The sequence below is a fragment of the Pseudonocardia sp. D17 genome (assembly GCF_036984265.1).
Classification (GTDB): Bacteria; Actinomycetota; Actinomycetes; order Mycobacteriales; family Pseudonocardiaceae; genus Pseudonocardia; species Pseudonocardia benzenivorans.
This window is the reverse complement of sequence record NZ_BPRG01000215.1, coordinates 87,907-131,913: the sequence shown is the minus strand read 5'-3', so window position 1 is coordinate 131,913 and position 44,007 is coordinate 87,907. Positions and strand designations below refer to the sequence as shown.

Sequence of the window (44,007 nt, the reverse complement as noted above, 5' to 3'; positions counted from 1 at the left end):
CGGGAGCGGACGCTGCGGGCAGGGCGACCCGTTGCCGCGACGGGCCGTGACCGGCCGCCCACCCGGCGGAATGGCCGGCGTGGTCACGGTCACCACCACAGGCCCGGGTTGTGCGGTTCGGTCAGACTGTCGTCGTGCCCGACCCCGACAAGCGGCTCCACGTGAGCTTCGTCTGTACCGGCAACATCTGCCGCTCCCCCATGGCCGCGCAGGTGTTCCGCTCCCATCTCGACGCCGCCGGCGTCGACGACGTCGCCGTCACGAGCGCGGGAACCGGCGGCTGGCACGTCGGCGAACCCGCCGACCCACGCGCCGCGGAAGTGCTGCGCCGCAACGGCTACGCCACCGACCACGCGGCACGCCAGCTCGACTCCGCCGAGCTCTCGGCCGACCTGCTCATCGCCCTCGGCAACGACCACCTCGCCTCGCTGCGCCGCTCCGTCCCGGAACCCGAGCGGGTGCGGCTGCTGCGCTCGTTCGACCCGGCCGCGCCGGCCGGGGCCGAGGTGCCCGACCCCTACTACGGCGGGCCCGACGGCTTCGACGAGGTCCTGACGATGATCGAGGCGGCGATGCCCGGCCTCGTCGACTGGGTGCGGTCCCGGGCGTGACCCGGGAGCGCCCCGAGGACGCGGCCGCGCGGTTGCTCGGGGCGCGCGCGACCGGGTCGGCGCCGCTCGGCGGGGCGACGAGGGTCGAGCTCGACGACGGCGGGACGGTCGTCGTCAAGCAGGGTGCGCCGACCGTCGCCGAGGCCGCCGGACTGCGGTGGCTCGCCGACGCCGGTGGGCCCGACGTGGCCCGGGTCCTGGCGGCTCAGGACGGCTGGCTCGTCGTCGAGCATGTGCCGACCGGTCCGCCGGAACCGGCCGCCGCGGAACGCTTCGGCGTCGCGCTCGCCCAGATGCACGCCGCCGGGGCGCCCGGGTTCGGCGCGCCGCCCCCGGGCGGACCCGCCGGCGCGTGGATCGGCGCCGCGCCGATGCGCGCGGTCGCCGCCGAGGGCGGCTGGGCGAGCTGGTACGCCGCCGACCGCATCCGCCCCTACGTCCGGGCCGCCCGCGACGCCGGGACGTTCACCGCCTCCGACGTCGCCGTCGTCGACGAGGTGTGCGCGCGCATCGCCGACCTGGCCGGGCCCGACGAGCCACCCGCGCGGCTGCACGGCGACCTGTGGTCGGGCAACGTCCTGTGGTCCGCCGGGCGCGTGGTGCTGATCGATCCCGCCGCGCACGGCGGCCACCGGGAGACCGATCTCGCGATGCTCGACCTCTTCGGCTTGCCGCACCTGGACCGGGTTCGGGCCGCGTACGCGGAGGCCGCCCCGCTTGCGGACGGGCACGCCGCGCGCGTCCCGCTGCACCAGCTCTTCCCGCTGCTGGTGCACGTGGTCCTGTTCGGGGGCGGCTACGCCGGACAGGCGCTCGCCGCGGCCCGGGCCGCCCTGCGCGCCGCCTGACCCGCGCGGCCCGACCCGCGCCCGGCCGACCCGCGCCCAGCCGACCTACGCCGCCTGACCCACGCCCCGCACCGCCCCCGCCGTCCTGCGTGGCCGGCTCCATGCCGCCCGATCTGCGCCACCCGCGTGCACGGCCCTGACCTGCGCTCCCCCGACCGACACGCCTCCCGACCTGCCCCGGAGCGACTGACGAGCCAGGATGTACCGGACGAGCGACTAGGCAATCCGGACCAACTTCCACAGTTCGTGCTCATGATTGTTAACAATCTGGTTGCCACGATTGCGTCATATCGCTACGGTCCGATTCATACCGACAGCGGGAGGCCCTCATGGGTGTGGCCGTCAGAGTCGACGGAACAGCGAACCGACACGTCGAGCGACCGGTGCGGGAGGTGGTGTCGGCATGAGGCGTTCGGTCACCCATCGCTGGCGCACCCGAGCCGCTGTCGCACTCGTGGCGGCCGGCACGTTAGTGCTCGCCGCCTGCGGCAGCAACGCCGGACCCTCGGGCCCGCAGCTGAGGACGATCAACCCCCACGGCGACAACATCTCGACCGAGGGAACCCCGAAGGACGGCGGCACGCTGATCCTCGCCGAGGACCGCGAGATCGTCAGCTTCGACCCGACGGTCCAGAACAGCAACATGGCCGCGCTCGCGGTCTACGACTCGCTGCTCAAGCTCGACGACAAGGGCGAACCCCAGCCGTACATGGCCAGGTCGATGGAGACCACCGACAACGGAACCACGTGGCGGATGGGCCTTCGACCCGAGGTCAAGTTCTCCGACGGCACCCCGCTCGACGCCGATGCCGTGATCTTCAACGTGCAGCGACACATCGACAAGAAGTCCTCGCCGTCGAACCGGTACGCCACGGTGATCGCGTCGATGCGCGCGGTCGACCCCACCACCGTCGAGTTCACGCTCAAGAACCCGAGCGGGACGTTCCCGCAGCTCTTCGCCCTGCCGTTCAACTCGGGCAACCTCGGCACGATCGTCTCGCCGACGGCGATCCGCACCAAGGGCGAGGCGTCGATCGCCAAGGAGCCCGTCGGTGCCGGTCCGTTCACACTGGCGAGCTGGGTCCGCGACTCCAAGCTGACGCTGGTGCGCAACCCGAACTACTGGCAGCCGGGGATGCCCCACCTGCAGGGCCTCGAGTTCCGTCCGTTGCCCGACACCGAGACCCGGTACGCCTCGATCGAGAACGGTGACGTCGACGTGGTCTACGGCGGCTACCACACCGAGCTGATCCGCGGCCTGGGCAACCCGAACCTCAAGGTCTACTACGGCTCCGGGAACGGCGCGGAGTACATCTACTTCAACCAGAAGCGCGCGCCGTTCGACGACCGGCGGATGCGCGAGGCCGTCGTCCGCGCGATCGACCTCGACGCGCTGGCCGCCAGCCAGTACCGCGGCCAGATGGAGCGGGCGAACGGCTACTTCGGCGACACGAGCCCGTACCAGTCCGAGCAGGCCCGCGACGCGTGGCCGGCCTTCGACGTCGAGAAGGCCAAGCAGCTCGTCGCGGACTACAAGGCCAGCGGCGGGAGCGCGACCGTCCAGTACAAGACGACCAACGCGCCGAACCGCGTCGCGTTCGCCGAGTTCCTGCAGGCCCAGCTCAAGGCCGTCGGCATCGACATCCAGGTGCAGTTCTACGACCTGGCGCAGTACTCGTCGAGCGTCGTGCAGAGCCGCGACTTCCAGATCGCCGGCTGGGTCGGCGGTCCCGTCGACGGGCCGTTCCCCGGCGCGTTCAACCTCTTCCACACCGGCGGCAGCACGAACTACGGCGACTACAGCAACCCGCAGGTCGACGCCGCGCTCGACACGGCCGTCTCGACGACCGACCCGGCCCAGCAGACGAAGGCCTACCAGCAGGTCCAGCAGTTGACCAACCAGGACCTGGCGGTCGCCTACTACAGCCGCGGGTACCTGTCGACCATCGCGAAGCCCGAGGTCAAGGGCATGCAGCGGTACCTGACCCGCGACACGTTCTTCGCGACGATGTGGCTCGACCGGTGACCGTGCGCGTCGTCCACCCCACCGGCGGAAAGAGGTTCTGACATGCCGATCGACCCGGGCGCCGTCGGGCGCGAGGGCGAACCGCGCTCGCGTTCGTGGGACTCCAAGGACGCGCTGCTCTACGCCGTCGGCGTGGGCGCGGGCCTCGGGGACCCCACCAGGGAGCTCGAGTTCACGACGGAGAACTCCGACGGTGTCGAGCAGCGGGTGCTGCCGACGTTCGCGGTCCTGCTCTCGCAGGCGCCGCCGCCGAGCTTCGGCGAGTTCGACCGGGCCATGCTCGTGCACGCCGAGCAGCACCTGGTGCTGCACCGGCCGGTGCCCGTCGAGGGGACCGTCACCGCGAGGGCCCGGGTCGTCGGCGTGCACGACAAGGGATCGGGCGCGCTCGTCACCATCGAGGCCACGGCGGTCCTCGACGGCGGCGAGCCGCTCGCGACCAACCGCAGCGCGGTGTTCATCCGGGGAGAGGGCGGCTTCGGCGGCGACCGCGGCCCGAAGCAGGCGTGGTCACCGCCCGATCGGGCACCCGACCACACCGTCACCTACGCGACGCGGCCGGAGCAGGCGTTGCTCTACCGGCTCTCCGGCGACCGCAACCCGCTGCACTCCGATCCGACGTTCGCGGCCAAGGGCGGGTTCGACACCCCGATCCTGCACGGGCTGTGCACGTACGGGGTCACTGGCCGGGCGCTCGTCGCGACGGTGTGCGGCGGCGACCCGGACCGGCTGACGGCGATGTCGGGCCGGTTCAGCGCCACGGTGCTGCCCGGGCAGTCGCTCACCGTCGACGCCTGGCGCGACGGCGGGGACGCCTGGTTCCGCACGTCGCTCGACGACGGGACCGTGGTCCTGGACCACGGGCGGGCCACCGTCGCGTGATCGACTTCTCGCTCTCCGACGAGCAGCGGCAGGTCCGCGACACGGTCCGCGCGTTCGTCACCCGCGAGGTCGTCCCGCTCGAGGCGCAGGTGCTGCGCAACGAGCGGGACGGCAGGCCCGGCCTCGAGCCGGGCGTCCTCACCGACCTGCAGGCCAAGGCCCGCCGGTCGGGTTTCTGGGGCATCACCACACCCGAGGAGTTCGGCGGCATCGCCCTCGGGCCGGTCATGAACGCCGTGCTGACGATGGAGCTGGGCCGCACGTTCGTCCCGTTCCGGTTCGGCGGCTCGGCCGACAACATCCTGTTCGACGCGGACGCCGAACAGCAGGACGCCTACCTGCTGCCGACGATCGAGGGCCGCCGCCGGTCGTGCTTCGCGATCACCGAGCCCGGCGCCGGGTCCGACGCCCGCAACATCCGCACCCGCGCCCGCCGCGACGGCGACGACTGGGTGATCTCGGGCGAGAAGACGTTCATCACCGGAGGGCACGAGGCCGACTTCTGCATCCTGTTCGCCGTCACCGACCCCGAGCTCGGCGCCGACGGCGGCGTCACCTGCTTCCTCGTCGACCGGGACATGGGCTGGACCTCCTCCCCCATCCCGACGATGGGCGAGTGGGGACCGGCGTCGCTGTCGTTCGACGAGGTCCGGGTGCCGTCGCGGAACGTCCTCGGCGAGGTCGGCAAGGGCTTCGAGAAGGCGCTGCGGTGGATCGGGCAGGGCCGCTACCTGATCCCGGCGCGGGCCGTCGGATCGGCGGAACGACTGCTGGGCATGGCGGTCGACTACGCCAAGGTCCGCGAGTCGATGGGCCACAAGATCGCCGAGTACCAGGCCATCCAGTGGCAGATCGCGGACTCGGCCGTCGAGATCGAGTCGACGAAGTGGCTGACGCTGCACGCGGCGTGGCGGGCCGAGACCGGGCGCGACGCCCGGCACGCCACGTCGATCGCGAAGCTGACCGGCGCGCTCATGGCCAACCAGGTCGTCGACCGGGTCCTGCAGATCCACGGCGGCATGGGCTACACGAAGGAGCTGCCCGTCGAGCGCTGGTACCGCGAGCTGCGGCTGCTGCGCATCTACGAGGGCACCGACGAGATCCAGCGCCGCACCATCGCGCGCAACCTGCTCAAGGGGCACGTCGCCCTGGGGACCATCGGGGAGTGAGTTCACAGATGCTGACCGGACGATCGGTCGTCGTGACCGGATCGGGGCGCGGGCTGGGCCGCGCCTACGCGAAGGCGGTCGCGGCCGCCGGAGCAGGCGTCGTCGTCAACGACGTCGACGCCGACGCCGCGGCCGCGGTGGTCGACGAGATCGAGGCCGACGGCGGCCTGGCCACCTCGGTGGTCGCGCCGGTGGGCCCCACCGAGACCGCCGACGCGCTCGTCGCCGCCGCGGTCGAGAGGTTCGGCAGGCTCGACGCGATGGTCACCAACGCGGGCCTGCTGCGCGACCGGTCCGTCGGCAAGATGAGCGACGACGACTGGGACGCCGTCATCGCCACCCACCTGCGCGGCACGTTCACGTGCGCCCGCGCGGCGATCGCCCGGTTCCGCGAGCAGGGCGACGGCGGGCGGCTCGTGCTCGTCGGCTCCCCGGCGGGCCAGCGGGCCAGCTTCGGGCAGACCAACTACTCCGCGGCGAAGGCCGGGATCGTCGGCATGGCCCGGACGCTGGCCGCCGAGACCGCCCGCTACGGCATCACCGTGAACGCGCTGGTCCCGGTCGCGCTCACCCGGATGGTGGCGACGATCCCCGCGTTCGCCGACGCGGTCGCCGCACTCGAACGCGGCGAACCGGTGCCCGAGCAGCTGCGGGCCAACGGTGTCGGCAGCGCCGAGGACGTCGCGCCGCTGCTGGTGTGGCTGCTCTCGGACGCCGCGGCCGACGTCACCGGGCAGGCGCTCGGCGTCGGCGGCGACAAGATCACCGTCTGGACGCACCCGGCTGTCGCGGCCGAGGCGTCGATGCCCGGCGGCTGGACCGCCGAGGCCATCGCCAAGGAGTTCCCCGCCCAGCTCGCCCCGCACCTGCAGCCGTACGCCCCGGAGGGACGCAAGTGACGCTCGACATCAGCTCGCTGCAGGCCATCGACGTCCACACCCACGTCCACTTCTCGCAGGCCGCGGCGGCGAGCCCCGAGGGCGGCGCGCGGATGGAGCAGATGCGGGCCCGCTTCGGCTCCGACATCCTCGGCATGGACCTGCCCGGCATCGCCGAGTTCTACCGGCAGCGCAACATGGCCGCGGTCGCGTTCACGATCGACAGCCTCGGCGAGCCGTCGGAGCACGCGCCGACCAACGAGGAGATCGGCGAGCTCGCCGCGCAGCACACCGACGCGATCATCCCGTTCGCCAGCGTGCACCCGTTGCGTGGCAAGGGCGGCGCGAAGATCGCACGCCGGCTGATCGAGACCTACGGGTTCAAGGGTTTCAAGTTCCACCCCAGCGTGCAGGAGTTCTACCCCAACGACCCGGTCGCGTTTCCGATCTACGAGGTGCTCGCCGAGTACCAGCTGCCCGCCCTGTTCCACACCGGGCAGAACGGCGTCGGCGCGGGCACCAAGGGCGGTGGCGGGGTACGGCTCAAGTACTCCGATCCCCTGTACCTCGACGACGTCGCCGTCGACTTCCCCGACATGCCGATCATCATGGCGCACCCGTCGTTCCCGTGGCAGGACGTCGCGCTCTCGGTGGCCACGCACAAGGCGCAGGTCTACATCGACCTGTCGGGATGGTCGCCGAAGTACTTCCCGCCGCAGCTCGTGCAGTACGCGAACACGTTGCTGCGCAAGAAGGTCCTGTTCGGGACGGACTTCCCGCTGTTCACCCCGGAACGCTGGACGGCCGACCTGGAGAAGACCGAGATCCGCGACTCGGTCAAGCCCGACATCATGCTGCACAACGCGGCCCGGCTGTTCGGGCTGGAGTCGGAGTGACCCCCCTGCCGGACGCCCCTCTCCCGGACGATCTGGCGACCCACTTCGAGCTGGTCGCCGACATCGCTCCGGACCGGCTCGCCGTCACGCGTGGCGACGAGTCGCTGACCTGGGGCGCGTTCGAGGACTCCGCCGCCCGGCTGGCCGGGTGGCTGGCCGGACAGGGCGTCGGCGACGGCGACCGGGTTGCGATGATGGCCCGCAACTCCCCCGACTACCTGGTCGCGCTGTTCGCGATCTGGAAGCTGCGGGCGACGATGGTCAACGTCAACTACCGCTACCGCGCCGAGGAAGCCGCCTACGTGCTGGCCGACGCGAACGCGAAGGCGGTGATCGCCGACCCCGACCTGCTCGACGTCGCCCGCGCGGCGTCGGCGGGGACGGCGCTCGTCGTCCGGCTCGGCGACGGCACCGACGGTCCCGCACTGCCCCGGACACAGCGCGAGGGCGACCGGGAGTGGCTGCTCTACACAGGGGGCACGACCGGGAACCCGAAGGCGGTCGTCGGCTCGCACGCCGAGCGGTGCCGGACGGCGCAGTCGGGCACCCTGCGCAACCTGGGCCTCGACCGCGCGGACGGCGTCGACGCGCTGCGCGCGGCGCTGGCCGTCGACCCGCAGGGCCCGGACGGGATCGTGTGGCTGCCCGCGCCGCCGCTGATGCACGGCACCGGGCTGTACTCCGCGCTGGGTGCCCTCGCCGCCGGGGCACCGGTCGCGCTGCTGCCGGGGCGCGGCACCTCCGGCGAGGACATGGCCGCGACGATCGACCGGCACGGCGTCACCGACCTGACGATCGTCGGCGACGCCTTCGCGCTGCGGCTGCTCGACGCGCTCGACGCCGACGCCGCCGCGGGCCGCCCCCCGCGGATCGCGCGGCTGCGCCGGATCCGCAGCATCGGCGCGGTGTGGAGCCCGGCGGTCAAGCGTCGGCTCCTCACGCACGCCGACCTGGCCCTGCACGACTCCATCGCCGCGTCCGAGGGCGGGCTCTACGCAGTCTCCGTCGTCACCCGCGACACCCCCGACGACCGGCTCGGCGGCTTCGAGCTGGCGCCGAACGCGCGGCTGCTCGACGAGAACGACCGTGACGTCGTCCCGGGCTCGGGTGTCGTCGGGCTGCTCGCGGCGCCGGTCGTCGCGGGCGCCGGGTACGCGGGCGACCCCGAGAAGACCGCCGGCGCCTTCCGTGACCTCGACGGGGTGCGGCTCTCGATCCCGGGCGACATGGCCCGGCTCGGCGCCGACGGACGGCTCGAGCTGCTCGGCCGCGGCAGCTCGGTGATCAACACCGGGGGTGAGAAGGTCTACGCCGACGAGGTCGAGATCGTGCTGCGCGAGCACCCGGCGGTGCGCGACGTCGTCGTGGTCGGGGTGCCGGACCCGATGTACGGCAGCGTCGTCGGCGCTGTCGTCGCGCTGGAGAAGGGCCGTGAGGCGACTCCCGACACGTTGCGCGACTTCGTCTCCGCCCGGCTCGCGTCGTACAAGAAGCCGCGCAGGCTCCTCCTGGCCCCGGAGGTCGAGAGGCTGGCGAGCGGCAAGGCCGACCTGCGGTGGGCCCGCGATCAGCTCCGCTCGTGAGTGGCGTCACCGGCCATGGCCCGGCTCATGGCCGGTGACGCCTTCACGGCGGCACCGCTAACGTCGGTCTGTGACCACGGTGGACGCGGTACCGACGTCGGAGGACAGCCGCGACGTCGGCAGGAGGGCGCGGGACCGGGCGCCGCGGCGCGCGTTCGGCGAGTGGCACCCGTCGCGGCGCCGGCGGGACGTCCTCGACGTCCTGACCGGGCAGAACGCGATCCGCGCCGCCGACCTGGTCCCCGTGCGCTGGGGGCGGATGAGCGCGTCGCCGTGGACGTTCTACCGCGGGGCGGCGGCGGTGATGGCCGCCGACCTCGCGACCCGCCCCGACAGCGACCTCTTCGTCCAGCTGTGCGGCGACGCGCACCTGCTGAACTTCGGGCTGTGGGCCACCCCGGAGCGCAACCTGTCGTTCGACCTGCGCGACTTCGACGAGACGCTGCCCGGACCGTTCGAGTGGGACGTCGCGCGGCTCGTCACGAGCGTCGAGGTGCTGGGCCGCGAGCACGACGTACCGGCCGGCCGCACCGCCGAGGCCGTCGCCCGCTGCCTGACGGCCTACCGCACGCAGATGGCCCGCCACGCCGGCGCCCGCGTCCTCGACGTCTGGTACGACCTCGTCCACGTCGAGCGCTTCCTGGACGTGTTCACCGACGCCGACCGGCCCCGCGCCGCCGCCCACATCGCCCGGAAGGCCCAGCGGCGCACCCACGACGGGGCGTTCCGCAAGCTCACCGAGACCCGCGGCGGGCGGCTGCGGATCAGCGAGGCCCCGCCGTTCCGCGAGCACATCGACGACGGCCTCGCCGACGAGCTCTTCGCCGGGTACCACGACTCGCTCCCCGACGACCGCCGGCACCTGCTCGACCGCTTCACCCCGGTCGACGCGGTGCGCCAGGTCGTCGGCGTGGGCAGCGTCGGGATGCGGGTGCACCTGGTGCTACTGCAGGGCCGCGGCCCGGCGGACCCCCTGTTCCTGCAGGTCAAGCAGGCGGGCCCGGCGGTGTACGAGCCGTTCTGCGGTCCGAGCCGCTACAGCTCGTCCGGGCGCCGGGTGATCGAGGGCAAGCGGCTCGTGCAGAGCGCGACCGACGTCTTCGTCGGCTGGACAGCCGCTCGGGGCCACGACTACTACGTGCGGCAGTTCCGCGACATGAAGGTCATCGCCGACGGTGAGCTCCTCGCCCCACGGCTGCCCGAGTTCGCGACGGCGTGCGGGCACGTGCTCGCCCGCGCGCACGCCCGGACCGGCGACCCGGTGGCGATCGCCGCCTACCTGGGCCGTGGCCGGGCCTTCGACGACGGCATGACGGCCTTCGCGGCCGCCTACGCCGACCAGAACGCCGCCGACCACGCCCGGCTCACCGCGGCGATCACCACCGGGGAGCTGCCCGCGACACGGGGCTGGTGAGGGGCCGCGGCCGCAGCACTCACGGGGCGAGGAGCTCGGCCAGCGACGTGTTCATCGCCTCGGCGAGGACGTCGACGTCGGGCATCGCGTCGCGGTCGGCGGTCAGCCCGTAGCAGACGGACCCGTGGTAGGACGTCACGCCGATGGCGACGGCCTGCCCCTGTGCGAGCGGCACCACCGGGTAGAGGTCCTCGAGCCGCGCACCCATCGCGTACAGCGGCCGCGGCGGCCCGGGCACGTGCGTGACCAGCACGTTGAACAGCCTGCTGGAGAGTTTGCTGGTGAGCCGGGCGCCGAGGCTGTGCAGCTGCGGCGTCACCAGCCCGGCGAGCCCGACGAGCGCGGTCGGCGCCGCCTCCCGGCCGCCGCGCTTCTGGGCCTCCATCTGCGCGGCGATCCGGTGCAGCCGGGCGGCCGGCTCGTCGAGCCCCACCGGCAGGTCGACGAAGTACGCCGAGATGTGGTTGCCGCCTGACCCGCCCGCGCGCCCGTCGGCAGCCGGCCCGCGACGGGCCCGGAGGCTCACCGGGACCATCGCGCGGACCGTCGTGTCCGCGACGAGCGGGGCACCGCGCGTCATCAGCCAGTACCGCAGCGCCCCGCACACGACGGCGAGGACCACGTCGTTGACCGTGCCCGGCCCGCCCTGGCAGTGCACCTTGCGGGCGGCCCGGTGCTCGGCCAGTGACGTGCGCGCCATCCCGTAGCGGCGCTGCTCCCCGATGGGCCGGTTCAGCGCGTCGAACGGGGCGCCCGCGAGGGGTGCGCCCCGGGCGGCCTCGGCGACGCCGGCGACGGTTCGGCCCACCTTGGTCGCCGCGGCCCGGACGTCGGCGACGGCGCGGGCGGCGGCGTCGACGGCCCCGCGCGGGCGGCGCAGGTTGTCCAGCACCGCCGACGCGGCGAGCTCGACACGCGAGGGCGGCCGCCGCGGCGTCCACTCCTGCTCGGGTACCTCGCGCGGCTCGGGGGTCCGGTCGAGCAGCAGCGTGCCGATGTCCATCGACGCCATGCCGTCGACCATCGCGTGGTGGGTCTTGGTGACCAGCGCGAACCGCCCGCCCGACACCCCCTCGACGACGTAGCACTCCCACAGCGGGCGGTCGCGGTCCAGCCGCCTGCTCAGCAGCCGTCCGACGAGCTCGCGCAGCGCGTCGTCGGAGCCGCCCGCGGGCAGCGCGGACCGTCGGATGTGGTAGCTCAGGTCGAAGTCGGGATCGTCGACCCAGACCGGTAGCGCCAGCCGGCCCGGGACCTCGCGGACCCGCTGCCGATAGCGCGGCACCAGCGACAACCGGCTGCCGACGAGCCGCACGAACGCGTCGACGTCGAACTCCGAGCCGTCCTCGGGCGGCAGGAACGTCATCACGCCGCCGACGTGCATCGCCGTCGTCGGCTGCTCCATGTACAGGAACGAGGCGTCCAGCGGCGAGAGGCGGTCCGGCACGGCGTCAGCCTACGAGGCCCGGCGCCACCCCCGGAGCGGGAATCCCGACCAGCCGCGGTCGCCCAGCTTCACGCCGAGGACCTGGTGCAGCTGGATGTTGTCACGGACGAAGCCGAGCCTGCTCGCGGCCATGTAGAGCCGCCAGACCCTGGCGCGCTCGAGGCCGACCTCGGCGACCGCCTCGTCCCAGTGCGCTTCGAGGTTGTCCCCCCAACCGGCCAGCGTCCTCGCGTAGTGCTCGCGCAGGTTCTCCTCGTGCCGGATCTCGAAGCCGTTGTCGTTCATCGCGCTGATGATCAGCCCGACGGGCTCGAGCTGGCCGTCCGGGAACACGTAGCGCCCGATGAACGGGTCGATGCGGCGCTGGTTCGTGGTGAACGGGTGGGTGATGCAGTGGTTGAGCAGCCGGCCCTCGGGGCGCAGCCGCGAGGCCAGGAACCGGAAGTACGCCGGGAGCTGAGACTTGCCGATGTGCTCGGTGAGCCCGATCGAGCTGACGGCGTCGAAGCCGGTCTCGGTCACGTCGCGGTAGTCGAGGTGGCGGACCTCGGCCAGGTGCGAGAGTCCCTGCCGTTCGATCTCGGCCTGCGCCCACTCGGCCTGGTTGCGCGACAACGTCACGCCCAGCGCGCGCACGCCGTGGTGCGCGGCCGCGTGCCGGACCATGCCGCCCCAGCCGCAGCCGACGTCGAGCAGGCGCATCCCGGGCTGCAGGTCGAGCTTCTGCGCGACGAGCTCGTACTTGGCCTCCTGGGCCTCCTCGAGCGTCGAGGTGTCCGTCGGGTAGCACGCGCACGTGTAGGTCATCGACGGGCCGAGCACCCACTCGTAGAAGCGGTTCGAGACGTCGTAGTGGTGCGAGATGACCTGGCTGTCGCGGAACTTCGAGTGCAGCCGGCCGCGGGGCTTCGCCTCGATCGCGGGCGCCGGCCGCCGGTGGCGCAGCCACACCGGCGCGAGCTCGGTGACGATCCGCACCTGCTCGCGCCGCGGGATGCCCACCAGTGCGACGTCGGCGAGCGCGTCGAGCGCGGTGTAGAGGTCGCCGTCCACCACCATCTCGCCGGTGACGTACGCCCGGGCGAGGCCGAGCGTGCCGGGCGCGGAGACCAGCCGCGCCAGTGCCGCCGGGGACTCGACGCGCAGCGTCACCTCCGCGTCGTCCGGTCCGGACTTGCTGCCGTCGTACGCGACGAGCCGGATCGGCGCATCGGCCCCGATGATCCTTCCGAGGACGTCGGCCACCCTCATTGCGACCCCACCACCTTGGAGTAGAGACCCGGAAGCCGCCCGTCCGGGTCGTAGCGGTCCTTCACGGCGTCGTACGCGTCGCCGTTGTAGCGACGCCAGAACTCGGCCTCGTCGTAGTGCACCGTCGAGTAGAGCGACTTGTGCCCGCCCAGCTCGGCGACGAGGTCCTCGATCAGCCGGTTGTGCGCATCGGGGCGCCCCGGCACCGCGTCGACGGTCGACCAGAAGCCGACGTTGACGTAGAGCCTGCCGGCCTCCATCGGGTACAGCGGCCACTCCCGCTTGCCGCGCAACCGGATCGGGCAGAGCCAGACCGGCGAGATACCGACCTCGCGGTGGAAGACGTCGAGGAAGCGGGCGAGCCCCTCGACGGGGATCTCGACGTCCTGGATGACCATCTCCTGGCGGGGCGAGCGGGTCAGGTCGTGCAGCCGGTCGGTGATGCCGTGGCGCCGGTCGAGCGCGACGAGCCGTCGGTAGACGTCCGAACGCCGGTAGCGGCGCGGCCAGAGCCTGCGCACCAGCGGGTTCTGCACGCCGAAGGCCCGCGAGCACCAGAACCAGTCGGTGTCCCAGCGCCAGATGTAGTCGTGCGCGGTGAGGTGGTCGACGGGCCGTTCCCGCAGCGACCTGTAGAAGATCTGCTGACCGGTGTAGTCCGAGACCTGCGCGCCCGGCATCGGCTCGTCGACGAACCGGCCGACCGTGAGGTACTGCTCGCCGGCGTCGAAGACCGTGCCGTCGAGGAAGTCGACGTCGGCACCGGCGCCGTCGAGGTCGCACAGCCGGGCGGTCTCGGCGGCGGCCTCCTCGGCGGTGCGGAACCGGTGGTGGGTGAGCCGGACGAAGGGCGCCACCGGCTGCAGCTCGATGCGCAGCCGCAGCGTGTAGCCCAGCGTCCCGTAGGAGTTGGGGAAGGTCGCGAAGAGATCGGCGTGCTCGCCCTCGGGCCGGGCCGTGACGACCTCACCGGAGCCGGTGAGCAGGTCCATCTCCAGTACCGACTCGTGGGGCAGCCCGTGGCGGAACGACGTCGACTCGATGCCGAGTCCGGCGACCGCGCCGCCGAGGGTGATCGTCTTGAGCTGCGGCACGACGAGCGGCATCAGCCCGTGCGCGAGCGTGGCGTCGACGAGGTCCTCGTACGTCGTCATCCCCTGCACGTCCGCGGTGCGGGCGACGGGGTCGACGTTGATCACACCCGTGAGCCGGGACGTGTCGAGGAGTCGGACATCACTCGCGGAACCACCGAAACGGAACAGATTGGACGACGGCTTGCCGAGCCGCACCCGCTGTCCCGCAGGCACCTCGCGATACCGTTTCACCAGGTCGGCGACGGCGTCGGCATGGTCGGCCGGGGATACCGCACCGTCACCGATGTTCATGACCGCGACGCTAATCGGCAATCGTCGCCGGTGCACGCCCCTTCCGCTTTGCGTCGCCCCGCGGACAGCGCACGTCCACCCGGTCACCGACACGGGGGTCCCGGTCGCGGATGCCGAGTGCGGTCACGGGTACAAAGCTGCACATGGCCTTCCGGTTGACGCCACATGAACGCGGGTTCTACCCGCTGTTCACCCGTGCCGCCGAGAACATCGTCGCTGCCGCCGAGGAGCTGACGAAGCTCGTGGCGGCCGAGCCCAGCGGGAGACCGGTACTGGCCGCCCGGGTCAAGGACCTCGAACACACCGGCGACGACCTGACCCACGAGATCATGGTCAAGCTCAACTCGGTGTTCGTGACCCCGTTCGACCGGGAGGACATCTACCGGCTCGCGTCGTCGCTCGACGACGTGCTCGACGCCATCGAGGAGGCGGCCGACCGCATCGTGCTCTACCGGCTCGACGCGCTGCCCGCAGGCATCTCCGTGCAGGCCGACGTGCTGCTGCGGGCCGCCCGGGCCACCGCGAGCGCCATGCCGGGGCTGGAGAAGCTGGACTCGCTCAGGGAGTACTGGGTCCACGTCAACTCGCTCGAGGACGAGGGCGACGAGGCCTACCGCGAGCTGTTGCGCGACCTGCTCGCGCCCACCAACGACGCGAGCCCCCTCGACGTGCTGACGGTCCTCAAGATCAAGGAGATCGTCGAGACCCTGGAGGAGGCGGCCGACGCGTTCGAGACCGTCGCCAACACGGTCGAGAGCATCGCCGTCAAGGAGGCCTGACGTGGAGCTCGCCGCGGTCATCGTGGTGATCGTGGTCGCGCTGGCGTTCGACTACACCAATGGCTTCCACGACGCGGCCAACGCGATCGCCACCTCGGTGTCGACGCGGGCACTGTCGCCGCGCGCGGCGCTGATCATGGCTGCGGTGATGAACCTCGCGGGGGCGTTCCTCGGGACGGAGGTGGCCTCGACCGTCGGCAAGGGGATCATCTCGGCGCCCGAAGGCATGGCAGGGCTCGCCGTCGTGCTCGCCGCGCTCATCGGCGCCATCGTCTGGAACCTCGTCACCTGGTTCTTCGGCATGCCGTCGTCGTCGTCGCACGCGCTCATCGGCGGGCTCGTCGGGGCCGCGCTGGCCTCGGCGGGCACGGTGCAGTGGTCGGGGGTCCTGGAGAAGGTCGTCATCCCGATGGTGGTCTCCCCCGTCGTCGGGTTCGTGCTGGCCGGGCTGGTGATGATCGGCATCCTGTGGCTGGTCAAGGACGGCAGGCCGCAGCGGGTCACCCGCGGCTTCCGGCACGCCCAGACGGTCTCGGCCGCCGCGATGGCGCTGGGCCACGGCCTGCAGGACGCGCAGAAGACCATGGGCGTGATCGTGCTGGCGCTGGTCGTCGGCGGCTACCACCAGGGCTTCGACATCCCCTGGTGGGTCATCCTGCTCTCGGCGGGCGCGCTGTCGGCGGGCACCGCCGCAGGTGGCTGGCGGATCATGCGCACGCTCGGCCGGCGGATCATCGACCTCGACCCGCCGCGCGGCTTCGCGGCCGAGGCGACCGCGTCGGCGGTGCTCTACACGACGGCCTTCGCCTTCGCCGCGCCGATCTCCACGACCCAGACGATCACCTCGGCGATCCTCGGCGTCGGTGCCACGAAGCGGCTCTCGGCGGTCCGCTGGACCGTCGCCGGCAACATCGTCGTGGCCTGGGTGCTGACGCTGCCCATGGCCGCGCTCGTCGCCGCGCTGGCGTACTGGGCGCTGCACGGCCTGCTGATGTGACCCCGGGCCCGCCGGGACCCCCGGCGTGCTCAGACCGCGGCGCGCACCCGCGCCTTCTCGGCCTCGACGTCGAAGTCGGCGGGCGGGAAGCGCGGGTCGATCGCCTCCAGCGTCTCCGCGAGCAGCGTCGCGACGACCCAGTTGCGGTACCACTTGCGGTCCGCCGGGACGACGTACCAGGGCGCGGCGTCGGTGTCGCAGTGGCGCAGCGCGTCGGCGTACGCGGCCTGGTAGTCGGTCCACTTGGCGCGGACGTCGAGGTCGCCCGGGTTGTACTTCCAGTGCTTGGTCGGGTCCACGAGCCGGGCGAGCAGCCGTTCGGCCTGGGTCTGCGGGCTGATGTGCAGCATGCACTTCACGACGACGACGCCCTGCTCGTCGAGCTCGGCCTCGAACGCGTTGATCCGCTCGTAGCGGCTGCGCCACTCGGCCTCCGGGACCAGGCCGTCGACCCGCACGACGAGCACGTCCTCGTAGTGGCTGCGGTCGAACAGCCCGACGATGCCCGGCCCCGGCACCTGCTTGCGGACGCGCCACAGGAAGTCGTGCGCGAGCTCCTCGGGCGTCGGCCGCTTGAACGACGCGATGTGCAGGCCCAGCGGGTCGATCAGGCCTCCGACGTGCTCGATGACACCGCCCTTGCCCGAGGTGTCCATGCCCTGCAGCACCAGCAGCACCGCGCGGGGGCTGTGGCCGGCGACGGCGCTCGCGTAGAGCGCCTGCTGCCGCGAGTCGATCCGCTCGTTCAGCTCGGCCATCGCCGCGGCCGCCGCGGCCTTGTTCTTCGGCCCGACCGGACGGCCGGCCGAATCGATCGCGGCGAGGTCGACCTCGCCGCGGGGCACGCGGAACGTCTCGCGGGCCGACCTCACGGGCTTCGCCATCCGCGCACAGTAGCGGTCCGGAAGCGGCTCCCTAGGCTCCCGTGCCGACCGGGACGACGAGCGGCGTGCCGGCGACGGGATCGGGGATCACCTTGGCGCGCAGCCCGAACACCTCCGCGAGCAGCGGCTCGGTGATCACGTCGGCCGGCTCGCCCGCGGCGACGACCCGGCCGTCGCGCATGGCGACGAGCCGGTCGGAGTAGCGGGCGGCGAGGTTCAGGTCGTGCAGCACCATGACGACGGTGCGACCCACCTCGCGGTTGAGCCGGCGCACCAGCTCCAGCACCTCGACCTGGTGCGACAGGTCCAGGTAGGTCGTCGGCTCGTCGAGCAGCAGCAGGTCGGTGCCCTGCGCCAGCGCCATCGAGATCCACGCGCGCTGACGCTGGCCGCCGGAGAGCTCGTCGACGGGCCGCTCGGCCAGGTCGGCCATGTTGGTCCAGGTCAGCGCCTCCGCGACGGCCGACTCGTCGTCGGCCGACCACTGCCGGTACCACGCCTGGTGCGGGTGCCGGCCACGGGAGACGAGGTCACCGACCGTGAGTCCCTCGGGGGCGCTGGGCGCCTGCGGCAGCAGCCCGAGGATCGTCGCGACCTCCTTCGTGGGCATCTTGTCGATCCGCTTGCCGTCGAGCAGCACGTGGCCGCGGGACGGGACGAGCAGTCGGCCCAGCGCCCGCAGCAGCGTCGACTTGCCGCAGCCGTTGGGGCCGATCACGGACGTGACGGTGTTCTGGGTGACGTCGAGATCGAGCCCGTCGACGACGAGGCGGTCGCCGTAGCCGAGGCTCACGTCCTCGGCGCGCAGCCGGATACCGGCCGCGACCAGGGCGGAGCCGGCGCCATCCGTGGCGGTCTGGGTCATGCGCGGGCCTCCCGGCCGTGTCGGACGAGCAGATGGAGCAGGTAGGGGGCACCGAGCACCGCGGTGATGACGCCGACGGGCAGCTCCGCGGCGCCGAATGCCGTGCGGGCGACGAGGTCGGACAGGACGACGAGGGTCGCCCCGACCATCAGCGACGCCGCGATCGGCGGTCGCGGGGCGCCGACGAGCCGCTGCGCGATCTGCGGCGAGACCAGTGCCACGAACGCGATCGGACCCGCCGACGCCGTGGCCACCGCAGCGAGGCCGACGGCGACCACCAGCAGCGCCGTCCGCGCGGCGTCGACCCGGATGCCCAGGCCACGGGCGGTGTCGTCGCCGAACTGGAGGCCGCCGAGGACGTGGGCCAGTACCAGCGCGGCCGGCACGAGGACCACCAGCGCGACGCCCACCGGGACGACGTGCTCCCAGCCGCGCGCGTTGAGGCTCCCGTTGAGCCACACCTGGGCCCGCGCCGCCTCGTAGACCTGGGCCGCGATCAGCAGCCAGTTGACCAGCGCGTAGAGGATCGCGTTCATGCCGATGCCCACGAGCACCAGCCGGAAGCCGTGCACCCCGCGCCGCCAGGCCAGCACGTAGATCGACGTCGCCGTGAGCAGCCCGCCCAACAGCGCCGCGACCGGCAGCCCCACCGCTCCCGCGAGTGCGCCGACCGCCCCGAACCCGCTGCTCAGGACGATCACCGCGACCGCGGCGGCACTCGCGCCCATCGTGATCCCGATGATGTCGGGGGCCGCCAGCGGGTTGCGCGCCACCGCCTGCAGGATCGCCCCCGCCACCGCCAGGGCGCCGCCGACCAGCGCCCCGGTGAGCGTCCGCGGCAGCCGCAGGTCCAGGACGATGAACCGCTGCGCCTGGTCGCCGCCGCCGAACAGGACGCTCAGCACCTCGCCGACACTGATCGGGAACTCGCCGCGGCCGATGTTGAGCGCCGCCCCGACGACGAGCACCGCGGCCGCCACGACGAGGACGACGACGGTCCGTGGCCGCCACACGCCGGAGAACCGGCCGAGCCGCAGCGGGTCGCGCCCCGGGACCAGGCCGGGGGTCCGCCCGCGGGCCTTCTCCACGGTCGCGGTCACAGCTGGGCCAGCTTGCGACGGCGCACGAGCGCGATGAAGAACGGCGCCCCGAGCAGCGCCAGCACGATCCCGACCTGCAGCTCCCCGGGCCGGGCCACCACGCGTCCGACGACGTCGGCGGTCAGCAGCAGGACGGCACCCGAGAGCGCGGAGGCCGGGAGCAGCCAGCGGTGGTCCGGGCCGGTGAACGAGCGCACGACGTGCGGCACGATCAGCCCGAGGAACGCGATCGGCCCGCACGCCGCCGTCGCGGAGCCGGCGAGCAGCGTGATCGCGGCGACGCCGAGGACCCGGGTCCGGCGCACCGAGTGCCCGAGCGAGCGGGCGACGTCGTCGCCGAGCGAGAGCGCGTTGAGCGCGGGAGCCGTCGCCAGCGCGATCAGCGCCCCCGCCAGCAGGAACGGCGCCACCTGGCCCGCGATCGCGGGTTCGCGCCCGGCCAGCGACCCGACGTTCCAGAAGCGGTAGGCGTCGAGCGTGCGGACGTCGGTGAGGATCACCGCGGACGTGAGCCCGAACAGCAGCGCCGAGACCGCCGCGCCGGCGACGGCCAGCGTCACCGGGGTCGCGCCGCCGCGGCGGCCGACCGCGCCGAGCGCGAACACCGCGACGCTCGCCCCGAGGGCGCCCGCGAACGCGAACCACACGTAGCCCGACAGCGAGCTGACGCCGAAGACGTAGATGCCGACGACGACCAGGAACGCGGCACCGGCGTTGACGCCGAGCAGCCCGGGGTCGGCGAGGGGGTTGCGGGTGTGGCCCTGCATGAGCGCGCCCGCCAGCCCCAGGGCCGCACCGGCCAGCAGGCCGAGCACGGTCCGCGGGATGCGCAGCGACCGGATGACGACGTCGTCCTCCGTGCCGGTCGGGGCGATCAGCGCGTGCCACACGTGGTCGAGCGGGATCGCCTTGGCGCTGACGGCGACGCTCGCCAGGCACACGAGGAGGACCAGGCACGCCAACACCAGCAGCCCGGTGAGCCGGCGGCGGCGCGGTGTGCGGGACGGCCGCTGGGCGCGCTCGCGCGCGAGCGTCGTCATCCTCGTCCCATCGCCGTCACGCGGGCCTCTCCCGTCCGTCGCGCCACCCGTCGCCCCATCGGCCCGTCGCGCCCACCATAAGTGAGGGCCGCCTGTGCTCAACAGAGGTGTGGCTATCACACTCCCCGCTTGTACGCATCGCGACGGCCTGGTAGCTCCCGGTCACCGACCCGGCGCGACAGGCCCTGCCCGGGATGCTGGGATGGGCGCGTGCGACGACTGTGGCCGCCAGGGCCGGACCTCGGGGACGATCTCGACGCGGCGCTCCTGCGCCACTACGCCTACCCGGACGGGCTGTCGGCGCCGCGGGTGCGTGTCAACTTCGTCGCGAGCCTCGACGGCGCGGTGAGCGTCGACGGGCTGTCCGGCGGCCTGGGCTCCGCCGCCGACAAGGCCGTGTTCGGCGTGCTGCGCCGGCTCGCCGACGTGGTGCTCGTCGGCGCGGGGACGGTGCGGGCCGAGGGCTACCGCGGCGCGCGGCGGCCCACGGTCGGGCGCGCGCTGCCGCCGCCGATCGCCGTCGTCACCGGGTCGGCCGGTCTCGACCCCGGCGCCCGGCTGTTCACCGACACCGCCGTTGCGCCGATCGTGCTCACCACGGCCGGGGCCCCCGGCGAGCGCCGCGACGCACTGCGCGCCGCGGGTGCCGATGTCGTCGAGCTGCCCGACCTCGCCCCCCCGACCCTGCTGGCCGAGCTCGGTCGCCGTGGGCTGCACCGCGTGCTGTGCGAGGGCGGGCCCGCACTGCACGGTGCGCTCGCCGCGGCCGACGCCGTCGACGAGCTGTGCCTGACGCTCTCCCCCACCCTCGTCGGCGGCGACGCCGGCCGGATCGCGACGGGGCCCTCGACGATGCGCCCCATGTGCCTCGCGGGCGCCCTGCTCGACCCCGGTGCCCTGCTGCTGCACTACGTCCGGCCCGACGACTCCGACGATTTCCCGGACGACGTCCCCATCGACCGATCAGGTGACACCGCGTGAGGCGTGGCCCGCGCCGCGCGTCCGACGGAGGTACGCATGGGGCGAGGCCGGTCATCGGCGCCGCGCCCACCGGGAGCGACACGCAGCACCGACCGACACCGAGTACATCGACACAGAGCACATCGAGACAGAGCACATCGACAGGGCATCGACACCGAGCAACGCCGTGAGGAGAAACGCGATGACAGGCGCAACGCCCGCCGCGGCCGCCACCTCGAGCACCGCCACCACGACCGGGGCCGCAGGCACCACCGGCGTCACCGCCGGGTCCCCTGGCCGGCTGGCCGAGGACAGCGGCCAGGGTCGCACCACGATCGCCGCATCGGTCGTCCAGAAGATCGCCGGGATCGCCGCCCGGGAGATCTCCGGCGTGTACGCGATGGGCGGCGGCGTGTCCCGCGCGTTCGGCGCCATCCGCGAGCGCATCCCCGGCGGCGGCACCGGCGCCGCCAACATCTCCGGCGTCCAGGTCGAGGTCGGCGAGAAGCAGGCCGCCATCGACCTCGACATCATCGTCGAGTACGGGGCGTCGATCGTCGAGCTGGCACGGGCGGTGCGGCGCAACGTGATCACCGCCGTGGAGCGGATGACGGGCCTCGAGGTCATCGAGGTGAACATCGCCGTCAACGACATCCACCTGCCCGAGCTCGACGACGCGGACGACGCCCCGGCGACCGTGACCTCGCGGGTCGAGTGACGGCCCGACCGACCCCGGTGACCGACGCCCGCCCCGTGCCGGACGGCCCCGACGACACGGCCGGCCGCGCCGGACCCGACGACACGGCCGGCCGCGCCGGACCCGACGACACGGCCGGCCGCACCGGCCCCGACGACACGGCCGCGCTCGCCACCGAGCTCGCCCGCGTCGTCGCCGCGCATCCTGCCGTCGTCCGCCTCGACGGCGGGGCGTTCGGCGCGGTCGCGACGTACCTGCCCGGGCGCAGGCTGCTCGGGGTCCGGGTCGGGGCCCCCGGGGAGGCGGTCGAGGTCGGCGTCGTCCTGCGCGCCGACCGGCCGATCCCGCAGACGGTCGCCGAGCTGCGCGAGGCCGTCGCCGCGCTGCGTCCGGGGCCGGTCGACGTCACGGTGGCGGACGTGGTCGTCGAGCCCCCGCGCGGGGCCGGCCGATGACGCCCGAGGAGCGGGCCGCGTTCCGCGCGTTCGTCCGCGAGCACCATCCCGATCGAGGCGGGGACCCGGAGGCGTTCGTCACGGGGCTCGCCGCGCTGCGGGCGGGCGACGCCGGGACCGGCCTGTCCCCGGCGCGGCCGCACGGACCGCCGCCCGACGTCGAGTTCGTCCGCGACCTGCCGCTGCCGACGAAGGTCGCGGTCGCGCTCATCCGCACCGTCCGCCGGCACCGGCGCACCAGGGTCGACCGTGCCGACCGCCCCTCAACCGCAGGCCAGACCATCCACAGGAGTGACCCATGAACGCCACCCAGACCGGCTTGCTGGCGGGGCTCGTCCTCGGCGCCGCGGGCGCGATCGGCGGGTTCGGCGCCTTCCTCATCACCCTCGTCGTCGGTGCGGTCGGGCTCGTCGTCGGGCTGGTGCTCGACGGCAGGCTCGACGTCAGCGGGCTCGTCGGCCGCGGCAAGGACAGGTGACGACGGTGACCGCCGCAGGCACCGTGGCCCCGGCCGCCGGGGAGCCGGTGGGCACCGACGCCGACGAGCGCGGCCGCACCGAGATCGCGCCCAGTGTGCTGCGCAAGATCGTCGAGTACGCCGCCGACCAGGTCCCGGGGACGTTGCGCACCGAGCGCCGGGTCGCCGGCTTCGACGTCGGCGACGCCGGCGCCACCGCGAAGGTCAGCGTCGGCGGGCCCGCCGCGGAGGTCGACGTGCGGCTCGAGCTGGCCCTGCGCTACCCCGGCTCGGTCCGCGGGGTCGTCGACGCCGTGCGGTCGACCGTTGCCGAGGAGCTGGGCCGGCTCGCCGGCTACCGGCTGCGGACGATGGCCGTGACCGTCACCGGGCTGCGCGGACTGCCACCACCGCCGCGGCTGCGCTGATCGGCGGACCGACCCGTCCGCCCGCCTACTTCGAGGAGGTCCGGTGCGCGTTCTGCTGCGCGTGCTCGCGCCACTGCTCGGCCTCGCGTTGGCCGCGGTCGGCGTGCTGGTCGTCGTGGAGGTCGTCGCGGCGTGGATCGGCTCCGCCGGCACCACCGGGTCCGACGGGGTGATCGTCCCCTGGCCTTCCTGGCAGCAGACCCTCGACGGCCTAGTCTGGGCGACCACTCCGGTGCGGATCACCGCGATCGTCGTCGCCGTCGTCGGGCTGTTGCTGCTGCTCGTCGCGCTGGCGGCCCGCCGCCACGACGTACCGCTGCGCCCGCCCGCCCCCGACGTCACCGTGACGACGTCGCCGCAGGCGCTCGCCCGCATGGTCGGACGCCGCGTCCGGGCGGCCGACGCGGTGTCCTCGGCCGCGGTCACCGCGTCGCGGCGCGCGATCAGCGTGCGCGCCCAGGGGTGGGAGCCGACCGACGGCGGCACCGGGCTCGCCGAGTCGGTGCGCGGCGACGTGGAGTCGCTGCTCGACGACCTGCCGCTGGCGAACCGCCCGCGCGTCAGCGTCGCGGTGCGCAGGCAGGCGGGCCCCCGATGACGGCCGCGACGCCCGACCCCGCCGCCACCCCGTCGACGGCGGCGCGCGGCTCGGCGGTGGGGCTGGACACCCCTCCCCCGCAGGCCGGCCGGCATGCGCGGCGCGCCGTCGCCCGCTCGGCCGGGCGCGACCGGTGGCTCGTCGGGCTCGTGGGCGTGGTCTTGCTGCTCGCCGGCACCGGCGCCGCGCTGCTCGCCTTCGGGGTCTTCGGCACGGGGCGCGCGCAGCGCTCGGTCCTCGACCCGATGATCGTCGACGCGCTGCGCGCCCAGCCGTTGCTCTGGCGCATCGTCGCGATCGTCGGGGGGCTGCTGCTGCTCGTGCTCGGCCTGCTGTGGGCGATCCGGTCGCTCTCGCCGGAACGTCGGCCCGACCTGGCGCTGGACGCCGGCGCCGACACGACGCTCACGGTGACGGCCGCCGCGGTCGCCGACGCCGTCGCCGGCCAGGCCCGCGCGCTGCCCGGCATCTCCAGGGCCCGCGCCCGGATGGTCGGCGACGAGCGCGACCCCGCGCTGCGGCTGACCGTCTGGCTGGCCGAGGACGCGGACGTCGGGGAGGTGTGTCGGCGCATCCCCGAGGAGGTGCTGGCCGCCGCCACCGACGCGTTCGGGGGCCGGGCGCTGCCCGTCGCCGTCCGGATCGAGGCGGACACCGAGGAGGGCCCCCGGGTCCGCTGACGGTGCGGCCCGAGCCGCTCACCCCCGCCTCACCCGTCGTGCGACAGGCTGGGCCCGACGGCGGGGAGAGGGGATCGGGCGCGTGGCACGACCAGGACGACACGCGCGCGCTTCCCGCACCCGGCTCCCGTCGCGGCTGCTCGTCGCCGCCCTGCTCGCCGTCCTCGCCGCGGGCTGCGCCGTGGGCCCGTCGCAGCGCCCGCCGGTCGCCGTGCGGGGCGGCGACGCGATGACCCCACCCGCGCCGCCGACGACGCCCGCGGCTCCGGGTGACCTGCCGCAGCCCGACCCCATGCGGCCGTCGATCCGGTTCGCCGACTGCACCGCCGACACGCTCGCCGCGCTCGGCGACCCCGCACCGGCCGCGGGTGTGCCCCTGCGTGTCGACTGCGGCGCCGTCGACGTCCCGACCGACCCCACGCGCGCCGCCGGCGGGCGCAGCAGGCTCGGCGTCGTCCGGGTGGCCGCGGCCGACGCGCCGCAGGACCGGCCACCCCTCGTCGTCGTGGGCGACAGCGCCACCGACCCGTCCGCCCGGCACGCGGCGCTGCTCGCCACCCAGGTGTCCGCCGCGGTGCTCGGCGGCTACCAGCTCGTCGGTCTCGACCGCCGCGGCGCGGGGTCGGACCTGCTCGACTGCTCCGACGAGGACGCCCAGGTCGGGCTCATCGGCGCGGACCCCGGCATCGGCGCGCCGGGCGCCCCCGCCGACCAGGTGCTGGCCTCGGTGCTCGACGACGCGCGCTCGGTCGTCCAGGACTGCTATCTCGACGAGCCCGAGGCCCTCGCGACGTACTCGACGGCGGCCACCGCCTCGGACATCGACCAGCTTCGGCAGCGGCTCGGCGTGACGCGGCTGTCGGCGATCGGGATCGGCGACGGGGCCACCGCGCTGACGCTGTGGGCCAGCGCGCACCCCGACGCCGTCGGCCGGCTCGTGCTCGACGGGCCGTCCGATCCCGGCGCCGTCCAGCCCGACCTCACCGAGGCCAGGGCGGCGGGCGCGGAACAGTCGTTCGACGCGTTCGCGGCCGACTGCACCGCCCGCGGCGCGTGTCCGCTCGGCCCCGATCCGCGCGCGACGGTCTCGGCGCTGGTCTCGCGCCTGGGCGCGCAGCCCGTCCCGGCCGCCGACGGCCGCAGGCTGACCGCCGGGGTGGCGGTGAACGCGCTGCTCGCCGCCGTCGGCGAGCCCCGGTCCTGGCCCGCCCTCACCACCGCGCTCGTCGACGCGGGCCGGGGCGTGCCCGGGGCGATGCTCGCGCTCCTCGACCCGTCGATGGGCCGCGAGGGCCATTTCGACTCCGCGCTCGCCACGCTGTGCAACGACTCCAACCGCCGGCTCACGCCCCTCGACGTCGCCGGCCTCGCGCAGCGCTGGCACGACGCCTACCCGCTGTTCGGCACCACGCTCGCGGCGAGCCTGCTCGCGTGCGCGCCGTGGCCGGCCGGACCGGGCCTGCCCGCACCCGGCGCGGTGCCGGGAGCGCCGCCGCTGCTCGTGCTCGCCGCGGCGCACGACCCGCGGGCGGGGGCCGACTCGGTGCGCCGGGCCGCGGCCGGGCTCGCGACCGCCCGGCTCGTCTCGTGGCAGGGCACCGGAACCGGGTCCTACCCCCGCACCCCGTGCATCAGCGGGGTCGTCGACCGGATGCTGGTGCAGGGACAGCTGCCGCAGGCGAACACCGTGTGCCCGCCCTGACCTGTCCGGGCGGGCCGGGCACGGCGGCGCGGGCGGCTCGGCGTCAGCCGCGCACGGCGCGCAGGGTGCGGTGCCGACCGCCGTACGTGCCGGGGAGCCCGCCGTTGCGGATGTCGCTGGCCTCGTCGGCCATCTCCCGCATCATGCACGGCCAGGCCGCCGAGATGCCCGACGAGTCGCGGCACTCGCGGCACTGGCCCCGGCTGTCGGGAGCGTGCTCGATGAGCGTGCGCTCCAACAGGTCCGGCATCCCGGCCAGTACCGCAACGAGACTCATCGTGCTCCCCTCGGGTCCGGGTCGGCTCCGTGGTCGACCGACTACGTGGGGTAGCAAACTACTCTCCCCCTCGACCCTCCCCGATCCGGGGAACCCCTTGCGGCAGAACACAGCCGACGCGCAGGTCCGGCTGTCCGGAGCAGGCCCCGGTCAGCCCGCCGCGTCCTTCCCGGCACGGGCCCGCGAGGGCTGCACCCGCATCGGTTCGCCCGGCATCTTGGGATACTCGGGCGGGTAGGGCAGCTCGCCGAGGCCGCGGTCCCGCTCGTCGGCGGCGAACCACTCCAGGGCGGTCTCGATGCCCCCGACGGCGTCGTCCATCCCGGCGTGCGGGTCGCCGTCGCGCGCGAGCAGGCCGGGCACCGTCAGCAGGTCGAAGTCCTCCGGCTCGACCGATGGCAGCGCCTCCCACGTCAGCGGCATCGACACCGTCGCCCGTGGCAGCCCGCGCACCGACCAGGCCGACGCGATCGTCCGGTCGCGCGCCGCCTGGTTGTAGTCGAGGAACACGCGCTCACCACGCTCCTCCTTCCACCAGTCGACGGTGGCCTGCTCCGGGATGCGCGCGCACACCCGCCGGGCGATCGCGATCACGGCGCGGCGGACCTCGATGAACGACCACTCGGGCCGGATCCGGGCGAAGACGTGGATGCCCCGGCCGCCCGACGTCTTGGGCCACCCGACGAGCCCCGCCTCGTCGAGCACCTCGCGCAGCACCGCCGCCACGGCGACGGCGTCGGCGAAGTCGGTGCCCGGCTGCGGGTCGAGGTCGATGCGCAGCTCGTCGGGCCGGTCGGTGTCGGCCGCGCGCACCGGCCACGGGTGGAAGTCGAGCGTGCCGAGGTTGGCCGCCCACGCGATCACCGCGGGCTCCGACGGGGCGAGCGTGTCGGCCTTGCGCCCGCTGGGGAACGTCACCGTCGCGGTCCGCACCCACGGGGGCGCGCCCTTGGGCAGGCGCTTGGCGAAGAAGGGCTCGCCGTCGACCCCGTCGGGGAAGCGCTTGAGGTTGGTCGGCCGGTTCAGCAGGACGCGCGTCATCGGCTCCGACACGGCCAGGTAGTACTCGACGACCTGCCGCTTCGTGATGCCGCGCGCCGGGAAGTAGACCTTGTCCGGGCTCGACAGGCGCACCTCCCGGTCGCCCTCGGGCCCCGGCACTGTCAGCTGCACCACGGTCTTGGCCGCCATGGTCGCGACGCTACCGCCTCGGCCCGACGCACGGACGCGTCCGCGGAGGGGTTCCGCCGACGACGCGACGGCTACCCTCGGGCGATGGCCGTCCTGGAACCGGAGGCGCCCGACCCCGGCCGCGGGTCGCGGCTGTTCGACGACGAACTGCTCGGCCTCGACCCCGCCGAGCCCGAGGTGCAGGCGTTCGCCGCCCACCTCGACCGGATGCGCCGGGAGCCGTCCTTCACCGTCGAGGCGTCGCTGACGGGGGTGGGCGACTTCGCCGACGCGGCCAACCGCGCCGAGGGCGGGCGCCGCTGGCTGGCGGTGCTGGTCGTGGTCCTGCTGCTCGCGGGCGTCGTCTACGTCGCCTCGACGATCCTGACCGCCGTCGTGGCGATCGTCGCCGGCTGAGCGCCGCCGCGCGCTTGCCGGAACGGTTAGCGTGGAGGCATGGGTCTGTTCAGCCGTGGCCAGGAGGCCAGCACCGACACCGAGCTCGGCGAGGCGCCGGTCACCAAGACCGACGAGCAGTGGCGCGCCGAGCTCTCCCCCGCCGAGTACCAGGTTCTGCGGCAGGCCGGCACGGAGAGGCCCTTCACCGGCGAGTACACCGACACCAAGACCGTCGGCGTCTACCACTGCCGGGCCTGCGGTGCCGAGCTGTTCCGCAGCGAGACGAAGTTCGAGTCGCACTGCGGCTGGCCGTCGTTCTTCAGCCCGAAGGACTCCGACGCGGTCATCGAACGCGTCGACAACAGCCTCGGCATGCGCCGCGTCGAGGTGCTGTGCGCCAACTGCCACAGCCACCTCGGGCACGTCTTCGAGGGTGAGGGCTACCAGACCCCCACGGACCTGCGCTACTGCATCAACTCGATCTCGCTGACGCTGGAGCCCGACACCGCCTCCTGAGGCGCCCGCCGGGTCGAGCTCGGCGGCGGGGGCGCGGTGGTCATCCCCTGGCCGGACCGCCCCCGCGCGTCGTGGACCGCTGCGCCCGCAGCCGGGCCTCCTCGCGCTGGGCCTCGGCCCGGGTGAGGCGCTCGCGGCGCAGCCACTCGGGCTGCTCCTCCTTCAACGCCGCGATCTGGGCGGTGGTGAGCGGCTCGGTGATCTCGGCACGGGCCAGCCCGGAGATCGACACGCCCAACCGGTCAGCGACGACCTGGCGCGGGTGCGGGCCGTTGCGCCGCAGCTCACGCAGCCACTCGGGCGGGTCGGCCTGCAGGGCGTCGAGCTCGTCGCGCGAGACCACCCCGGCGCGGAACTCGTCGGGGGTCGCGTCGAGGTACACGCCCAGCTTCTTCGCCGCCGTGGCGGGCTTCATCGTCTGGGTCGCCCTCTGCCGCGTCATGTGCCCAGGATATCGACGCCGGGTCGGCCGATAGCCTGGGCGGGTGACCGGGCCGAGCGACTTCGCAGTCTTCCGGCTCGGCTACGTCCCGGGCGTCACCCCGGGCAAGTGGGCGCGGATGTGGTCCGAACGCCGGCCCCGTGTCCCCCTGGAGCTGGTCACGACGACCCCGGACGAGGCGGCGACGCTGATCCGCCGCGGCGCGGTGGACGCCGCCGTGCTCCGGCTGCCGGTCGACCGCAGCGGGCTGCACACGATCCCGCTCTACACCGAGACCACCGTTGCCGTCGTCCCGAAGGACCACGTCGTCACCGCGACCGAGGAGGCGACGGTCGCCGACCTGGCCGACGAGATCGTCCTGCACCCGCAGGACGACGTGCTCGACTGGCCCGGTGACCGGCCGGGGCGGCCCGCGGCGTTCGCCCCCGCGACGACGGCCGAGGCGGTCGAGCTCGTCGCCGCGGGAGTCGGCCTGCTGCTCGTCCCGCAGTCGCTGGCCCGCCTGCACCACCGCCGGGACCTCACCTACCGGCCGGTGGCCGACGCGCCGGGGTCGGGCGTCGGCCTCGCCTGGCCGGATGCGGAGAACAGCGAGCTGATGGAGGAGTTCATCGGGATCGTCCGCGGGCGGACGGTCAACAGCTCCCGCACCCCCCGCCCGGACGCGACCCCGGCACCGGGCGGCCCCGTCCCCGCGAGGAAGAAGGGCGGCCGGCACCGGCCGGCCCGCCGCGGGACGCACCGTCGCTAGCAGCCGGCCCACCCACCGAGCCGGCGGAGAAGGGCCGGGCGACGGTCTACGGCAGGCTGCTGACGAGGTCGCCGACCTCGACCCGCGGGCCCGTGTAGAACGGAATCTCCTCGCGGACGTGGCGGCGGGCCTCGGTGGCGCGCAGGTGCCGCATCAGGTCGACGATGCGGTGCAGCTCGTCGGCCTCGAAGGCGAGGATCCACTCGTAGTCGCCCAGTGCGAACGCGGGGACGGTGTTGGCCCGCACGTCGGGGTAGTCCCGCGCCTCCTTGCCGTGGTCGGCGAGCATCTTGCGCCGCTCGTCGTCGGGCAGCAGGTACCAGTCGTAGGACCGGACGAACGGGTAGACGCACACGTAGCGGCGCGCCTCCTCGCCGGCGAGGAACGCCGGGATGTGGCTCTTGTTGAACTCGGCCGGCCGGTGCAGCGCGACCTGGCTCCACACCGGCACGGAGGCGCGGCCGAGCGCGGTGGTGCGGCGCAGGTCGGCGTAGGCCGCCTGCAGCGCCTCGACGGTCTCGGCGTGCCACCAGATCATGTAGTCGGCGTCGGCGCGCAGGCCGGCGAGGTCGTACACCCCGCGGACGACGACGCCCTTGCCCGCCAGCGCCTCCACGAACTCGGTCGCCTGGCTCGCGACGGCGCCGCGGTCGTCGCCGAGCTTGCCGGCCTCGACGCGGAACACCGACCACATGGTGTAGCGGATCGTGTCGTTGAGCTGCGCGTAGTCGAGGCGTGCCATGCAGCCGAGTCTACGGAGCCGCCCGCCGCGAGGTGCGAGCGCGGGTGCGGCAGGTCACCGTGACCCGGGCGCGCGGGTCACCGGAGGACGGCGAGCGCGCTCGCGACGTGGTCGGCTGCGGCGCGCGCGGTGCCGATGCAGGCCGGCACCCCGACCCCGTGCAGGGCCGCTCCCGCGACGGCGAGCCGCGGCGCCGCGGCGACGGCGGCCTCGAGCGCAGCGACCGTCCCGATGTGTCCGACGCCGTACTGGGGCAGCCCGCCGCCCCAGCGCTGGACGTGGACCGCGACCGGTGCGGCCGTGATCGCGTGCAGCGTGGCGAGGTCGGCGCGCGCCCGGTCGACGAGGGTCTCGTCGTCGACCTGCAGCGTGTGCGCCTCGCCGAACCGGCCGAGGGAGGTGCGCAGCCGGTAGTGCCCGTCTGTGGCGTCGGGGGCGAGATGGCCCCACTTCGTCGACGTGTGGGTCGCCGCCTTGATCGACAGCGGCTCGTCGGCCGCGACGAGGACGCCCGAGGTCGGCGGCAGGGCGGCGACGTCGGCGGCCCGGTAGGCCATCGCGACGACGACCGACGAGGCCAGCTCGATCCGCGCCGCGGCGGCCGCCGCGGCGGGCACGGCGTCGGCGAGCAACCTGCGGACGGCGGGCGCGGGCACGGCGAGCACCACGGCGTCGGCGTCGAGGTACTCGGGGGCGGGGACGGGGCCGAGGACGAGGCGCCACCCGGCCGCCGTCCGCTCGAGGGTGCGGACGGTCGTGTCCAGCCGCAGCTCCGGCCGTGCGGCGGCGGTCAGCGCGTCGAGCAGGACCCGGTAGCCGCCCCGGACCGCGCCGAAGACGGGCCCCGCCGCGACCGACGGGGCCGGCGCGGCGGCGTCGGCGGCCGCGGTCAGCGACGAGGCGCCCGCGTCGAGCGCCGCCGCGAGCGCGGGGACGGTGGCGCGCACGCCGAGCGCGTCGACCCGGCCCGCGTAGACCCCGCCGAGCAGGGGATCGGCGACGCGGTCGGCGATCTCGGGGCCGAACCGCTCGCGGAGCAGCCCGCCGAGGGCGACGTCGGCGCCCGGCCGCCAGTGCAGCGGCCGGTGCGGCTCGGCGGCGACGGCGGCCAGGCCCGCGGCCGACAGCACGCCGTCGAGACGTGCGGCGCTGGTCGGGACGCCCATCAGGGTGCCGGCGGGGAGCGGGCCGGTGCGCCCGCCCGCGCGGATCGACGCCGCGGCCCTGGTCGGGTGCACGACGACGTCGGCGAGCCCGAGCTCGGCGAGCAGTGCCGGCACCTCGGGCCGGCGGGCGAGGAAGGCCTCGGCGCCGACGTCGACGGCCACCCCGGCGAGGTCGACGGTGTGCAGCACGCCCCCGATGCGCCCCGAGCGCTCGCAGACGACGATCCGCGCCGCGTCGCCGAGCAGCGTGCGCAACCGGTGGGCCGTGGCGAGCCCGGAGATGCCCCCGCCGACGACCGCGACGGTCGGGCCGGTGCCCGGCGTCGGGCGGGTGCCGTGCGTCGGGCGCGGGACGTGCTCGGCCATCAGCCGGGCAGCGTGTGCACCAGGTCGACCACGCGCGTCACGACGTCCGGGTCGGTCTCGGGCAGCACACCGTGCCCCAGGTTGAAGACGTGGCCGGACGCGGCCCTGCCCTCGGCGGCGATGCGCCGGACCTCGGCCTCGATCGACACCGGATCGGCGAACAGCACCGCCGGATCGAGGTTGCCCTGCACGGCGTGCCTGCCGCCGGTGCGGCGGACGGCCTCGTCGAGCGGGACGCGCCAGTCGACGCCGATGACGTCCGCGCCCGCGTCGGCCATCGCACCGAGCAGCTCCCCGGTGCCGACACCGAAGTGGATGCGCGGGATCCCGCTGCCCGCGAGCGGTTCGAGGACCGCGGCCGAGTGCGGCATGACGTGGCGGCGGTAGTCGCGCTCGGACAGCGCGCCGGCCCACGAGTCGAAAAGCTGCACGGCGTCGACGCCCGCGTCGACCTGGGCCTGCAGGAACGTCGCGGCGTTCGCGGCGAGCCGGGACAGCAGCGCGTGCCAGACGTCGGGGGCGCTGCGCATGAGCGCCTTGGTGCGTTCGTGGTTGCGGCTCGGTCCGCCCTCGACCAGGTAGGACGCCAGGGTGAACGGCGCCCCGGCGAACCCGATGAGCGGCGTCTCGCCCAGCGCGGGCAGCAGCAGCCGGATCGCGTCGACGACGGGCGCGACCTGCTCGGGGTGCAGCCGCGGGAGGGCCTCGACGTCGGCCGCGGTGCGGACCGGCCGCGCGACGACGGGCCCGGTGCCGGCCACGATGTCGACCCCCACGCCCGACAGGTACAGGGGCACGACGATGTCGCTGAACAGGATCGCGGCGTCGACCCCGTGCCGGCGCACCGGCTGCAGGGTGATCTCGCACGTGAGCTCCGGGTCCAGGCAGGCCTGGATGATGCCGGTGTCCGCCCGCAGCGCCCGGTACTCGGGCAGCGACCGGCCCGCCTGCCGCATGAACCACACCGGCAGCCGCGCCGGTCGGCCACCGCGCGCGGCGACCAGGAACGGGGCGGCGCGCAGGTCCCGGCGGGTGGCGGGAGGGGCGCTGAGATCGGTGCGGGCACTCATCAGAACCCGATGATCCCACAGCTGGGGGCCGGTCCCCCGATCGGATCCCGGCGCGCCTGCCCCGGCGCGGCGCGGGCGCGACCTAGAGTCCCCGGTCGTGCCCGACACGACCTCTCCACCACCGGAGTTCGGCCGCGCGGTGGCGGCGCTGTCGTCGTACCGACCCCGGCCCGAGCTCGTCGTCCGCCCGCTCGAGGCCCCGCCGCGGCTCGCGCCCTTCTCCTGGGCGTACAGCGTCGAGGCCGACATCGGGCACCGCGGCGACGGGCTCGACGACCTCGACGAGCCCGACACCTCCGGCCGGCTGATCCTGCTGCACGACCCGGCCGGGCAGGACAAGTGGGAGGGGACGTTCCGGCTCGTGTGCTTCGTCCAGGCACGGCTGGAGCCCGAGCAGCTCGGGGACGAGATGCTCCCGGTCATCGCGTGGTCGTGGCTGACCGAGGCACTCGAGGCGGGCGGTGCCGGGCACACGGCACTGGGTGGGACGGTGACGCAGACGTCGTCGGTGCGGTTCGGTGACATCGCCGGGCCGCGGCGCGACGACGACGTCGAGATCCGGGCGTCGTGGACCCCGAACGAGGGGGCCGACACGCTCTCCCGGCACTCCGAGGCCTTCGCGACACTCGTCGCGACCGCCGCCGGGCTGCCACCGGTCGGCGTTCCGCGACTTGCGCGCCGAACGGTATAAGCGCGTGCTCACCAGCGGTTTCATGTCGGGGAGTCGATCGGTCACAGACTGTTGATCACCCGATCGGGTGTACACAGCGCGACAACGCTGTAACTTTCACCCGGAGAAGTTCGATCGGATACACGACGTTAGACCGCTTGGGGGGCTACGCTTCCTCCACGACACCTCCTCGGGCGGTCGGGCGCAACTCTCCGTCGGCCCGAGGATCTGGTGCCGGTCGGGGGGCAACGACCGACTCCAGGGAGGTAAGAACGTGGCCGTTGTGGGCCAGGGCGCACCCATGCGCAGTTCCACCGGAGCTGTGCTGTCGCCTGCCATGGTCCCGCACCCGCGGGAAGAGTTGTTCTCGGTGCTGGTGGTCGACGACCACCCGCTCCTTCGCGAGGCGATCGCAGCGCGGCTGCGGTCGATGGGGGCCGGTACGGTGCACGAGGCCGCCTCGGTGGCCGAGGCACGTGCACGGGCACAGGCGAACGGGCCGTGCGACCTCGCGATCCTCGATCTCGGTCGGCCCGACGGCAGCGGGCTCGACCTCGTGACGGAGCTGCGCGCGCTGGGCTGGAACCGGCTCGTCGTGCTGGCCTCGTCCGACGACCCGTACGCCGTCCGCTCCGCGTTCCAGGCGGGCGCCCAGGCGTATCTGCTCAAGTCGGCCTCGCCGGCCGTCGTGACCGATGGTGTGAAGCGGGTGCTCGACGGCGGCGTCTACGCCGACCCGACGGTCGCGCCGCTGCTCGCCACCGGGACGCGCGTCCCGGGCACCGACAACACCCCGCGCGAGCTCTCGGCGCGCGAGGTGGAGGTGCTGCAGCTGGTCGCGGACGGGCAGTCGAACAAGGAGATCGGTGAGGCCCTCAGCCTGTCGGCGCTGACCGTCAAGAGCCACCTGTCGCGGATCGGCCGCAAGCTCGGTACGGGTGACCGGGCCCAGATGGTGGCGCTGGCGATGCGTGCGGGAGTCATCCGCTGACGACGAACCAACCGAGCGCTCCCCCGCGTCACGGGGCGGACGGCACGACCGACGGGCCAGGTCGACCCGACGGACCGGTGCCGCTGCTGCGCCCTGCCGACGGCCTGCCCGACGTGGTGGCCGACGCCAGGGCGTTGGAGCGCACGGCGGCGGCGTTCGCGGCGGGTTCCGGCCCGGTCGCGGTCGACGCCGAGCGCGCGTCCGGCTTCCGCTACTCCCAGCGGGCATACCTGGTGCAGCTGCGCCGGGCGGGCGCGGGATCGGCACTGATCGATCCGATCCCGCTGGGTTCCGACCTCTCGGCGCTGTCCCCGGCGCTGACGGGGCCGGAATGGGTGCTGCACGCCGCGTCGCAGGATCTCCCGTGCCTGGCCGAGGTCGGGCTCGCCCCGACCTCGCTGTTCGACACCGAGCTCGCCGGCCGGCTGGCCGGGCTCCCCCGCGTCGGGCTCGGGCCGATGGTCGAACAGCTGCTCGGGCTCGCTCTGGAGAAGGGTCACGGCGCCGCCGACTGGTCCCGGCGACCGCTGCCCGAGGACTGGCTCGTCTACGCCGCGCTCGACGTCGAGGTGCTCATCGAGCTGCGCGACCTGCTCGCCGGGATGCTCGCCGAGCAGGGCAAGTCGGAGTTCGCCGCGCAGGAGTTCGAGGCCGTCCGCACCGCCGCCGCGCCCGCGCCCCGCGCGGAGCCGTGGCGGCGGACCTCGGGCATCCACAAGGTGCGCAAGCCGCGTGCGCTCGCAGTCGTCCGCGCGCTGTGGGAGGCCCGCGACAAGCTGGCCGCCGAACGCGACATCGCTCCCGGCCGGGTCCTGCCCGACGCCGCGATCGTCGACGCCGCCGTCAACGCACCCGCCACACCGGGCGCGCTGGCGGCGATGCCGGTGTTCCGCGGGCGCTCGCAGCGGCGGCTCACGTCGTACTGGTTCGCCGCGCTGGAGCGGGCCGCCCAGCTGCCTGCCGAGGAGCTCCCGCGCGCCACGGTGCCCGGTGACGGTCCGCCGCCGGTCGCGCGATGGTCCGACCGCGACCCCGACGCGGCCGCTCGGCTCTCCGCCGCCCGCAGCGCGTTGGCCGACCTCGCCGAGAAGTGGTCGATCCCGGCGGAGAACCTGCTGCTACCGGACCTGCTGCGCCGGGTGTGCTGGACCCCGCCCGCCGACGGTGACGTCGCCGCCGCGCTGGCTGCCGGCGGGGCCCGGCCGTGGCAGATCACCCTGACGGCACCACTGCTGGAGAAGGCCGTCGCCGCGAAGGCGTGACGCTCGGCGCGCCGGCCCTCGCACGGACGCTCAGTGTCCGTCCTCCGGCGTGTGGGGGATCCGAACGGTCACCGCGAGCCCGCCGCCGGGCACCGCATCGCCGCGGACGCTGCCCCCGTGCGCCAGCACGACGGCCCGCACGATCGACAGGCCCAGCCCCGCACCCCCGGCGTCGCCGGTGCGGTCGCGCGGGCCGCGGCGGAAGGGCTCGAACAGCTCGGCCACCCGCTCCGGGGCGATGACGTCGCCACCCGAGGCCACCCGCAGCTCCGCCCCGCCCGCGACGGGCCCCGTGCAGACCTCCACCCAACCGCCGGGCACGTTGTGCCGCACCGCGTTCTCGAGCAGGTTGCCCGCGACCCGGCCGAGCAGGACCGGGTCCCCCGCGGCGGGCGCGGGCGCCGCCGACACCGACATCCGCAGCCCGCGCGCCGCCGCCGCGCCCGACACGGCCGCCACGCTCGACGCGGCGAGCTCGGCCAGGTCGACCGGACGGGCGTCGAGATGTCCGACGGCCTGGGTGCGCGCGAGCAGCAACAGCGCGCCCACGAGCTCGTCGGCGCGGCGGGTGGCGTCGCGGACCACCTCCGCCATGCGGCGCAGCTCGTCGAGGTCCGCGTCGGGGTCGGCCAACGTCACGTCGACCTCCGTGCGCAGCACGGCCAACGGCGTGCGCAGCTCGTGGCTCGCATTGGCGACGAACCGGCGCTGGGCGTCGAACGCCGCCTGTAGCCGGTCGAGCATCGCGTCGAACACCGCGGCCAGCTCGGCGACCTCGCCGCGGGCGTCGCGCAACGCGATCCGTTCGTCGAGCGACTCGGCCGAGAGCCGCCGCGCCGTCGCCGTCACCGCGTGCAGCGGCGCGAGCACCCGGCCCACCAGCACCCACGACACGACGGCCGCCGCGACCACGACCAGCGGGAACGCGATCAGCCCGGCCCGCAGCACCTCCGCACGCGCCGCGGCGCCCACCGCCTGGCCGACCTGCTCGGCGGGCACCTCCACGCCGTCGACGCGTACCGTGCCGCCCTCCGGGAACGCGGGCACCGACGACTGGGCGACCCCGCCGACGAGCCACCAGCCCAGCCACAGCAGAAGCGCACTGACCAGCGCGACGAGCACCGTCGCGAGGACCGTCAGCCGCGGCCGCAGGCCCGGCCCCGGCCGCCGCCCGGGGGTCCCCCGGCCGCCGGGAGGTCGCGCCGCGGCCACCCTCGCCCCGGTCAGCCCGCCGCCGGGACCCGGTAGCCGGCGCCGACGACGGTCTCGATGACCCCCGGCTCCCCCAGCTTCTTGCGCAGCGTCATGACGGTGACGCGCACGGTCGTCGTGAACGGGTCGGCGTTCTCGTCCCACACCCGTTCCAGCAGCTCCTCGCTGGACACGACGGCCCCGCGCGCGCCCATCAGCACCTCGAGGACCCCGAACTCCTTGCGGGTCAGCTCGACGACCTGCTCGGCCCGGCGCACCGTCCGCCGCGCCGGGTCGAGCGCGACGTCACCGGCGACCAGCAACGGCGGCGTCGCGGGCGTCGCCCGCCGGCCGAGCGCCCGGATCCGGGCGACCAGCTCGGGGAAGTCGAACGGCTTGGCCAGGTAGTCGTCGGCGCCGCGGGACAGCCCGTCGACCTTGTCGGCCAGCGACCCGCTGGCGGTGAGCATCAGGACCCGCGTCGGCGCGGCGGAGGCGACGATCTCGTCGCACAGCTCGTCGCCCGACATGCCGGGCAGGTCCCGGTCGAGGACGACGACGTCGTACCGGGTGACCGACGTCTTCTCCTGGCCCTCCAGCCCGTCGTAGGCGAGGTCGACGGCCAGGCCCTCCCGGCGCAGCCCGCGGGCCACGGCGTCGGCCAGGGCCCGCTCGTCCTCGACGATCAGCACGCGCATCAGCGCGCCCGGTCCTCGGAACCGCCGGACGGCGCGTCGTCGCGGGTGGTACCGGGCTCGAGGACGCCGTCGTCGACCGCGCCCTGCACGACGCGGCACCCCGGCAGCGCCGAGGCCCACTCGGTGACCCTGCGGGCCACGTCCTGGACGGTGAGACCCGCGGCGACGAGCACGTCGGACCGGCTGCCGTGGTCGAGGAACTGCTGTGGCAGCGCGAGGTCGCGGCTCGGGACGTCGACCTCGCACGACCGCAGGAGGTCCGAGAGCGCCGAGCCGAAGCCGCCGTGGCGGCCCGCGTCGCTGACGGTCACGACGAGCTGGTGCGCCGCCGCGAGCTCGACGAGCGCCTCGGGTACCGGCAGCACCCAGCGCGGGTCGACGACCGTGACGCCGATGCCCTGGTGCGACAGCCGCTCCGCGGCGGCCACGCCCAGCTCGGCGAAGGCGCCCACGCAGACCATCAGCACCGTCGGCGCGTCGGCGCCCGCGGCCGGTTCGGCCAGCACGTCGACGGTCCCGATGCCGTCGGCACCGGCGGCGGTCCCGATGCCGTCGGCACCGCCGATCGGGCCGCCGATCCGCCGGACGGCCGGGACCGACTCGACGACCGCGCCCTTGGGGAAGCGCAGGGCCGTCGGGCCGTCGTCGACCGCGACGGCCTCGGCCAGCTCCTCGCGCAGCGTCGCCGCGTCGCGCGGCGCGGCCACCCGGATCCCCGGGACGACGCCCAGCAGCGACAGATCCCACATCCCGTTGTGCGACGGACCGTCGCTGCCGGTGACGCCCGCCCGGTCGAGCACCAGGGTCACGGCGTGCCGGTGCAGCGCGACGTCGAGCAGGAGCTGGTCGAACGCGCGGTTGAGGAACGTCGAGTACAGCGCGACGACGGGGTGCAGCCCGCCGTGGGCGAGCCCCGCCGCCGAGGTCAGCGCGTGCTGCTCGGCGATGCCGACGTCGATGCAGCGCTCGGGGTAGGCCTCCGCGAAGGCCGCGAGACCCACCGGGCCCAGCATCGCCGCCGTGATGGCGACGACGTCGGGGCGCCGCGCACCCAGCGCCACCATCTCCTCGGAGAAGACGCTGGTCCAGCCCGCGGTCTTGGGTCCGGTCGGACGGCCGGTCGCCGGGTCGAACGCCGCGGGACTGTGCATCTGCTCGGCCGCGTCGTTCTCCGCGGGCAGGTACCCGTTGCCCTTGCGGGTCACCGCGTGCACGATCACCGGCCCGCCGAAGCGCCGGGCCCGGCGCAGCGCGGACTCCATCGCGGCGACGTCGTGCCCGTCGATGGGGCCGAAGTACTTGATGCCCAGGTCGGCGAACAGCTCCTGCGGGCTGATCGCGTCCTTCACGCCGGCCTTGAGCGCGTGCAGACCCGCGTAGATCGCCGGTCCGACGACGGGCGTGCCGCGCAGCGCGTGCTTGCCCGCGTCGAGGACCCGCTCGTAGCCGGGCTGCAGCCGCAGCGACGCGAGACGGTCGGCCAGGCCGCCGATCGTGGGGGCGTAGGAGCGGCCGTTGTCGTTGACCACGACGACGACGTTGCGGTCCGGCGCTGCGGCGATGTTGTTCAGCGCCTCCCAGGCCATGCCGCCGGTGAGGGCCCCGTCGCCGATGACGGCGACGACGTGCCGGTTCTCCCCGTTCAGCGCGTAGGCGCGGGCCAGCCCGTCGGCCCAGGACAGCGACGTCGACGCGTGGCTGTTCTCCACGACGTCGTGCTCGCTCTCGCCCCGGTTGGGGTAGCCCGAGAGCCCGCCGGTCATCTTCAGCCGGTCCCAGCCGTCGTGCCGCCCGGTGAGCAGCTTGTGGACGTAGGCCTGGTGGCCGGTGTCCCAGATCAGGGTGTCGCGTGGCGAGTCGAACACCCGGTGCAGGGCGATGGTCAGCTCGATGACGCCCAGGTTGGGTCCCAGGTGCCCCCCGGTGCGGGCCACCGCGGCGACCAGGAAACGACGGATCTCCGCCACGAGCTCGGCCAGCTGGTCCGGACCGAGTCCACGAAGATCGCGAGGGCCGTGGATGGAACGCAACAGGCTCACGCCCCCCACCTTACGGTCGCGGGGGATCATCCGACCGCCACGGTGCGGCGCGTGCCGGACTCACTCGGCGAACGGCCCCCCGGCCCGCGCCGAGGGGCGCGCGGCGACCGGGTCAGGAGCGGGCACGGGCGCGGCCGCGTCGTCGGTGGACCGCCGGGCCTGCGGCACGACCGGCCCCGAGGCGATGCGGACCGTGTTGCGTCCGGCGTCCTTGGCCGCGTACAGCGACTCGTCGGCCACCGCGAGGACCTTCTCCAGCTCCTCGCCGTCCTCCGGGAACATCGCGGCGCCGATGGAGATGCTCAGGCCGTCGACGACGACGGGCCCCGCGGCAGCCGGCACCGGAACGCCCAGGCCCGCGACGCGGGCGCGGATGCGCTCGGCGACGGCCAGCACCTCGCGACGACCGGCACCGCCCGCCGTCAGGTCGGTCAGCAGGACGACGAACTCCTCCCCGCCGAAGCGGGCGACGAGGTCGTGCTGGCGGACCTCGGCACGCAGCTCGGCGGCGACGGCGGCCAGCACCGCGTCGCCGACCAGATGGCCGTGCGTGTCGTTGACCGACTTGAAGTGGTCGAGATCGGCGATCAGCACCGCCGCGCCGCCGGACCGGTCCGCGCGCTCCAGCCGTCGGGCCGCCGCCGACCGCCAGGCCGCGGTGTTGAGCAAGCCCGTCTTCTGGTCGGTGGTGGCCGCCTCCTCCAGCTGACGCACCTGCACCGCGCGCTGCAGCACCAGCAACGGCGCGAGCGCGAGGGCGGCCGTCCACCGGTCCGCCGTCAGCACCAGTGCCACCATTGCGCCGAGGCACAGGGTGGCCAGCTCGAGCACGTGGTCGTCGAGGCCGCCGAGCAGGGTGCGCGGCTGCCCGAGGCCTTCGCCGAGCGCCACCGCGCCCACGACGAGCATGTTGTTCACGACGAGGTACACCAGCGCGGCCAGTGCGATCCAGCCGAGTGCGGGCAGCTCGTGGGCGGCGGCACCCGCGGCGCGCGCGGCGAGGACGACGGCGTGCGCCGCCACGGCGGCCAGCACGACCGTCGCGGTGGTGTAGACGAGCCGGTAGAGCGGCACCCGGGCCGGCTTCCACACCCGCAGCCACAGGTGCGCGTAGAGGACGACGACCACTCCCGTCGCGACCGCGGCGGGCAGCAGCAGGGCGGCGGCGAACGTCCAGACCGAACTGAGGTCGAAGTACGCCGTGGCGGTCACCCGCCGCCGGATCCGCTCGATGCCGGTGGCCGCTTCGATGTGGGCCATCCCCAGCAGCAGGATCCAGCCGCCGAGCGCGAGATCGGCACCCGTGGGGGCCCCCGAGGAGAGCGTGGCCACCGCGAGGCCGATCGCGACCGCCTCCACCGCCACGACGAGGAGGCGGACCCGCGCCGGCTCCGACCAGAAGCTCCAGCGAGCCGTCGATCCGAACACGATCGAGCCTCCCCCCGGCCTCCCCGACCCTCGACGAGGTTCGAGATTAGTGAGCCGGAGAACAACTGTCAGTCGGCAGTCGGTCACTCAACGGGGTGGATTCGGGCGCGGTCCGTGACCAAGGGTCACCCGGACGTCGGACGGTGCACGCAGGGTCAGCTCGCGGCCGGCGGCTCGGCCTCGTCGAGCTCGGAGACCCGCGCCGTCCGGTCGCCCCGGTCGCCGCGGGCGTGGGCACCGAGCCGCACGACGTTGCGGCCGGAGCGCTTGGCGGCGTAGAGCGCCGAGTCGGCCGTCTCGAGCAGCCGGGTCAGGTCGGAGCCGTCGGTCGGGAACGCGGCGCCCCCGATCGACACCGTGAGCCCGGTGATCGTGAGCGGCCCGTCGGGCGTCGGCATCTCGACCGCCATGCCCTCGACGCGGCGGCGGATGCGGTCGGCGACCAGCCGCAGCTCCGCGACCCCGTAGTCGCTGTCGTCGACACCGGGCAGCAGCACGACGAACTCCTCGCCGCCGAACCGGCCGACCAGGTCGTTCTCGCGGACCTCGCTGCGCAGTGTCTCGGCCACCGCGGAGAGCACCTTGTCGCCGGCGAGGTGGCCGTGCCGGTCGTTGACCGACTTGAAGTGGTCGAGGTCGAGGATCAGCAGCGACGCGGCGCCGCCCTGCCGGACGGCCCGGGAGACCTCGCGCTGGGCGTGGGCGTGCCACGCCGCGGCGTTGAGCAGCCCCGTCTTGCCGTCGGTGCTCGCGGCCTCCTCGAGCTGGCGGACCAGGACGGCCCGGTGCAGCACCAGCAGTGCCGGCAGCACGAACACCACGAGCCACGGGTTGAACGCCAGCACGACCGCGGTGAGGCCGCCCAGGCACAGCGTCGCGACCTCGAGCGCGTTCTCGTCCCAGTGGCCCAGGACCATCACGACGGTCGGCTTCGGCGAGCTCACCGCGATCGCGCCCGCGATCAGCCCGCTGTTGATCGTCGTGTACGCCAGCAGGGCGAGGACCAGCGCGAACGGACCGGCGCCCGCGCCCAGTCCGACGTCGCGGGCGTGCGGGACGACATAGCTCACGATCGCGCCCGCCGCCTGGCACGCCAGCACGACCGTCGCGGTGCTGAAGACCTGCCGGTAGACCGGCACCCGAGGCCGCCACGCCCGCCACCACAGGTGCGTGAACACCACGACGGCCACGACCGCGGCCAGCAGCGGCGGCAGCAGGACCGCCCCGGCGAACGTCCAGACCGAACTCAGGTCGACGTGCGGCGTCTCGGTGACGCGGCGGCGGACCCGCTCGGCCCTGACCGCGATCTCGGTGTGCGCGACGCCGAGCAGGGTCAGCGTGAGTGCGTCGATCAACGACCGGGTGGTGATTCCGGGGGCGGTGACGTGGGTGAGCAACAGGCCCAGCGCGGTCAGCTCGACGAGAAACACAGGCAGGATCACCCGAGAGGGCACGCTCCACACGGCCCACCGAGTAATTTTCCAGGGGCCGGGAATTGCTCCTTCCGGAGCACCCCCTGCACCCGCTTTGCTAGCCATTCGTACTCTCAGTCATCCGGACGTCACCGGTCGTGAGAATAGTTGATCCACTCGACGGGTGTCATCGGCGGTGAGCCCAACGGCACATGAGAACGTGCGCGGGGTCACCGAGGGTGGCCGCCGACCCGACGAATGCGAGAGGAGGTGCGCGGTGCGTAACAAGAGCTGGCACTGACGCCCTCGCTCCGGGACGCCTGTTGCACGCCCCGTCCGCCCCGCCACCACGGCGGGCCACGGCCGACGACGTGCGCCGACGAGACCACCCGGACGTACCAACGATGAGGGTCGACCCATTTCCGAGCTTCTCGGCGCTTCTCCGGAATTCCGCTCCGAAGCCGGTTCACGAGTCGACGCACTGCTCCGGATCGGCGAACGCCGCCGTTTTGGCGATCGCATTCCGTGATCAAGAAGGGAATGAGTGCATGCGCACCGACCGCCCCTGCATTTCGCCGGGCCGGCCTGCCGTGTCCGCGCCGTCCTCCGGAGCCGCCCGCACTTGCACAACCGCAACACCACGCGCAGTCACCTCCCCCGTCACTTCCGGAGCCCTCATATCCACATCGAACGGAGCAGCACGTGCGCAACAAGAGCTGGTGAGAACCACCCGATCCGACCGCCCTCCAGGAAGGACGTCGCCGTGCGCAACAAGAGCTGGTGACCCGAGCCGCCCAGCCGTCCGCCCACCGAACAGGAGTGCCCGTGCGCAACAAGAGCTGGTGACCGCCCTGACCGCTGACCGACGACCCGGAAGGAGTGCCCGGTGCGCAACAAGTCCTGGTGAGGCACCCGCACACACCACCCGCGACCGAGAGGACGCCCCGTGCGCAACAAGAGCTGGTGACCACCGCCCGACCACCCGCCGACGGAAGGAGCACGCAGGTGCGCAACAAGAGCTGGTGACCCGCCCCGCCACCCCGCAGGCCCAGGACCCGAGGAGGAGCCCGTGAGCAACAAGAGCTGGTGACCACCGAGACCACCCGCCCCACGACCCGGAAGGAGCACGCAGATGCGCAACAAGTCCTGGTGAGACACCCACGAAACGCCACCCACGACCGAGAGGACGCCCCGTGCGCAACAAGAGCTGGTGACCACCGAGACCACCCGCCCCACGACCCGGAAGGAGCACGCAGATGCGCAACAAGTCCTGGTGAGACGCCCACGAAACCCCACCCACGACCGAGAGGACGCCCCGTGCGCAACAAGAGCTGGTGACCCGCCCGACCACCCCGCAGGCCCAGGACCCGAGGAGGAGCCCGTGA

General features: G+C 74.2%; 44 protein-coding genes. 26 read left to right on the top strand and 18 right to left on the bottom strand.

Translation table 11 applies throughout. The annotated features are described in order from the left end of the window. Window positions 1–134 precede the first annotated feature (134 nt). The 9 genes from PSD17_RS28875 (at window position 135) to PSD17_RS28835 (ending at window position 10,307) form a co-directional block, all read left to right on the top strand. Window positions 135–611, top strand: coding sequence for a low molecular weight protein-tyrosine-phosphatase (locus PSD17_RS28875; RefSeq protein ID WP_041761260.1), 477 nt, complete (start codon window positions 135–137; stop codon window positions 609–611). Next, a complete protein-coding gene (locus PSD17_RS28870) occupies window positions 608–1,459 on the top strand; it encodes a fructosamine kinase family protein (protein WP_339125512.1) in 852 nt (283 codons plus the stop codon). The genes PSD17_RS28875 and PSD17_RS28870 overlap by 4 nt, the downstream gene beginning before the upstream one ends. A 403-nt stretch (window positions 1,460–1,862) precedes the next feature. Beyond that, window positions 1,863–3,485, top strand: coding sequence for an ABC transporter substrate-binding protein (locus PSD17_RS28865; RefSeq protein ID WP_013675051.1), 1,623 nt, complete (start codon window positions 1,863–1,865; stop codon window positions 3,483–3,485). A 42-nt stretch (window positions 3,486–3,527) separates the two neighbouring features. Then, complete coding sequence (locus tag PSD17_RS28860) at window positions 3,528–4,367, top strand: MaoC/PaaZ C-terminal domain-containing protein (RefSeq protein ID WP_013675050.1); 840 nt, start codon at window positions 3,528–3,530, stop codon at window positions 4,365–4,367. Then, window positions 4,367–5,536: an acyl-CoA dehydrogenase family protein gene (locus PSD17_RS28855; RefSeq protein ID WP_041761258.1), complete on the top strand. Its 1,170-nt coding sequence runs from the start codon at window positions 4,367–4,369 to the stop codon at window positions 5,534–5,536. Before PSD17_RS28860 ends, PSD17_RS28855 begins: the two co-directional genes overlap by 1 nt. Window positions 5,537–5,544: 8 nt before the next feature. Then, window positions 5,545–6,435 (top strand): SDR family oxidoreductase, encoded by an 891-nt coding sequence (locus PSD17_RS28850; protein ID WP_013675048.1) that lies wholly within the window; start codon window positions 5,545–5,547, stop codon window positions 6,433–6,435. After that, window positions 6,432–7,310 (top strand): amidohydrolase family protein, encoded by an 879-nt coding sequence (locus tag PSD17_RS28845; RefSeq protein ID WP_103382193.1) that lies wholly within the window; start codon window positions 6,432–6,434, stop codon window positions 7,308–7,310. Before PSD17_RS28850 ends, PSD17_RS28845 begins: the two co-directional genes overlap by 4 nt. Beyond that, window positions 7,307–8,893, top strand: coding sequence for an AMP-binding protein (locus tag PSD17_RS28840; RefSeq protein ID WP_339125509.1), 1,587 nt, complete (start codon window positions 7,307–7,309; stop codon window positions 8,891–8,893). Before PSD17_RS28845 ends, PSD17_RS28840 begins: the two co-directional genes overlap by 4 nt. Window positions 8,894–8,963: 70 nt before the next feature. Next, entirely contained in the window at window positions 8,964–10,307 is a 1,344-nt protein-coding gene (locus PSD17_RS28835) for a DUF2252 domain-containing protein (protein ID WP_339125507.1), read from the top strand. A gap of 19 nt (window positions 10,308–10,326) precedes the next feature. Here the strand turns inward: PSD17_RS28835 and PSD17_RS28830 are convergent, their stop codons facing one another. From PSD17_RS28830 to PSD17_RS28820, 3 genes are read right to left on the bottom strand one after another with little or no spacing between them, the layout of a single operon-like run. Next, on the bottom strand, window positions 10,327–11,754 hold the full coding sequence (locus PSD17_RS28830) for a WS/DGAT/MGAT family O-acyltransferase (RefSeq protein WP_339125505.1): 1,428 nt from the start codon (window positions 11,752–11,754) through the stop codon (window positions 10,327–10,329). A gap of 9 nt (window positions 11,755–11,763) precedes the next feature. After that, complete coding sequence (locus PSD17_RS28825) at window positions 11,764–13,005, bottom strand: SAM-dependent methyltransferase (RefSeq protein ID WP_013675043.1); 1,242 nt, start codon at window positions 13,003–13,005, stop codon at window positions 11,764–11,766. Then, window positions 13,002–14,390: an FAD-binding protein gene (locus PSD17_RS28820; protein WP_013675042.1), complete on the bottom strand. Its 1,389-nt coding sequence runs from the start codon at window positions 14,388–14,390 to the stop codon at window positions 13,002–13,004. Before PSD17_RS28820 ends, PSD17_RS28825 begins: the two co-directional genes overlap by 4 nt. Window positions 14,391–14,533: 143 nt before the next feature. On the opposite strand from PSD17_RS28820, the gene PSD17_RS28815 reads away from it, so the two are divergent. Then, window positions 14,534–15,169 (top strand): DUF47 domain-containing protein, encoded by a 636-nt coding sequence (locus tag PSD17_RS28815; protein ID WP_041759678.1) that lies wholly within the window; start codon window positions 14,534–14,536, stop codon window positions 15,167–15,169. Window position 15,170: 1 nt separating this feature from the next. Continuing rightward, window positions 15,171–16,166 (top strand): inorganic phosphate transporter, encoded by a 996-nt coding sequence (locus PSD17_RS28810; protein WP_103382189.1) that lies wholly within the window; start codon window positions 15,171–15,173, stop codon window positions 16,164–16,166. Window positions 16,167–16,195: 29 nt separating this feature from the next. Here PSD17_RS28810 and PSD17_RS28805 read toward each other — a convergent pair whose 3' ends face one another. From PSD17_RS28805 to PSD17_RS28790, 4 genes are read right to left on the bottom strand one after another with little or no spacing between them, the layout of a single operon-like run. After that, window positions 16,196–17,050 carry a PPK2 family polyphosphate kinase gene (locus PSD17_RS28805; RefSeq protein ID WP_339125502.1) on the bottom strand — a complete coding sequence of 285 codons (855 nt, stop codon included), beginning with the start codon at window positions 17,048–17,050 and terminating at the stop codon, window positions 16,196–16,198. Between the two features lie 31 nt (window positions 17,051–17,081). Continuing rightward, entirely contained in the window at window positions 17,082–17,915 is an 834-nt protein-coding gene (locus PSD17_RS28800) for an ABC transporter ATP-binding protein (RefSeq protein WP_013675038.1), read from the bottom strand. Further along, a complete protein-coding gene (locus PSD17_RS28795) occupies window positions 17,912–19,015 on the bottom strand; it encodes a FecCD family ABC transporter permease (RefSeq protein WP_339125500.1) in 1,104 nt (367 codons plus the stop codon). The genes PSD17_RS28800 and PSD17_RS28795 overlap by 4 nt, the downstream gene beginning before the upstream one ends. Then, window positions 19,012–20,055, bottom strand: coding sequence for a FecCD family ABC transporter permease (locus tag PSD17_RS28790; protein WP_339125499.1), 1,044 nt, complete (start codon window positions 20,053–20,055; stop codon window positions 19,012–19,014). Before PSD17_RS28790 ends, PSD17_RS28795 begins: the two co-directional genes overlap by 4 nt. Window positions 20,056–20,265: 210 nt before the next feature. On the opposite strand from PSD17_RS28790, the gene PSD17_RS28785 reads away from it, so the two are divergent. From PSD17_RS28785 to PSD17_RS28745, 9 genes are all read left to right on the top strand, one after another. After that, window positions 20,266–21,036, top strand: coding sequence for a pyrimidine reductase family protein (locus PSD17_RS28785; RefSeq protein ID WP_013675035.1), 771 nt, complete (start codon window positions 20,266–20,268; stop codon window positions 21,034–21,036). A gap of 181 nt (window positions 21,037–21,217) precedes the next feature. Further along, the gene (locus tag PSD17_RS28780) at window positions 21,218–21,733 is read left to right on the top strand and encodes an Asp23/Gls24 family envelope stress response protein (RefSeq protein ID WP_013675034.1); all 516 of its coding nucleotides are present in this window, start codon (window positions 21,218–21,220) and stop codon (window positions 21,731–21,733) included. 17 nt (window positions 21,734–21,750) lie between these two features. Next, window positions 21,751–22,167, top strand: coding sequence for a hypothetical protein (locus PSD17_RS28775; RefSeq protein WP_339125496.1), 417 nt, complete (start codon window positions 21,751–21,753; stop codon window positions 22,165–22,167). Then, the gene (locus tag PSD17_RS28770; RefSeq protein ID WP_339125494.1) at window positions 22,164–22,469 is read left to right on the top strand and encodes a hypothetical protein; all 306 of its coding nucleotides are present in this window, start codon (window positions 22,164–22,166) and stop codon (window positions 22,467–22,469) included. The genes PSD17_RS28775 and PSD17_RS28770 overlap by 4 nt, the downstream gene beginning before the upstream one ends. Then, a complete protein-coding gene (locus PSD17_RS28765; RefSeq protein ID WP_013675031.1) occupies window positions 22,466–22,645 on the top strand; it encodes a hypothetical protein in 180 nt (59 codons plus the stop codon). The genes PSD17_RS28770 and PSD17_RS28765 overlap by 4 nt, the downstream gene beginning before the upstream one ends. A gap of 5 nt (window positions 22,646–22,650) precedes the next feature. Continuing rightward, a complete protein-coding gene (locus PSD17_RS28760; RefSeq protein WP_013675030.1) occupies window positions 22,651–23,052 on the top strand; it encodes an Asp23/Gls24 family envelope stress response protein in 402 nt (133 codons plus the stop codon). Window positions 23,053–23,095: 43 nt separating this feature from the next. Continuing rightward, window positions 23,096–23,650 (top strand): DUF6286 domain-containing protein, encoded by a 555-nt coding sequence (locus PSD17_RS28755; RefSeq protein WP_013675029.1) that lies wholly within the window; start codon window positions 23,096–23,098, stop codon window positions 23,648–23,650. Then, entirely contained in the window at window positions 23,647–24,330 is a 684-nt protein-coding gene (locus PSD17_RS28750; RefSeq protein WP_339125490.1) for an alkaline shock response membrane anchor protein AmaP, read from the top strand. The genes PSD17_RS28755 and PSD17_RS28750 overlap by 4 nt, the downstream gene beginning before the upstream one ends. 82 nt (window positions 24,331–24,412) lie before the next feature. Further along, complete coding sequence (locus PSD17_RS28745; RefSeq protein ID WP_339125488.1) at window positions 24,413–26,032, top strand: alpha/beta hydrolase; 1,620 nt, start codon at window positions 24,413–24,415, stop codon at window positions 26,030–26,032. Window positions 26,033–26,075: 43 nt separating this feature from the next. Here the strand turns inward: PSD17_RS28745 and PSD17_RS28740 are convergent, their stop codons facing one another. Together PSD17_RS28740 and ligD are read right to left on the bottom strand one after the other, a co-directional pair. Then, window positions 26,076–26,309, bottom strand: a complete 234-nt coding sequence (locus tag PSD17_RS28740; RefSeq protein WP_013675026.1) for a hypothetical protein — start codon at window positions 26,307–26,309, stop codon at window positions 26,076–26,078. A 150-nt stretch (window positions 26,310–26,459) separates the two neighbouring features. After that, a complete protein-coding gene (ligD, locus tag PSD17_RS28735; protein ID WP_013675025.1) occupies window positions 26,460–27,500 on the bottom strand; it encodes a non-homologous end-joining DNA ligase in 1,041 nt (346 codons plus the stop codon). 84 nt (window positions 27,501–27,584) lie between these two features. Between ligD and PSD17_RS28730 the strand changes: the two genes are divergently transcribed. Together PSD17_RS28730 and msrB are read left to right on the top strand one after the other, a co-directional pair. After that, complete coding sequence (locus tag PSD17_RS28730) at window positions 27,585–27,896, top strand: hypothetical protein (RefSeq protein ID WP_013675024.1); 312 nt, start codon at window positions 27,585–27,587, stop codon at window positions 27,894–27,896. A gap of 39 nt (window positions 27,897–27,935) precedes the next feature. Next, window positions 27,936–28,394 carry a peptide-methionine (R)-S-oxide reductase MsrB gene (gene msrB / locus PSD17_RS28725; protein ID WP_103382180.1) on the top strand — a complete coding sequence of 153 codons (459 nt, stop codon included), beginning with the start codon at window positions 27,936–27,938 and terminating at the stop codon, window positions 28,392–28,394. A gap of 40 nt (window positions 28,395–28,434) precedes the next feature. Here the strand turns inward: msrB and PSD17_RS28720 are convergent, their stop codons facing one another. Further along, window positions 28,435–28,836, bottom strand: a complete 402-nt coding sequence (locus tag PSD17_RS28720; protein ID WP_013675022.1) for a DUF5997 family protein — start codon at window positions 28,834–28,836, stop codon at window positions 28,435–28,437. A gap of 43 nt (window positions 28,837–28,879) precedes the next feature. Here PSD17_RS28720 and PSD17_RS28715 point away from each other — a divergent pair, with 43 nt between their 5' ends. Next, the gene (locus tag PSD17_RS28715) at window positions 28,880–29,587 is read left to right on the top strand and encodes a LysR family substrate-binding domain-containing protein (RefSeq protein WP_339125482.1); all 708 of its coding nucleotides are present in this window, start codon (window positions 28,880–28,882) and stop codon (window positions 29,585–29,587) included. A gap of 46 nt (window positions 29,588–29,633) precedes the next feature. Here the strand turns inward: PSD17_RS28715 and hemQ are convergent, their stop codons facing one another. From hemQ to hemE, 3 genes are all read right to left on the bottom strand, one after another. Next, window positions 29,634–30,329 carry a hydrogen peroxide-dependent heme synthase gene (gene hemQ / locus PSD17_RS28710; RefSeq protein ID WP_013675020.1) on the bottom strand — a complete coding sequence of 232 codons (696 nt, stop codon included), beginning with the start codon at window positions 30,327–30,329 and terminating at the stop codon, window positions 29,634–29,636. A gap of 77 nt (window positions 30,330–30,406) precedes the next feature. After that, entirely contained in the window at window positions 30,407–31,861 is a 1,455-nt protein-coding gene (gene hemG, locus PSD17_RS28705; RefSeq protein ID WP_339125481.1) for a protoporphyrinogen oxidase, read from the bottom strand. Beyond that, on the bottom strand, window positions 31,861–32,931 hold the full coding sequence (hemE, locus tag PSD17_RS28700) for a uroporphyrinogen decarboxylase (protein WP_103382177.1): 1,071 nt from the start codon (window positions 32,929–32,931) through the stop codon (window positions 31,861–31,863). The genes hemG and hemE overlap by 1 nt, the downstream gene beginning before the upstream one ends. Before the next feature lie 97 nt (window positions 32,932–33,028). Here hemE and PSD17_RS28695 point away from each other — a divergent pair, with 97 nt between their 5' ends. The 3 genes from PSD17_RS28695 to PSD17_RS28685 all read left to right on the top strand — a co-directional run bounded on the left by PSD17_RS28695 (window position 33,029) and on the right by PSD17_RS28685 (window position 35,854). After that, window positions 33,029–33,622 carry a DUF3000 domain-containing protein gene (locus tag PSD17_RS28695; protein WP_013675017.1) on the top strand — a complete coding sequence of 198 codons (594 nt, stop codon included), beginning with the start codon at window positions 33,029–33,031 and terminating at the stop codon, window positions 33,620–33,622. Window positions 33,623–33,938: 316 nt separating this feature from the next. After that, the gene (locus PSD17_RS28690) at window positions 33,939–34,592 is read left to right on the top strand and encodes a response regulator transcription factor (protein WP_339125514.1); all 654 of its coding nucleotides are present in this window, start codon (window positions 33,939–33,941) and stop codon (window positions 34,590–34,592) included. 77 nt (window positions 34,593–34,669) lie between these two features. After that, complete coding sequence (locus PSD17_RS28685; RefSeq protein ID WP_339125479.1) at window positions 34,670–35,854, top strand: ribonuclease D; 1,185 nt, start codon at window positions 34,670–34,672, stop codon at window positions 35,852–35,854. Window positions 35,855–35,884: 30 nt separating this feature from the next. Here the strand turns inward: PSD17_RS28685 and PSD17_RS28680 are convergent, their stop codons facing one another. The 5 genes from PSD17_RS28680 to PSD17_RS28660 all read right to left on the bottom strand — a co-directional run bounded on the left by PSD17_RS28680 (window position 35,885) and on the right by PSD17_RS28660 (window position 42,652). Continuing rightward, a complete protein-coding gene (locus PSD17_RS28680) occupies window positions 35,885–37,066 on the bottom strand; it encodes a sensor histidine kinase (RefSeq protein ID WP_339125477.1) in 1,182 nt (393 codons plus the stop codon). A gap of 11 nt (window positions 37,067–37,077) precedes the next feature. Then, window positions 37,078–37,743 (bottom strand): response regulator transcription factor, encoded by a 666-nt coding sequence (locus PSD17_RS28675; RefSeq protein WP_013675013.1) that lies wholly within the window; start codon window positions 37,741–37,743, stop codon window positions 37,078–37,080. Further along, window positions 37,743–39,782 (bottom strand): 1-deoxy-D-xylulose-5-phosphate synthase, encoded by a 2,040-nt coding sequence (gene dxs / locus PSD17_RS28670; RefSeq protein WP_339125475.1) that lies wholly within the window; start codon window positions 39,780–39,782, stop codon window positions 37,743–37,745. The genes PSD17_RS28675 and dxs overlap by 1 nt, the downstream gene beginning before the upstream one ends. Window positions 39,783–39,842: 60 nt before the next feature. Beyond that, window positions 39,843–41,210, bottom strand: a complete 1,368-nt coding sequence (locus PSD17_RS28665; protein ID WP_339125473.1) for a GGDEF domain-containing protein — start codon at window positions 41,208–41,210, stop codon at window positions 39,843–39,845. A 155-nt stretch (window positions 41,211–41,365) separates the two neighbouring features. Further along, window positions 41,366–42,652: a GGDEF domain-containing protein gene (locus PSD17_RS28660; RefSeq protein ID WP_234027857.1), complete on the bottom strand. Its 1,287-nt coding sequence runs from the start codon at window positions 42,650–42,652 to the stop codon at window positions 41,366–41,368. Window positions 42,653–44,007: the final 1,355 nt, after the last annotated feature.

Coding starts and splice junctions, on each gene's coding strand:
- PSD17_RS28865 (WP_013675051.1), top strand. CDS start 1,863: ATGAGGCGTTCGGTCACCCATCGCTGGCGCACCCGAGCCGCTGTCGCA.
- PSD17_RS28860 (WP_013675050.1), top strand. CDS start 3,528: ATGCCGATCGACCCGGGCGCCGTCGGGCGCGAGGGCGAACCGCGCTCG.
- PSD17_RS28850 (WP_013675048.1), top strand. CDS start 5,545: ATGCTGACCGGACGATCGGTCGTCGTGACCGGATCGGGGCGCGGGCTG.
- PSD17_RS28825 (WP_013675043.1), bottom strand. CDS start 13,005: ATGAGGGTGGCCGACGTCCTCGGAAGGATCATCGGGGCCGATGCGCCG.
- PSD17_RS28820 (WP_013675042.1), bottom strand. CDS start 14,390: ATGAACATCGGTGACGGTGCGGTATCCCCGGCCGACCATGCCGACGCC.
- PSD17_RS28815 (WP_041759678.1), top strand. CDS start 14,534: ATGGCCTTCCGGTTGACGCCACATGAACGCGGGTTCTACCCGCTGTTC.
- PSD17_RS28805 (WP_339125502.1), bottom strand. CDS start 17,050: ATGGCGAAGCCCGTGAGGTCGGCCCGCGAGACGTTCCGCGTGCCCCGC.
- PSD17_RS28800 (WP_013675038.1), bottom strand. CDS start 17,915: ATGACCCAGACCGCCACGGATGGCGCCGGCTCCGCCCTGGTCGCGGCC.
- PSD17_RS28790 (WP_339125499.1), bottom strand. CDS start 20,055: ATGACGACGCTCGCGCGCGAGCGCGCCCAGCGGCCGTCCCGCACACCG.
- PSD17_RS28780 (WP_013675034.1), top strand. CDS start 21,218: ATGACAGGCGCAACGCCCGCCGCGGCCGCCACCTCGAGCACCGCCACC.
- PSD17_RS28770 (WP_339125494.1), top strand. CDS start 22,164: ATGACGCCCGAGGAGCGGGCCGCGTTCCGCGCGTTCGTCCGCGAGCAC.
- PSD17_RS28765 (WP_013675031.1), top strand. CDS start 22,466: ATGAACGCCACCCAGACCGGCTTGCTGGCGGGGCTCGTCCTCGGCGCC.
- PSD17_RS28750 (WP_339125490.1), top strand. CDS start 23,647: ATGACGGCCGCGACGCCCGACCCCGCCGCCACCCCGTCGACGGCGGCG.
- PSD17_RS28740 (WP_013675026.1), bottom strand. CDS start 26,309: ATGAGTCTCGTTGCGGTACTGGCCGGGATGCCGGACCTGTTGGAGCGC.
- ligD (WP_013675025.1), bottom strand. CDS start 27,500: ATGGCGGCCAAGACCGTGGTGCAGCTGACAGTGCCGGGGCCCGAGGGC.
- PSD17_RS28730 (WP_013675024.1), top strand. CDS start 27,585: ATGGCCGTCCTGGAACCGGAGGCGCCCGACCCCGGCCGCGGGTCGCGG.
- msrB (WP_103382180.1), top strand. CDS start 27,936: ATGGGTCTGTTCAGCCGTGGCCAGGAGGCCAGCACCGACACCGAGCTC.
- PSD17_RS28720 (WP_013675022.1), bottom strand. CDS start 28,836: ATGACGCGGCAGAGGGCGACCCAGACGATGAAGCCCGCCACGGCGGCG.
- hemQ (WP_013675020.1), bottom strand. CDS start 30,329: ATGGCACGCCTCGACTACGCGCAGCTCAACGACACGATCCGCTACACC.
- hemG (WP_339125481.1), bottom strand. CDS start 31,861: ATGGCCGAGCACGTCCCGCGCCCGACGCACGGCACCCGCCCGACGCCG.
- hemE (WP_103382177.1), bottom strand. CDS start 32,931: ATGAGTGCCCGCACCGATCTCAGCGCCCCTCCCGCCACCCGCCGGGAC.
- PSD17_RS28690 (WP_339125514.1), top strand. CDS start 33,939: ATGGTCCCGCACCCGCGGGAAGAGTTGTTCTCGGTGCTGGTGGTCGAC.
- PSD17_RS28675 (WP_013675013.1), bottom strand. CDS start 37,743: ATGCGCGTGCTGATCGTCGAGGACGAGCGGGCCCTGGCCGACGCCGTG.